The 57,450-nt window shown below is 66.4% G+C and carries 50 protein-coding genes and 1 tRNA gene; 12 read left to right on the forward strand and 39 right to left on the reverse strand.

Annotated elements, in window-relative coordinates:
- Positions 1–287 precede the first annotated feature (287 nt).
- The 18 genes from tyrS to infC form a co-directional block, all read right to left on the reverse strand.
- Complete coding sequence (gene tyrS, locus ACPXCG_RS23470) at positions 288–1,583, reverse strand: tyrosine--tRNA ligase (protein ID WP_425794777.1); 1,296 nt, start codon at positions 1,581–1,583, stop codon at positions 288–290.
- A gap of 54 nt (positions 1,584–1,637) precedes the next feature.
- The gene (locus ACPXCG_RS23475) at positions 1,638–1,865 is read right to left on the reverse strand and encodes a Trm112 family protein (protein WP_425794778.1); all 228 of its coding nucleotides are present in this window, start codon (positions 1,863–1,865) and stop codon (positions 1,638–1,640) included.
- A gap of 114 nt (positions 1,866–1,979) precedes the next feature.
- Positions 1,980–4,949, reverse strand: coding sequence for an AMP-binding protein (locus ACPXCG_RS23480; protein ID WP_425794779.1), 2,970 nt, complete (start codon positions 4,947–4,949; stop codon positions 1,980–1,982).
- 125 nt (positions 4,950–5,074) lie between these two features.
- The gene (gene argH / locus ACPXCG_RS23485; RefSeq protein ID WP_425794781.1) at positions 5,075–6,517 is read right to left on the reverse strand and encodes an argininosuccinate lyase; all 1,443 of its coding nucleotides are present in this window, start codon (positions 6,515–6,517) and stop codon (positions 5,075–5,077) included.
- Entirely contained in the window at positions 6,514–7,713 is a 1,200-nt protein-coding gene (locus tag ACPXCG_RS23490) for an argininosuccinate synthase (protein WP_425794783.1), read from the reverse strand. Before ACPXCG_RS23490 ends, argH begins: the two co-directional genes overlap by 4 nt.
- 105 nt (positions 7,714–7,818) lie before the next feature.
- Complete coding sequence (locus tag ACPXCG_RS23495) at positions 7,819–8,346, reverse strand: arginine repressor (RefSeq protein WP_425794784.1); 528 nt, start codon at positions 8,344–8,346, stop codon at positions 7,819–7,821.
- Positions 8,343–9,266 (reverse strand): ornithine carbamoyltransferase, encoded by a 924-nt coding sequence (gene argF / locus ACPXCG_RS23500; protein ID WP_425794786.1) that lies wholly within the window; start codon positions 9,264–9,266, stop codon positions 8,343–8,345. Before argF ends, ACPXCG_RS23495 begins: the two co-directional genes overlap by 4 nt.
- Positions 9,263–10,474 carry an acetylornithine transaminase gene (locus ACPXCG_RS23505; protein ID WP_425794787.1) on the reverse strand — a complete coding sequence of 404 codons (1,212 nt, stop codon included), beginning with the start codon at positions 10,472–10,474 and terminating at the stop codon, positions 9,263–9,265. Before ACPXCG_RS23505 ends, argF begins: the two co-directional genes overlap by 4 nt.
- Positions 10,471–11,340, reverse strand: a complete 870-nt coding sequence (gene argB / locus ACPXCG_RS23510) for an acetylglutamate kinase (RefSeq protein ID WP_425794847.1) — start codon at positions 11,338–11,340, stop codon at positions 10,471–10,473. The genes ACPXCG_RS23505 and argB overlap by 4 nt, the downstream gene beginning before the upstream one ends.
- Positions 11,341–11,471: 131 nt before the next feature.
- Positions 11,472–12,737, reverse strand: coding sequence for a bifunctional glutamate N-acetyltransferase/amino-acid acetyltransferase ArgJ (gene argJ, locus ACPXCG_RS23515; protein WP_425794789.1), 1,266 nt, complete (start codon positions 12,735–12,737; stop codon positions 11,472–11,474).
- The gene (gene argC / locus ACPXCG_RS23520) at positions 12,734–13,771 is read right to left on the reverse strand and encodes an N-acetyl-gamma-glutamyl-phosphate reductase (RefSeq protein ID WP_425794791.1); all 1,038 of its coding nucleotides are present in this window, start codon (positions 13,769–13,771) and stop codon (positions 12,734–12,736) included. The genes argJ and argC overlap by 4 nt, the downstream gene beginning before the upstream one ends.
- 49 nt (positions 13,772–13,820) lie before the next feature.
- Positions 13,821–16,295, reverse strand: a complete 2,475-nt coding sequence (gene pheT / locus ACPXCG_RS23525) for a phenylalanine--tRNA ligase subunit beta (protein ID WP_425794793.1) — start codon at positions 16,293–16,295, stop codon at positions 13,821–13,823.
- Between the two features lie 75 nt (positions 16,296–16,370).
- Positions 16,371–17,402: a phenylalanine--tRNA ligase subunit alpha gene (gene pheS, locus ACPXCG_RS23530; RefSeq protein ID WP_425794848.1), complete on the reverse strand. Its 1,032-nt coding sequence runs from the start codon at positions 17,400–17,402 to the stop codon at positions 16,371–16,373.
- 161 nt (positions 17,403–17,563) lie between these two features.
- A complete protein-coding gene (locus tag ACPXCG_RS23535; protein ID WP_425794795.1) occupies positions 17,564–18,469 on the reverse strand; it encodes an esterase/lipase family protein in 906 nt (301 codons plus the stop codon).
- Between the two features lie 91 nt (positions 18,470–18,560).
- Complete coding sequence (locus ACPXCG_RS23540) at positions 18,561–19,358, reverse strand: TrmH family RNA methyltransferase (RefSeq protein WP_425794797.1); 798 nt, start codon at positions 19,356–19,358, stop codon at positions 18,561–18,563.
- Between the two features lie 34 nt (positions 19,359–19,392).
- Positions 19,393–19,773, reverse strand: coding sequence for a 50S ribosomal protein L20 (gene rplT / locus ACPXCG_RS23545; RefSeq protein WP_005178731.1), 381 nt, complete (start codon positions 19,771–19,773; stop codon positions 19,393–19,395).
- A gap of 74 nt (positions 19,774–19,847) precedes the next feature.
- Complete coding sequence (gene rpmI, locus ACPXCG_RS23550; RefSeq protein WP_161058883.1) at positions 19,848–20,042, reverse strand: 50S ribosomal protein L35; 195 nt, start codon at positions 20,040–20,042, stop codon at positions 19,848–19,850.
- A 107-nt stretch (positions 20,043–20,149) separates the two neighbouring features.
- Complete coding sequence (gene infC / locus ACPXCG_RS23555; RefSeq protein WP_425794849.1) at positions 20,150–20,809, reverse strand: translation initiation factor IF-3; 660 nt, start codon at positions 20,807–20,809, stop codon at positions 20,150–20,152.
- A 236-nt stretch (positions 20,810–21,045) separates the two neighbouring features.
- On the opposite strand from infC, the gene ACPXCG_RS23560 reads away from it, so the two are divergent.
- Together ACPXCG_RS23560 and ACPXCG_RS23565 are read left to right on the forward strand one after the other, a co-directional pair.
- Positions 21,046–21,471: a DUF1844 domain-containing protein gene (locus ACPXCG_RS23560; RefSeq protein WP_425794801.1), complete on the forward strand. Its 426-nt coding sequence runs from the start codon at positions 21,046–21,048 to the stop codon at positions 21,469–21,471.
- A 33-nt stretch (positions 21,472–21,504) separates the two neighbouring features.
- Positions 21,505–21,837: a PspA domain-containing protein gene (locus ACPXCG_RS23565; RefSeq protein ID WP_425794803.1), complete on the forward strand. Its 333-nt coding sequence runs from the start codon at positions 21,505–21,507 to the stop codon at positions 21,835–21,837.
- 57 nt (positions 21,838–21,894) lie between these two features.
- Here ACPXCG_RS23565 and uvrA read toward each other — a convergent pair whose 3' ends face one another.
- Positions 21,895–24,777 carry an excinuclease ABC subunit UvrA gene (gene uvrA, locus ACPXCG_RS23570; protein ID WP_425794805.1) on the reverse strand — a complete coding sequence of 961 codons (2,883 nt, stop codon included), beginning with the start codon at positions 24,775–24,777 and terminating at the stop codon, positions 21,895–21,897.
- Positions 24,778–25,417: 640 nt separating this feature from the next.
- Here uvrA and ACPXCG_RS23575 point away from each other — a divergent pair.
- The 5 genes from ACPXCG_RS23575 (at position 25,418) to ACPXCG_RS23595 (ending at position 30,707) form a co-directional block, all read left to right on the forward strand.
- Positions 25,418–25,759: a hypothetical protein gene (locus tag ACPXCG_RS23575; RefSeq protein ID WP_425794807.1), complete on the forward strand. Its 342-nt coding sequence runs from the start codon at positions 25,418–25,420 to the stop codon at positions 25,757–25,759.
- Between the two features lie 32 nt (positions 25,760–25,791).
- Positions 25,792–26,475 carry an MBL fold metallo-hydrolase gene (locus ACPXCG_RS23580; RefSeq protein WP_425794809.1) on the forward strand — a complete coding sequence of 228 codons (684 nt, stop codon included), beginning with the start codon at positions 25,792–25,794 and terminating at the stop codon, positions 26,473–26,475.
- A 130-nt stretch (positions 26,476–26,605) separates the two neighbouring features.
- Entirely contained in the window at positions 26,606–27,670 is a 1,065-nt protein-coding gene (locus ACPXCG_RS23585) for a DoxX family membrane protein (RefSeq protein ID WP_425794811.1), read from the forward strand.
- 197 nt (positions 27,671–27,867) lie between these two features.
- Positions 27,868–28,392, forward strand: a complete 525-nt coding sequence (locus ACPXCG_RS23590; protein ID WP_425794813.1) for a hypothetical protein — start codon at positions 27,868–27,870, stop codon at positions 28,390–28,392.
- Positions 28,389–30,707 carry a HelD family protein gene (locus ACPXCG_RS23595; RefSeq protein WP_425794814.1) on the forward strand — a complete coding sequence of 773 codons (2,319 nt, stop codon included), beginning with the start codon at positions 28,389–28,391 and terminating at the stop codon, positions 30,705–30,707. The genes ACPXCG_RS23590 and ACPXCG_RS23595 overlap by 4 nt, the downstream gene beginning before the upstream one ends.
- A gap of 43 nt (positions 30,708–30,750) precedes the next feature.
- Here ACPXCG_RS23595 and ACPXCG_RS23600 read toward each other — a convergent pair whose 3' ends face one another.
- Both ACPXCG_RS23600 and uvrB read right to left on the reverse strand, forming a co-directional pair.
- Complete coding sequence (locus ACPXCG_RS23600; protein ID WP_425794815.1) at positions 30,751–31,194, reverse strand: universal stress protein; 444 nt, start codon at positions 31,192–31,194, stop codon at positions 30,751–30,753.
- 171 nt (positions 31,195–31,365) lie between these two features.
- Positions 31,366–33,528, reverse strand: a complete 2,163-nt coding sequence (gene uvrB, locus ACPXCG_RS23605) for an excinuclease ABC subunit UvrB (RefSeq protein ID WP_425794816.1) — start codon at positions 33,526–33,528, stop codon at positions 31,366–31,368.
- 76 nt (positions 33,529–33,604) lie between these two features.
- On the opposite strand from uvrB, the gene ACPXCG_RS23610 reads away from it, so the two are divergent.
- Positions 33,605–34,132, forward strand: coding sequence for a DUF402 domain-containing protein (locus tag ACPXCG_RS23610; RefSeq protein ID WP_425794817.1), 528 nt, complete (start codon positions 33,605–33,607; stop codon positions 34,130–34,132).
- A gap of 72 nt (positions 34,133–34,204) precedes the next feature.
- Here the strand turns inward: ACPXCG_RS23610 and ACPXCG_RS23615 are convergent, their stop codons facing one another.
- The 5 genes from ACPXCG_RS23615 to rpsA all read right to left on the reverse strand — a co-directional run bounded on the left by ACPXCG_RS23615 (position 34,205) and on the right by rpsA (position 39,513).
- The gene (locus tag ACPXCG_RS23615; protein ID WP_425794818.1) at positions 34,205–34,675 is read right to left on the reverse strand and encodes a hypothetical protein; all 471 of its coding nucleotides are present in this window, start codon (positions 34,673–34,675) and stop codon (positions 34,205–34,207) included.
- A 189-nt stretch (positions 34,676–34,864) separates the two neighbouring features.
- Entirely contained in the window at positions 34,865–35,278 is a 414-nt protein-coding gene (locus ACPXCG_RS23620; RefSeq protein ID WP_425794819.1) for a hypothetical protein, read from the reverse strand.
- A gap of 145 nt (positions 35,279–35,423) precedes the next feature.
- Positions 35,424–36,617: a dephospho-CoA kinase gene (coaE, locus tag ACPXCG_RS23625; RefSeq protein ID WP_425794820.1), complete on the reverse strand. Its 1,194-nt coding sequence runs from the start codon at positions 36,615–36,617 to the stop codon at positions 35,424–35,426.
- Positions 36,618–36,670: 53 nt separating this feature from the next.
- Entirely contained in the window at positions 36,671–37,909 is a 1,239-nt protein-coding gene (gene aztD, locus ACPXCG_RS23630; RefSeq protein WP_425794822.1) for a zinc metallochaperone AztD, read from the reverse strand.
- Between the two features lie 137 nt (positions 37,910–38,046).
- Entirely contained in the window at positions 38,047–39,513 is a 1,467-nt protein-coding gene (rpsA, locus tag ACPXCG_RS23635; protein WP_425794823.1) for a 30S ribosomal protein S1, read from the reverse strand.
- Positions 39,514–39,720: 207 nt separating this feature from the next.
- Between rpsA and ACPXCG_RS23640 the strand changes: the two genes are divergently transcribed.
- From ACPXCG_RS23640 to ACPXCG_RS23650, 3 genes are all read left to right on the forward strand, one after another.
- On the forward strand, positions 39,721–40,266 hold the full coding sequence (locus tag ACPXCG_RS23640; RefSeq protein ID WP_425794825.1) for a 2'-5' RNA ligase family protein: 546 nt from the start codon (positions 39,721–39,723) through the stop codon (positions 40,264–40,266).
- A gap of 63 nt (positions 40,267–40,329) precedes the next feature.
- Positions 40,330–41,415 (forward strand): class I SAM-dependent methyltransferase, encoded by a 1,086-nt coding sequence (locus tag ACPXCG_RS23645; protein WP_425794826.1) that lies wholly within the window; start codon positions 40,330–40,332, stop codon positions 41,413–41,415.
- A gap of 5 nt (positions 41,416–41,420) precedes the next feature.
- Positions 41,421–42,275, forward strand: coding sequence for a class I SAM-dependent methyltransferase (locus ACPXCG_RS23650; protein WP_425794827.1), 855 nt, complete (start codon positions 41,421–41,423; stop codon positions 42,273–42,275).
- A 101-nt stretch (positions 42,276–42,376) separates the two neighbouring features.
- On the opposite strand, the gene ACPXCG_RS23655 is transcribed toward ACPXCG_RS23650, so the two are convergent.
- The 13 genes from ACPXCG_RS23655 to ACPXCG_RS23715 form a co-directional block, all read right to left on the reverse strand.
- Positions 42,377–43,294 carry a hypothetical protein gene (locus ACPXCG_RS23655; RefSeq protein ID WP_425794829.1) on the reverse strand — a complete coding sequence of 306 codons (918 nt, stop codon included), beginning with the start codon at positions 43,292–43,294 and terminating at the stop codon, positions 42,377–42,379.
- Positions 43,295–43,432: 138 nt separating this feature from the next.
- Positions 43,433–44,206, reverse strand: a complete 774-nt coding sequence (locus tag ACPXCG_RS23660; RefSeq protein WP_425794830.1) for an amino acid ABC transporter ATP-binding protein — start codon at positions 44,204–44,206, stop codon at positions 43,433–43,435.
- A complete protein-coding gene (locus ACPXCG_RS23665; protein WP_425794832.1) occupies positions 44,193–45,155 on the reverse strand; it encodes an amino acid ABC transporter permease in 963 nt (320 codons plus the stop codon). Before ACPXCG_RS23665 ends, ACPXCG_RS23660 begins: the two co-directional genes overlap by 14 nt.
- A 3-nt stretch (positions 45,156–45,158) precedes the next feature.
- A complete protein-coding gene (locus ACPXCG_RS23670; protein WP_425794834.1) occupies positions 45,159–46,073 on the reverse strand; it encodes an ABC transporter substrate-binding protein in 915 nt (304 codons plus the stop codon).
- Positions 46,074–46,255: 182 nt separating this feature from the next.
- A complete protein-coding gene (locus tag ACPXCG_RS23675) occupies positions 46,256–47,329 on the reverse strand; it encodes an isocitrate/isopropylmalate dehydrogenase family protein (protein WP_425794835.1) in 1,074 nt (357 codons plus the stop codon).
- The gene (polA, locus tag ACPXCG_RS23680) at positions 47,308–50,052 is read right to left on the reverse strand and encodes a DNA polymerase I (RefSeq protein WP_425794836.1); all 2,745 of its coding nucleotides are present in this window, start codon (positions 50,050–50,052) and stop codon (positions 47,308–47,310) included. The genes ACPXCG_RS23675 and polA overlap by 22 nt, the downstream gene beginning before the upstream one ends.
- A gap of 189 nt (positions 50,053–50,241) precedes the next feature.
- Positions 50,242–50,811 (reverse strand): GNAT family N-acetyltransferase, encoded by a 570-nt coding sequence (locus ACPXCG_RS23685; protein WP_425794838.1) that lies wholly within the window; start codon positions 50,809–50,811, stop codon positions 50,242–50,244.
- Positions 50,812–50,850: 39 nt separating this feature from the next.
- Positions 50,851–51,645, reverse strand: a complete 795-nt coding sequence (locus ACPXCG_RS23690) for an ABC transporter ATP-binding protein (RefSeq protein ID WP_425794840.1) — start codon at positions 51,643–51,645, stop codon at positions 50,851–50,853.
- Positions 51,629–52,603 (reverse strand): ABC transporter ATP-binding protein, encoded by a 975-nt coding sequence (locus ACPXCG_RS23695; protein WP_425794842.1) that lies wholly within the window; start codon positions 52,601–52,603, stop codon positions 51,629–51,631. The genes ACPXCG_RS23690 and ACPXCG_RS23695 overlap by 17 nt, the downstream gene beginning before the upstream one ends.
- Entirely contained in the window at positions 52,600–53,829 is a 1,230-nt protein-coding gene (locus ACPXCG_RS23700) for a branched-chain amino acid ABC transporter permease (RefSeq protein WP_425794843.1), read from the reverse strand. Before ACPXCG_RS23700 ends, ACPXCG_RS23695 begins: the two co-directional genes overlap by 4 nt.
- Positions 53,826–54,866, reverse strand: coding sequence for a branched-chain amino acid ABC transporter permease (locus tag ACPXCG_RS23705; protein WP_425794844.1), 1,041 nt, complete (start codon positions 54,864–54,866; stop codon positions 53,826–53,828). Before ACPXCG_RS23705 ends, ACPXCG_RS23700 begins: the two co-directional genes overlap by 4 nt.
- A gap of 83 nt (positions 54,867–54,949) precedes the next feature.
- Entirely contained in the window at positions 54,950–56,182 is a 1,233-nt protein-coding gene (locus tag ACPXCG_RS23710; protein ID WP_425794845.1) for a branched-chain amino acid ABC transporter substrate-binding protein, read from the reverse strand.
- A 198-nt stretch (positions 56,183–56,380) separates the two neighbouring features.
- A complete protein-coding gene (locus ACPXCG_RS23715; RefSeq protein ID WP_425794846.1) occupies positions 56,381–57,007 on the reverse strand; it encodes an ANTAR domain-containing response regulator in 627 nt (208 codons plus the stop codon).
- Positions 57,008–57,148: 141 nt separating this feature from the next.
- Here ACPXCG_RS23715 and ACPXCG_RS23720 point away from each other — a divergent pair.
- Positions 57,149–57,225, forward strand: a tRNA-Leu gene (locus ACPXCG_RS23720).
- Positions 57,226–57,450: the final 225 nt, after the last annotated feature.

Consider the following 57,450-nt stretch of genomic DNA (forward strand, 5'->3'; position numbering starts at 1 on the left):
GGACACACGATGCCAAACAAATGGCATCAGACAATTCATCAACACACTATCGAGTTCTCAAAGAACACACACCCACCAGACGCATCTGTTTCCAGATCCGGCTCCGATGAGCTTCCCGAGAGCGCAGCGTACCGCACTCTTGTTCTTGGGAGTGGCCCCGCACAGTCAGCCCGAACCAGTGGCTCGGGCACTTCAGTTTCCCCGGTCCTTGCTGGCCCCGGGGGACTTGCTCTCTGCGGTGCATCGATTAAGTTACACAGGCGAGAACACAGCGTCAAATCGCCTGGTCAGAGCGATATTCTTGCGCCGGCAAAGCTCTTCTTCCCGCGACGGATGACCAACCAGGTGCCATGCAGCAGATCCGAGGCCTCCGGACGCCATTGCGGGTCGGTGATCTTCTCGTTGTTCACGTACGCGCCGCCCTCACCGATCGCTCGACGCGCGGCCTTGTTGCTCTCCGACAGAGTGGTGTCCACCAACAGTTCGACGATGGTCGGCTGCGTGCCGGCGTAGTCGGCCACTGTCGTCTCACCGACCGCGGCAGCAAGGGTCTGCTCATCGAGATCGGCCAACTCGGCACGCCCGAACAGCGCCTGACTGGCCAGTTCGGCGGCCTCGGTGTGGTGTTCACCGTGGATCAAGGTCGTCATCTCCGCGGCCAGACGTTTCTGCGCCGTCCGCAGGTGCGGAGTCTCCTCGGTGGCGCGCTCGAGTTCGGCGATCTCGTCGCGCCCGAGGAAGGTGAACCACTTCAGATACCGCACGACATCGGTGTCTGCGGTGTTCACGAAGTACTGGTACCAGGCATATGGGCTGGTCAGCTCCGGGTCGAGCCACAGACTGCCGCCACCGGTCGACTTGCCGAACTTCTTGCCGTCTGAAGACGTCACCAGCGGCACGGTCATCGCGTGCAGGGTGGAGCCGTCGACACGTCGGGCCAGGTCGACGCCGCCGACGATGTTCCCCCACTGGTCGGAACCGCCGATCTGCAGCGTGCAGCCATGGCGGCGGTGCAACTCGACGAAGTCGTTGGACTGCAGCAACAGGTAACTGAACTCGGTGTAGCTGATGCCATCGGCCTCCAGCCGGCGCCGCACGGTCTCCCTGGCCAGCATGACGTTCACCGAGAAGTGTTTGCCGATGTCGCGGAGGAACTCGACGGCCGACAGTTCGGCCGTCCAGTCCATGTTGTTGACCGTCAGCGCGCCGTTCGCCGAGTCGTCGATCCGCACGAAGCGACGGAGCTGCGCGTCGATCCGGTCGGCCCACTCCGCGACGGTGTCGGCCGTGTTCATCGTGCGTTCGCCGACCTCGCGTGGGTCGCCGATCAGTCCGGTCGCCCCGCCCGCGAGCACGATCGGCCGATGGCCGGCCTGCTGGAATCGACTCAGGGTCAGCAACGGGACCAGATGTCCTGCGTGCAGACTCGATGCCGTGGGATCGAAGCCCGCATAGAGCGTGATCGGCCCACGGGCCAATTCGGCGCGGAGCTCATCGAGGTCGGTCGACTGGGCGATCAGGCCACGCCACGCGAGCTCTTCGAGGATGTCGGTGGTCGGGCGGTCAGACGTCTCGGCGGTCACCCTTCGATCTTGTCATCCAAGGTGCCGGCAGGCGTCGCCCACCTGCATCGCGACCTATTCGGGTGTCGACTCCGAGGTGGTCAACGCAGCGTGTTCGGCATCGTCGACGCTGCGCGCCTCGTCGGCGAGCATCACCGGGATGCCGTCGGAATCGATCCGGTAGGCCACCCGCAGCCGTGGGTTGTAGAGCTCGTCGCCGGCGTCGAGCAGCGGCCCGTGGTCCTGCGGGCACACCAGCCGCTCACGTGTGATCGGGTCGATGGCTGCGGCACGTGACGTCACGTCGGCTCCCACTTTCTTGTCGCTCCTACCGGCCCAGAGGGCTCGGTCTGCCACTCTAGTCCGTCCGCCGCCGGGCGGACGATCTGCACCCAGCACGCGGTCCCGGTCGGTGATTCAGGTCCAATTAACTTCTACGGCAACACTTCTCGTGTAGCGCCGATATCGCCCGTCGATGTCCCGGTACCAGACCCGGGCACCTGGTCGGGGCAGCCCCATCATCGCGAACCGGGTGGCCAGCGGCCGGTAGGAATCGGAGACCGGGATCTCGTCGACCACCCAGATCAGATGTGGACGTTCCTCGGCCGGTAGCGCGCCGAGTCCGATCCGCAGGGCAGAGACGGTGAGGGATTCTGCCCTGTCTCCTCGTCGACGAGTCGTCACCGCGGCCACCGCGAGCTCGTGACCGGGTTCCCCGATGCCGTACACGGCGACCTGGTCGACACCGCGGACCTGCGACAACGCGAACTCGATCGGCGGGATGTAGATCGGTCCCGGGGTGCTCCGGATGACGGATTCGGCCGAGCCGAAAAACCAGAGGTCGCCGTTGGCGTCCCGTTGGAAAAGATGGCCCGACACCTCCCAGCGATCCCGCTCGGCAAACACATCGCGCAACACCGTCGACGACGTCTCGAACCGTTGACGCGCCTTGGCCATCAGCAACCCGACCTCGCCGACACCCGCCTTGCGGACAAACCCGGAGTCGTCGATGTCGAGCCGTCCCGCATCGACGTCGAACGCCGCGACCTCGACCGGATTCGTCTCCGGCAGCGCCTGTCCCATCGATCCGACCTTGTCGCCGGAGACGTTCGCCAGGATCGCCGAACCATCTGCGGTGGCGAAGAACTCGAGAACCCTGGCCCGCGGGAATCCCTCGAGGACCTCCGCCCAGAGACCCGACGGCATACCCGAGCCCATGAACAGGCGGATGGGGTTGTACTGGTTGATCTGGAACCCCTCGGAGCGGACCACCTGACGCAGCATCGACCAGGTGTACGAGACGACGGTGACGCCGTATCGGTGCACTTCGGACGCGAAGGTCTCGGCGTCGATCCGTTCCGACAACGCGATGCGAGACCGACCCACGACGGTCGCGCCCAGGGTCGTGAGCAGGCCCGATGCGTGATGCAGCGGTGGCAGGCAGTAGACCGTGTCCCGGTCGGTCAGCCCCGCCGCCGAGGCGGCGCCGAACGCCGACATCGCGAAGCGGTGGTTGGTGACCGGCCATGGTGCGAGGTTCCCGCCCGCACGGGTGAAGAGGATGAAGGCGAGATCGCCTGCCAGTCCGGGATCGCGGCGGTACCACGACGGTATCCGGACCTCGTCCGGATCGATCTCCTCCATGTCGATGATCGTCCGGCCGTCGGCGGCATGGATCGCGCGTGCCTCGGCGCTACCGCCACCGAGCACCAGTACGCGGTCGGTGTGCTTGGCGGCGGCGTCCAGGTGATTCGGATCGGTGATCATGATCGAGCACTCGCCGAGGCGGAGCATCTCGGGGATGTCGCCGTCGGCGGCCAGCAGGACCGCGACCGCGCCCAGTCGCGACAATGCCGCGACGACGACGAGCGCACTGGGCCGGGTGTCCATGAGTACCCCGACGTGCACACCTGGTCGGACACCGCAGTCGATGAGACCCGCGACCACGTTGTCGATGCGAGCGTTGACCTGGGCGTGCGTCAGTACGCGGTTCTCGAACAGGAAGAGCTCGCTGGCGGCCGCGCGCTTGCAGTTCTCCGACATCAACTTGCCCAGCGAGATCCGCGTGCCGGATTGGATCTGTCCCAGCCGCAACAATCTGGGCACCGTCCGCACCGACTCCTGGGCCACCGCCCGCGACGTCCGCTGCAGGGAGTTCGCGAGGGCGATCAACTCGCGAGACACGCCCGCGCCCGCATCGGTCATCGAACCGAGGCCGTGCGTGATCCGCGACGAGATGCTCACCCCGGTACCGTGCGGGTCGAGGTTCTCGGGCATCTCCTCCACCAGCAGAGGGCGGTCGCCCTTGCCGGACTGCCACAACACCCACTCCGACGTGGTCGGCCAGGTGTGCCCGCCCGCGGTACTGCCCACCACCAGCCCGAAATGTCCTACCGGGACCCGAGATTCGTACACGTCTGCCACGGGCGCGGCCTGCACGATCCCGCGGACAGCGAGCGGCTGCCCGATGTCGTCGGCCTCGCCGATGAACGCCAGTATCGGGCAAGTGATCTCGGTCAGCGTCACGAGATCACCATTGATGACGAAGCCGCCGGACATCATGCGGTTGTGCACCACGAACTGGCGCAAGAGCTCGGCTACGGCCGGTCCGGACCAGGCCACCCAGCCCTCCGCCTCGATGAACCGCCGCTGATCCTCCCGGGGCAGCAACGCGTCCCGGTCGTGGAGCTTGCGGAGGAAGTCGACCCGACTGCGTGCGGTCTTGACCGGATCGACGAGCTGGAAGCCGGCGCGCGCCATCCAGCCGGGTACCCAGAGCCGGTTGAAGACCTTGTCTGCCAGTAATTCCGCTCCCGGCACCACCAGGTTGGCGGGCAGGCCGAGAGGCAGGGCTGCCAGTACGTCCACCGGGCTGCCGTAGGTGATGAGACTCGCAATGCCTGCGGAGCGTCGGTAGGCGGCCGTCTGGTACGCGAACATCCCGCCCTGCGAATAGCCGGCCAGGTGGACGTCTTTCCCGGTCGCCTCGATGATCAGGTCGATCGCCCTGCTGACCGCCACCACGTGATCGGCCAGGTTGCGCTCCATCCCGCCTTCCTCGGAATCGGGCGACCCGAAGTCGATGACCCAGGGGGTGATCCCGTTCCGGTGCAGGATCGACACCGCCCCGTTGAGATCCGTGACATCATAGACGTTGGCGGACACCATCATCGGTGGAACCAGAACGATCTGCGGACCATCCGTGGAGGTCCCCGGGAAATAGCGGCGCAGCCGGAACATCTTCTCGGTCTCCACCACCGCGTACGGCGCGGGCTCGGTGCCGGTGTCGAACCCACCGAATCGCAGTACCTCGAGACCGTTCTGAGCGGTCGCGAGTACCCGGTCGACCGCCGCCCCGATGTCGGGCAGCGCAGGAAGACCCACCATCGCGCTGTCCCCCTCCCATCCGTCGAGTGATGCATGTCCAAGTGATGCGTGTCACTGTACCGACCTCCCCGCGGGCCGGTGTCCTGAGCGCACCGTGCGCCTCCGGTAGAACGCTCCAGTAGAACTCAGCCGGACCAGCGGTCGCGCCGTGTGCGCACTTCGGCCTGCAGGGCGGACAGCTGCCGACCGACAGCCACCGATGCGGTCCCGCCATGGGCATTGCGCGATTCGATCGATCCACGCACTGTCAGTACGTCCCGCACCTCGGGACGCAGGTCTGGACTGATCGAGGCCAGCGTCTCGTCGTCGAGATCGGCGAGCCCGATGCCACGCTCTTCGGCCGCACGGACACTCGCGCCCGCGACCTCATGCGCCACCCGGAACGGAACCCCCTGGCGAACAAGCCATTCCGCGATATCGGTGGCGAGTGTGAACCCGGCAGGCGCCAGCTCTGCCATGCGGTCCTCGTGAAATTCGAGTGTCGCGACGAGCCCGGTGATCGCGGGCAACAGCAATTCCAGCTGGGCGACCGAGTCGAAGACCGGCTCCTTGTCCTCCTGGAGATCCCGGTTGTAGGCGAGCGGCTGAGCCTTGAGTGTGGCCATCAGGCCGGTCAGGTTGCCGATCAGGCGACCCGACTTGCCGCGCATCAGTTCGGCGACGTCGGGGTTCTTCTTCTGCGGCATGATGGAGCTTCCGGTCGACCAGGCGTCGGCGAGGGTCACGTAGCCGTATTCCGGGGTGCTCCACAGGATGACCTCCTCGGACAGCCGCGACAGGTCGACGCCGATCATCGCCAGAACGAAGGCCCCCTCGGCCGCGAAATCGCGTGCCGACGTCGCATCGATCGAGTTCTCGGCGGGCCGATCGAAACCCAGATCCGCCGCGATCGCGGCCGGGTCCAGCCCGAGCGAGGATCCGGCGAGGGCGCCGGAACCGTAGGGAGAGACCGCGGTTCGACGATCCGCGTCGGCGAGTCGATCCACATCCCGGATCAGCGGGTGCGCATGCGCGAGGAGATGATGGGCGAGCAGGACCGGCTGCGCGGCCTGCAGATGCGTCTTGCCTGGCATCACCGCATCCGGATGTGCCTGAGCCTGCGCGATCAGCGCATCCACCACGTCGAGCACGCCCACGGCCACGCGACCGATGGCCGCGCGCAACCACATCCGGAACAGGGTCGCGACCTGATCGTTGCGCGATCGCCCGGCGCGGAGCCGGCCCCCGAGTTCCGGACCCACACGCTCGATAAGACCACGCTCGAGTGCTCCGTGAACGTCCTCGTCGGATTCGGCAGGGCCGAACGAGCCGTCCGCGACGTCGGCCGCGAGCTGCGACAGACCGTCCAGCATGGCGGCGAGATCGTCGTCGGTGAGCAGGCCGGCCCGATTGAGCACCCGAGCATGCGCCTTCGACGCCTCGACGTCGAACGGTGCGAGCGCCCAGTCGAAGTGCGTCGACTTGCTGAGCGCGGCCATCGCCTCGGCAGGACCGCCGGCGAAGCGTCCACCCCAGAGCGATCCCTCGTTGGTGGCGCCCGGTGCGGGTCGATCAGGGCCGTTGCTCACAGATCGAGATCCCGCCTCGCCGCGATCTTCGACGACAGCCCGTGCAGCTCGACGAATCCGCGCGCCGCGGACTGGTCGAAGCTGTCGCCCTCGTCGTAGGTGGCGAGGTTGAAGTCGTAGAGCGATTCCGGGCTGCGACGACCGGTGACCGCGATGTGACCGCCATGGAGAACCAGGCGGATGTCGCCGGTGACGTGTTCCTGGGTCGACGCGACGAACGCCTCGAGCGAGCGCCTCAACGGCGAGAACCACAATCCGTCGTACACCTGTTCGGCCCACTTCTGGTCCGTGAGCCGCTTGTAGCGCCCGAGCTCGCGTTCCAGCGTCACATGCTCGAGCTCCTCGTGTGCCCGGATCAGCACCATCGCACCCGGGGCCTCGTAGACCTCGCGGCTCTTGATGCCGACGAGTCGGTCCTCGACGACGTCGAGCCTGCCGACGCCCTGCGCACCGGCGCGCCGGTTCAGTTCCACGATCGCCTCGAGGACGCTCACCGGCCGGCCGTCGATGGCGATCGGGCGCCCCTTGTCGAAGGAGATGATGACCTCGTCGGGAGACTGCCAGTTGACCGTCGGATCCTCGGTGTAGCTGTAGACGTCCTTCGTGGGCGCGTTCCAGAGATCCTCGAGGAACCCGGTCTCGACGGCGCGGCCCCACACGTTCTGATCGATGGAGAACGGCGACTTCTTGGTCACGTTGATCGGGATGTCGTTCTCCTCGGCGAAGCTGATCGCCTTCTCCCGGGTCCATGCATAGTCGCGCACCGGGGCGAGAACGTCGAGATCGGGTGCGAGCGTGGCGAATCCGACTTCGAATCGCACCTGGTCGTTGCCCTTACCCGTGCAACCGTGGGCGACGACGGTGCCACCGTGGTCGCGAGCCGCGGTCACCAGATGCTTGGCGATCAGGGGCCGTGAGATCGCCGAGACCAGCGGGTATCGGTCCATGTAGAGCGCATTGGATGTGATCGCCGACAGGCAGTACTCGTCGGCGAACTCGTCACGGGCGTCGACCACCACGGCCTCCACCGCACCGCAGTCCAGTGCCCGTTGGCGCACCACGTCCATGTCCTCGCCACCCTGACCGAGGTCGAGGGCGACGGCAACCACCTCCTTGCCGGTCTCCTTGCCGATCCAGCTGATCGCAACCGAGGTGTCCAGTCCGCCCGAGTACGCGAGTACGACGCGTTCCGCCATGATTCTCTCCTGTAGTTCGTCCGCACCCGCGGCGTATTCCTGTGCCGACTCCGGTGCCTTGTGATTGATTGTGTCTGAAGGGCCGAGCTGTGGGGCCACGTGGTGCTACACGAGGCCCTCGATTCGTCGGGACAACTCTGTGCCGTCGACCGGTTCGCGTGCGACGACGAAGATGGTGTCGTCGCCTGCGATCGTGCCGACCACGTCCGGGAGGCTGGCCCGGTCGATGGCGCTGGCCAGGTAATGGGCCGCCCCGGGCGGCGTCCGCAGGACCGCGAGGTTGCCGCTGCTGTCGGTCGACACGAGTAGTTCCGACAGCAGGCGCGCCAGCCGGTCGGTGCCGCCGAACACACCGCGGACGGGAGATCCGTCCTCGGGGACCACGTACACGCCTGCGCCGCCGTCTGGCGCGCGGAGCTTGACCGCGCCGAGTTCGTCGAGGTCGCGCGACAGCGTCGCCTGTGTCGCGTCGATGCCGGCGTCGGCGAGAAGGTGCTGCAACCCGGACTGACTCCGCACCTGGTGGGTGGACAGGATGTCGATGATCCGTGCGTGCCGGCCCGCCTTGGTGGCGGCGAGCTTGGTCTCGCCGTGCTCCGTGGCCGCCGAGGTGGAGTCACCTGTCGTGGTCATCGTTGCTCCAGCAGCCAGATCAGCAGCGCCTTCTGCGCGTGCAGGCGGTTCTCGGCCTCGTCGAGGACGACGCTGGCCGGGCCGTCGAGTACGTCGTCGGTGATCTCCTCACCGCGGTGGGCGGGCAGGCAGTGCAGCACGATCGCCGCCGGATCCGCATGGTCCAACAACTCGTGGTTGATCTGATACGGAATGAACGGCGCATGTCGGTCCTTGCCGTCGCTCTCCTGACCCATCGAGGTCCATGTGTCCGTTACCAGGACGTCAGCGCCGGTCGCGGCCGCTACCGGATCCGTCACGATCCGCACCGACCCGCCGGTGAGCCGGGCCCGCCGGGTCGTCGCCTCGACGACGTCGGCGTCCGGTTCGAAACCTGCAGGCGCACTGATGGTGACGTGCATACCTGCCGTGACGCCGCCGAGGGCGAGCGAGTGGGCCATGTTGTTCGCACCGTCGCCGAGATAGGTCATCGACAGCCCTGCCGTCTTCCCCTTCCGTTCGATGATCGTCTGCAGATCGGCGAGCACCTGACACGGGTGGAAGGTGTCCGAGAGTGCGTTCACGATCGGGATGGTGGCCGTCGACGCCATCGCCTCGAGGCGGTCCTGGCCGAAGGTCCGCCAGACCACGGCGTCGACGAACCGCGACAGCACACGACCGGTGTCCTCGATCGTCTCGTCGCGGCCGAGTTGGGTCGTGGTGCCGTCGACGACCACCGCGTGCCCACCCATCTGTGCGATGCCCATCTCGAAGGAGAATCTCGTGCGGGTCGAGTTCTTGTCGAAGAGGACCCCGACGCCCCGCGGCCCCTCGAGGGGACGATGGGCGAACGGCGCGGTCTTGACCTCGGCGGCGAGCGCCAGCACCTGTGCCTGCTCGTCGGGGGTGAGGTCGTCGTCGCGTAAGAAATGACGGGTCATGCGGTCTTCCCCTGTGGGTCGTCGGACGATGGGGTCTGCGCCGTGGCCGCGTCCAGGATCGCGGGCAGCGCAGCGACGAAGGCCGCGCCATGGTGTTCCGTCAGGATCAGCGGTGGTGCCAGACGAAGGACGTCGGGTCCCGGTGCATTGATGAGGAACCCGGCCTCCCGGGCCGCGAGTTCGGTCTCGGCGGCGATGGGATTGTTCAACACCACGCCGAGCAGCAGGCCCGATCCACGCACGTGCGACACCTGCGGATGGCCGAGGTCCTCGATGCCGGTCGCGATCGACTTGCCCAGGGACGCGACGTGGTCGACGAGGCCGTCCTCGTCGATCACTCGCAGCACCGCCAGCGCCGCGGCGGCGCAGGTCGGGTTGCCGCCGAAGGTGGTGCCGTGCTGACCCGGTTCGAAGAGATCGGCCGCCGGCCCCGAAGCGATGCACGCACCGATCGGCAATCCGCCCCCGAGACCCTTCGCCAACGTCATCACGTCGGGCACGACGCCCGCGGCCTGATGAGCGAAAAACGAACCGGTACGGGCGATCCCGGTCTGCACCTCATCGAAGATCAGCAGTGCGCCGCGGTCGGAGGTGATCCGTCTGGCGGCGGCCAGATATCCCTCCGGCGGCACGACGACGCCACTCTCGCCGAGGATCGGTTCCAGGATGACCGCCGCCGTGTTCTCGGTGACCGCGGCCTCGAGTTCGCCGACGTCGCCATACGGGACGAAGCGCACGCCCGGCGGCATCGGCTCGAAGGGCGCCCGCTTGGCGGGTTGACCGGTCATCGCGAGCGCACCCATGGTACGGCCGTGAAAGGCACGCTCGGCCGCGACGATCTCCGGACGCCCGGTTCGCCGAGCGAGTTTGAACGCGGCCTCGTTCGCCTCGGTACCCGAATTGCAGAAGAACACCCGCCCCGGGTGACCGAACTTGTCGAGCAAGCGCTCGGCGAGTTCGACTGCGGGCGCGCTGATGTAGAGATTGGAGACATGACCCAACGTCTGGAGTTGGGTGGTCACCGCATCGATGATCGCGGGATGCGCATGCCCGAGAGAGTTGACTGCGATGCCGCCCAGCAGGTCGAGGTACTCTTTGCCGTTCGCGTCACGAACCACGGCGCCCGACCCGTTGGTGAGCGCGACCGCGGGCGTGCCGTAGGTGTTCATCAGCGCGGCCGACCACCGCTCCTGCAATGGCTCGGTCATGATGCGCCTCCTGAGTTGTCGGAGTCGGCGACGACGGTCGTCCCGGTCGAGCTCTCGGTCAGCAGTTGTGCGAGCACCGAATGCGGCACCCGCCCGTCGATCACGTGGGCTTGGCGCACGCTGCCGTTCACGGCTCGCAGACACGCCTCCATCTTCGGCACCATGCCGGCGTCGAGTGACCCGAGCAGCGCGTCGACCTCGGACGTGGTGATCTGCTCGACCAGTGAGGTGCGGTCCGGCCAGTCGGTGTAGAGACCTTCGACATCGGTGAGCATCACCAACCGCGACGCTCCGAGCGCATCGGCGAGTGCACCGGCTGCGGTATCGGCGTTGATGTTGTGGACCACCCCGTCGCGGTCGGGCGCGATGGTCGAGACCACCGGGATGCGGCCCGCCGCGACCAGGTCGAGAACCGCAGAGGTGTTCACCGAGGTGATGTCGCCGACGAGACCGATGTCGGTGGCGGTGCCGTCGACGAGAACCGTTCGGCGAGAGGCGGTGAAGAGATGTGCGTCCTCGCCGGTGATGCCCACCGCGTAGGGGCCGTGGGCGTTGATGAGCCCGACCAGTTCGCGACCGACCTGCCCGAAGAGGACCATCCGCGCGATATCCATCACCTCGGGGGTGGTCACCCGGAATCCGCCACGGAACTCGCCCTCGAGCCCGAGTCGCTTCAGCATCGCGGAGATCTGAGGACCACCCCCGTGGACGACCACGGGGTGGATACCGCAGGCACGCAGCAACACCATGTCCGTGGCGAAGGCCCGTTTGAGATCGTCATCGATCATCGCGTTGCCGCCGTACTTGACCACCACAGTGGCGCCGTGCAGCGCCTGCAACGCCGGAAGCGATTCGGCGAGCACCATCGCCTTGTCGAGCGCGCTCAGGACTCCCCCGCCGGTGCCCACAGGTTCTTCGAAGATGGCGCGGTCCCCGCCGATCGAGCCGTCTCCCCCGCCGATCGAGCCGTCTCCCCCGCCGATCGAGCTTGTCGAGATCATGACGAGTACGCCGAGTTCTCTTCGACGTACCCATGGGACAGGTCCGTGGTGCGGATGGCGGCCGTGGCGTCGCCGAGTCCGAGTTCGATCTGGACCGCGACGTCGGCGCCGGACAGATCGACGTCGCGCGCTCCCGGTGCTCCGCACCCGTTCACGCAGACCGGATTCCCGTTGAACGACACCGTGATCCGGTCCGGGTCGATGGTAACCGGCGAGATCCCCACCGCGGCGAGTACCCGACCCCAATTGGGATCCGATCCGAACAGCGCGGTCTTCACGAGCGAATCCCGCGCCACCGTCCGGGCAACGGCCACGGCATCGTCCTCGGTGACTGCCCCGCTCACGGTGATGATCACCCGTTTCGTGACCCCCTCGGCGTCGGCCATCAGCTGGGCGGCGAGGTCGTCGCACACCGCGAACACCGCGGCGTCGAGGTCGTCCTGGTCGACCGGGATCTGGCTGGCTCCCGAACTCAGCAGGAGCACGGTGTCGTTGGTGGAGCTCGAGCCGTCCACGTCCAGGCGGTCGAGGGTGCGATCGGTTGCCTTGCGCAGCGCCGCATCGAGCTGTGCCGCAGTGGCCTTCGCGTCCGTGGTCAGGACGACCAGCATCGTCGCCAGAGATGGTGCGAGCATGCCCGCACCCTTGGCCATCGCGCCGACATTCCACCCCTCGGGATGGTGCAGCGCAATCTGTTTCGGCACGGTGTCGGTGGTCATGATCGCGTGCGCCGCGTCGGTGCCGCCCGAGAGGCCGCCGCCCATCTCGTGCACGATCTCGGTCACGCCGGCAAGGACCTTGTCCATCGGCAGCCGGTCACCGATCAGACCGGTCGAGCACACCGCGACCTCGACCGCACCTGTTTCGGTACCCCAGTTGCTCAACGCCTCGGCGACCGCCTCGGCCGTGGCATGGGTGTCCTGGAAACCTTCGGGCCCCGTACACGCGTTGGCGCCACCTGAATTGAGGATCACCGCGCGCAGGCGACCCGTGGTGAGGACCTGCCGGCTCCACAGCACCGGCGCGGCCTTGACCTGGTTACGGGTGAAGACGGCAGCCGCCGCGTAATCGGGTCCCTCGTTGAACACCAGAGCCAGATCCTCGGCGCCGGAGGCCTTGATACCGGCCGCGATTCCCGCCGCACGGAATCCCAGGGGCGCGGTCACGCCCTGATCGCGGACCAGCCGTGGCGCATCCAGGGGCGCGCCGGGCGTGATCCGGTCGTCGTCGGTCGGAGCATTCGACTCGGATGATGTCGTCACGGTGCCACCCCCACGGTGCTCAGGCCCTCGGCCTCGTCCCAGCCGAGCGCGAGGTTCATCGATTGCACCGCCGCTCCGCCGGTGCCCTTGGTCAGGTTGTCGATGGCGGCGACCGCCACCATCGTCCCCGCACGTTCGTCGACGGTGACCGCGATCTGGACGGCGTTGCTGCCGATCACCGATCCGGTCGCCGGGAGCACGCCTTCCGGGAGCACGTGAACGAAGGTCTCGTCGCCGTAGGCCTTCTCGTAGGCGGCCCGGATCTCGGCGGCCGATGCGCTCGTACGCGCCGTGCAGGTGGCCAGGATGCCGCGCGCCATCGGCACGAGGACAGGCGTGAACGAGACGGAGACCGGGAGGTCGGCCGCCGCCGAGAGCGCCTGCGCGATCTCCGGGGTGTGACGATGCGCGCCACCGATCCCGTATGCCCGCGCCGAGCCGATCACCTCGGATGCCAGCAGATCGATCTTTGGTGCGCGACCCGCTCCCGAGGCCCCGCTCACTGCGACGACGCTGACCTGGGGCTCGACGAGACCGGCGGCGACCGCCGGACGCAGGGCGAGGACGGACACCGTCGGGTAGCAGCCGGGCACCGCGATCCGGCTCGCGTCACGAAGGATCTCCCGGTTGCCCGGCAACTCGGGAAGTCCGTACGGCCAGGTGCCGGCGTGCTCGCTGCCGTAGTAGTCGACCCAGTCCTGTGCGTTCTGGAGACGATGGTCGGCGCCGCAATCGATGATCAGCGTGGTCGGCGGCAGCGCGTCGGCGATCTCGCCGGATTTGCCGTGCGGAAGCCCGAGGAACACGACGTCGTGGCCGGCCAGTATGTCGGGAGTGGTCTCCTCGAGTTCCCGATCGGCAAGCGGCAGGAGGTGCGGATGCAACGAACCGAGCGTGCTGCCCGCGTTGCCGCCGGCAGTCAACGCTCCGATCTCGAGGTCGCCTGATCGCAGGCGCGGATGCCCACACAGGAGTCGAAGGATCTCTCCGCCCGCATAGCCGCTCGCACCGGCGACTGCCACCTTGATCGTCATGCGATCATTATGCACGCCGATGCAAATCAATTCACGGGTGGGTGGGACCTCAGCGCAGTCGGGCGCCCAGCTGTTCGCCTGCGTGCGCGACGGCCGCGAGCTTCGCCTCGTTGGCCTCGTCCTCGGTGAGCGTCCGGTCGGGCGCGCGGAACCGGAGGGCGAAGGTGAGCGACTTGCTGCCGTCACCGACCTGCTCGCCGGTGAACACGTCGAACAGGTCGATGGCCTCGAGAAGGTCGCCGGCTCCGACGCGCAGCGCCGCGGCGACGTCGCCGGCAGACACGGTGTCCGCGACCACCACCGCGACGTCCTGCAGCACGGCCGGGAACGGCGAGACATGTGGCGCGGCCAGGTGCTCGACGAGGGGCATCGCGTCGATGTCGATCTCGACGGCGCACAGCCGCTTGGGCAGACCGGCGCGTTCGAGCACCGCCGGGTGCAGCTCTCCCGCGTACCCGACCGTTACACCGTCGACACTGAGTCGTGCACAGCGACCGGGATGCCACGGCCGCTCGTCGACGGCCGACAACACCAGTTCGACACCGGCAGCACGACCGATGGTCCGGGCCGCCTCGAAGGCGTCGACATGGTCGGCGGTACGTCCCGGGCCCCACGGGCCGGCAGGATCTCGGAGCCCGGTCAGAACCACCGCGACATGCAGCGGTTGATGCGGCAACGACGCATCGAGCGCCGCGATCTGTTCGTCGGTGGGCCTGCGGGTGACATCGAGCGCATCCACCGCGGCGACGTGATCACCCGCCAGCACGACCTGACCGATGGTGTAGAGCGACAGGTCTCGCTGGCCGCGCGCGATGTTGCGGGCGGTCATCTCCAGCAGACCGGGCAGCAGGGTGGTGTTGAGTTCCGGACGATCGGACTCCAGCGGATTGAGCACTTTGACGGTCCGACGACGCTCGTCGTCGGCGGGCAGATCCCAGACGTCGAAGACCCCGGCCGGCATGAACGGGTACGGAAGCACCTCGACGTAGCCGTCGAGCGCGAGAGTCCGACCGATGCCGCGACGGCGACGTTGCACCGCACTCAGGCCCGTACCGGCAGGCGCGCGCGGCACCACGGCCGGAATGTCCTCGAGCCCTTCGAGGCGCAACACCTCCTCGACCAGATCGGCGCGCTCCCGCAGATCGGGACGCCACGACGGCGGTGTGACAGTCAGCGGATCGGTACCCGCGACCGTGCAGCCCACCTCGGCCAGACGCGCCGCGGTGGTACCGGCCGGATACGGGATCCCGGCGGTGCGGTCGGGCTCGTCGAGGGCGATGGTGATCGGCGGCACGGCGGTCCTCGCGACACGGGTCTCGCTCAGGGGCGAGGCGACGGCGCCACCGGCGATCTCGACGATCAGTCGCGCCGCCCGGTCCGATGCCACCGCGGTGACCTCCGGATCCACGGTGCGCTCGAATCGCTTGCTCGCCTCCGACGTCAGCTTGTGCCGTTTGCCGGTACGGAACACCCGCACCGGATCGAAGGTCGCCGCCTCGAGCAGGACGGTCGTCGTCGTGTCGGCGACCTCGGTGGATGCCCCGCCCATCACACCGGCCAGTGCGACGGGTCCGCTGTCGTCCGCGATCACGACGTCTTCGGGATCGAGGACCCGCACGACATCGTCGAGGGTGGTCAGTTTCTCGCCTGCCTGCGCGAGGCGCACCGTGATGGTGCCGGCGAGTTTCTCCGCATCGAAGGCGTGCAACGGCTGCCCGAGCTCGATCATCACGTAGTTGGTGATGTCGACGATCGCGGAGATGGGCCGAATACCCGCCACCAGCAGCCGCTTCTGCATCCACCACGGAGAGGTCGCGGCGGGATCGACACCGGAGATGACCCGTGCGGTGTATCTCGTGGCCGACGAGTCCTCGTCGATCGCGACCGGCCAGGCGTCGCCCTCGGCGGAGGCCAAGGCGGCCACGCCGATGCCCTGGTCGACGAACGGCACCCCGAAGCTGCCGGCGAGTTCACGGCCGAGGCCGCGCACCGAGAACGCGTAGCCGCGGTCTGGCGTGACATTGATGTCGATGGCGGTGTCGTCGAGACCCAAGACCTCCCGGGCGTCGTCGCCGGGTTCGGCGGTACCCGGCGCGAGCACCAGGATTCCGCTGTGGTCGTTACCGATACCGAGTTCGGACACCGAGCAGATCATGCCGTCGGAGACGCGTCCGTAGGTCTTGCGCGAGGCGATCTCGAAGGGCCCGGGCAGCACCACCCCCGGCAGCGCTGCCACGATCAGGTCGCCGACGGCGAAGTTGCGTGCGCCACAGACGATGCCGCGCGGCTGCTCCTCCCCCACCTCGACGGTGCAGAACCGGATCGGCTTCTTGAACTCGGTGAGCTCCTCGATGGTCGCCACCCGGCCGATCACCAGCGGACCGGTGACGACCGGGAACGGCTCGACGTCCTCGATCTCGAAACCGACGCGGACGAATCCCTGGTCGATCTCCGCGGCCGTCGCCGACCACTGGGGGTCTCCGTGGCGGAGCACCTCGGTGAACCAGGACTGTGGGGCACGCACGTCAACCAACTACTTTCATCGATCGGGCTTGTCGCGGATATGGAGTTGCCGGTGGTCGGGCTCGATGACGGTCGGTCAGACCGCCGGGCCGAACGGGACGGTGAAACGGATGTCCCCCTCGACCATGTCACGCATGTCGGAGATGTCGTTGCGGAACTGCAGGGTTCGTTCGAGGCCCATCCCGAAGGCGAATCCCGAATAGACATCGGGATCGATTCCGCTGGCGCGCAACACATTCGGGTTTACCATGCCGCAGCCGCCCCACTCGACCCAACCGGCTCCGCCCTTCTTGCCGGGGAACCAGACGTCCACCTCCGCCGACGGCTCGGTGAACGGGAAGTAGCTCGGCCGCATCCGGGTGGTGGTCTCCGGACCGAACAGGGCCCGGGCGAAGACCTCCAGGGTGCCGCGCAGGTTGGCCAGGGTCAGGCCCTTGTCGACGGCCAGTCCCTCGATCTGGTGGAAGACCGGCGTATGGGTGGCGTCGAGTTCGTCGGTACGGAACGTCCGCCCGGGGCATGCGACGTAGATCGGCAGGTCGCGGCTCAGCATGGACCGCACCTGCACCGGAGACGTGTGCGTCCGTAGCACCTGCCGTGAGCCCTCGGGTGCGATGTAGAAGGTGTCCTGCATCGAACGAGCCGGATGGTCGGGCAGGAAGTTGAGCGCATCGAAGTTGTGGTGCTCGGTCTCCACCTCCGGCCCCTCGGCGACCTCCCAGCCCATCCCGATGAAGACATCGGCGACCTGCTCGGCGATCACGGTGATCGGGTGACGGGCACCGACGCGTCGGCGGCTGCTGGGCAACGTGACGTCGACGGCCTCGGCGACCAGCACGGCTGCGTCACGCTCGGCCTGCAACGTCGCCGTCCGGAGGTCGAATGCCGCGGTGACCCGCCCGCGGACCTCGTTGACCGTCTTTCCGGCGGCCGAACGCTGGTCCTTGGGGATCGCGCCCAACGCCCGGCGAGCGAGTGCGATCGGCGACCGATCACCGAGATGCGCGGTCTTGGCGTGCGCGAGTTCGTCGAGGTCTGCGGCCACCTCGAACGCGGCGACGGCGGCCGCGGCCGCGGCATCGAGTTCGTGCGGTTCGGGGAACCGCATCTCTTGGGCGTCGTCGGCAGGGCTGGCCACGGTCGGCGATCTCCTCGTTTCTCGTCCTGGTGTCCGTCTACCCCGTCTCACGAGACAGGAGAACTCTCGACGGTCCAGCGTAGTCGACCGTGGTGACGGCTTGCGCCGCAGGTAGGCGATGGATCGGCTTCTCAGAACGGGATTCCGAACCCCGCACACGTCATCGGCTTCCGGTTGCCCGGATCGAGCTCGTTCAGCAGAATCCGCGTCACGCCCGGATCGGCGATCATGCCGAGGTGCCCGACATGACTGTCCGGACAGAATGACTGGACGAACAGATTCCGGACGTTGGGCCCCGGGGGCAGGAACGCAACATCCTTGGGTATGGCGAGTTCGTCGTACCTGCTGACGATGTTGACGTACTCGATGCCCGGGTAGGTGCGTGGGGTGAACCTGAACGACGCCGGACTGAGAAGGTCTGACGCCGCCGGAATCCCTAGTGCGAGAAGCTCTTGTGCGCCCGGTATCGCTCCGGCGATACCACTCCAGAACTCCGGGGCGTTATTTGCGCCCGCAAGTCCGACGACGCGTGCGACATTCTTGTATCCCTGGTTCTTGTCGAGGTACGTCAGGTTGATCGCCGCTCCTTGCGAGTGCCCGATCAGGTCGACCTTCGGCGCTCCGGTCCACTTCCGCACCTTCGTCACGAATGCGGCCAGTTCCGTTGCCGAGTTCTCCAGTTTGTCGACGCCGCCGAATCCGTTGCTGTACGGCAGCCGGCCCACCGTCGTCGAGTACACGCAGTACCCGTTGTTGGCCAGCTCGGGCCCGATCGCCTGCCAGCTGGCGTTTTGGTTGGTCATCGTCCCGTGCACCAACACGACCGGGACCGGGTGGTTTGTACTGCGGCAGTGCGGTTTGTCGACCCCTGGCGCAGGTGTGTCGGCGTCGAACGTCCCGGTGGCGAGTGCCGCCGCGATGTTGTAGTTGACCGGATACATCGGTGCGGCGCTCGCTGGTGCCGCAACCGCGAACCCGACCACCACACCGACAACACACGCGGCAATTGCCGCCCACAACCGATGTCGCGCAACCACGATGTTCCAGCCCCTGACGCCCAGACAACAGTGACGTAACGCTAACCCAGTTCCACCGAAGTCGATCAACGATTGGGCAGCACGCTCACCATCAGCTACGCGCCTGCACTCGTGCGCTGGCGTACAGGCAGATCGCGGCTGCGGCAGCGAGGTTGAGACTCTCCGCGCGGCCGTGGATCGGGATCGACACCCGGTGGTCGGCACGCGCCGCGACCTCGTCGGAAAGACCGTGTGCCTCGTTGCCGAAAAGCCAGGCGGTCGGCGCGGCGAGCAGACCGTCGGCGTCGTCGAGGGATATCTCGCCGTCGGCAGCGGTGGCGAGGACCGCGACGCCGGCATCCCGGATCGCGGCTAGGCCTGCGGTGATGTCGCGCTCGCGCACGATCGGCACATGGAACACGCTGCCCGCCGAGGACCGCACACACTTCCCGTTGTGCGGATCCACCGAGTCGCCGAGCAGGATCACCGCGTCGGCGCCCATCGCATCGGCGCATCGGATGAGGGTGCCGAGGTTGCCCGGCTCACGCGGCTCCACCGCGACGGCCAGCAGGCTCGCCGATGTGTCCAGCACGTCCGGGAGGAGTCGATCGAGCAGCGCGGAGATGGCGAACACCCCGGGAGCGGTGGTGGCCTCCGTCAGCTTGGCCACCGCTCGCTCGGACAGGATCTCGACGGGGAGGCCGCCCGTGTGTGCGGAGTCGACGAGCGCAGCGAACCGATCGACGTCGCCGTCGCGCACCAGGATTCGCTGAGCCCTGCGGGTTGCGAGTGCCGATTCGACGGCATTGGCACCCTCCACGAGGAAACGTCCCTCGGAGCGGCGCACCGACGAACGGTGCAGCTTCGCATACGACACGACCCGCGATGAACGTTCGGTGAGAACTTCCATCACGGGTCGTGGAATGTCGTCAGACGCGCCGGCGTCAGGCAGCGGGCGCGTTCACATCGGCCGGCAGCGCCTTGCGCGCGACCTCGACGAGACCGGTGAAGGCCTCCGGGTCGGTGACGGCGATGTCGGCGAGCACCTTGCGGTCCACCTCGACTCCGGCGGCCTTCAGGCCCTGGATGAAGCGGTTGTAGGTGATGTCGTTGGCGCGAGCCGCGGCGTTGATACGCGCGATCCACAGCTTGCGGAACTCACCCTTGCGGGCGCGACGGTCCCGGTAGGCGTAGGTCATCGAGTGGAGCTGCTGCTCCTTCGCCTTGCGGTACAGACGCGAACGCTGTCCGCGATAACCCTTGGAGGCCTCCAGGGTCGAACGACGCTTCTTCTGGGCGTTCACCGCCCTTTTCACGCGTGCCATGTCTCAAATCCTTTGTTCGTCAGATGTCTTCGGGTCCCCGGCCTCCGGCGGCGGGGCGCAGTCTTCGGTCGGCGTCAGCGGTTGAGGAGCCGCTTGATGCGCGGAGTGTCGTTCTCGCTCACGACGGCGATCCCGTCGAGACGGCGAGTACGGCGCGACGACTTGTGCTCCAGGAGGTGGCGACGGTTGGCCTTCTGGCGAACGATCTTGCCGCTACCGGTCACCTTGAATCGCTTCGCGGTGCCCTTGTGGGTCTTGCTCTTCGGCATGTTCTTCCTTCGTTCGAGCGAGCGGAAGCCCACCCGTGGTCACCGGGTGGTTCTCGCGCGCTGATGGTCAGTGCTCAGTGGCGGATGGTGTTACCCATCCCCCTTCGCTATTGGTTGGTCTCGGCGTCTTGCGCGGCGCCGTCGGGGCGCGGTCCACGGTCGCGGCCCTGCTGGGCCTTCTGTCGGGTCTTCGCACCCTTGTGCGGTGCCAGCACCATCGTCATGTTCCGGCCGTCCTGCTTGGCGGAGGTCTCGATGAAGCCGTAGTCGGCGACGTCGTTGCCCAAGCGCTGCAGAAGTCGGTAGCCCAGCTCGGGGCGCGACTGCTCGCGACCACGGAACATGATGGTGACCTTCACCTTGGACCCGGCCTCGAGGAACCGTACGACGTGACCCTTTTTGGTCTCGTAGTCGTGGTCGTCGATCTTCGGGCGGAGCTTCTGCTCCTTGACGACGGTCATCTGCTGGTTGCGACGCGATTCGCGCTGTTTCTGCGCGGCTTCGTACTTGAACTTGCCGTAGTCCATGATCTTGCACACGGGTGGCCGTGCGTCGGGGGCGACCTCGACCAGGTCCAGATCGGCCTCGATGGCCAGGCGAAGCGCATCTTCAACACGCACGATGCCCACCTGCTCCGAGTTCGGTCCGACGAGTCGGACCTCAGGGACGCGGATGCGCTCGTTGATGCGGGTCTCAGTGCTGATGGGGCCTCCTAGATCAGTGTTCTCTGGTGACCGCGGCCCAGGATCGCTGGGATGCGCAAGCAGGTGGCTCTCCAGCAGAAGAGCCCCGCGACGCTGATGGCGTCCGCAGGGCTCCGTTACCGACCGGTTCTCCGACGCACATGTCGGACCGACGAATCTGCGCTGCTCAAAGCGGCGAGACCTCGGTATGAACCGGACCGTACAACTGCGGGTGAAACCGCGTCGTGACGGTGGGAGCGGAACTCCACTTGCGACCCCGGCGCAAACCGGGGCGGTCGTGCTATGGGAGTCTAACAGCCATGACCGAGAACTCCTATTCGTCACCTGCACAGATACCCGGTGAGGGCAACGCTGACGGTGGCGAGGGAATCATCGGTCCGGAGCAGACCGGTATCGACAACGTCCGCGACCTGGCCGATATTCCGGCCATCGAGGTGGTCACCAAGGCGATCGTGCTGCTGATGAGCGCGGCCGCCGAGAAACTGGGTCTGGCCGAGGGAGCCGACGAGGACTCCGTCGACCTCGATGAAGCGCGACGGCTCATCACCTCGCTGGCCGGCCTCGTGCAGGCCTCCACCGAATATCTCGGCATCCACGCGGCCCCGATCCGCGACGGCCTCAAGGGCCTCCAGCTGGCGTTCCGCGAGGCGAGCGCGCATCCGGACGAGCCGGGCGAGGGCCCTGGCGAGAAGTACACGGGGCCGGTCCGCGCGCCACGCCGATAGACCATCGCGCTCGTGGGCGCGACGTAGGCTGGAGTGGTGAACCCGGACAAGCGCGAGGAGCCCCAGCCCGACGTCGTCGACGCCGAGGTTGTTCTGCCGGAACCAGCATCACCGACGTCGGTGCCGGCGCCGCCGGGTTTCGTCACAGGCGCGGCAATCCCCGACCCGGGCTACGACCAGTCGGGTGTACCGACCTTCGACTTCGTCCGCGACAAGATCGAGAACCGGGTCGCCACGGCGATCGGCTCCGAGGAGCTGGCAGAGGCGTCGCCCGAGGGGCAGCAGGTCGACGAGATGATGCGCAAACGCGACGAGGCGGCCAAGAAGAAGCTCGACGAGATCCGGAAGTCGATGGGCAAGGGCTGACACCCGGTTTTGTAGTAATAGTCCGCACTGCACGCGGACTATTGCTACAAAGCGGATTCAGCCCGCCGAGGCCACGTCCTCATCGAGCTCGAGGATGTCGGCCAGGAACTTCCCGGTGTGACTCTCCGGGACCGCCGCGATGTCTTCGGGCGTTCCCTCTGCCACTACTGTGCCGCCGCCCGTTCCACCCTCGGGGCCCATGTCGATGACCCAGTCTGCCGTCTTGATGACGTCGAGGTTGTGCTCGATGACGATGACGGTGTTGCCCTTGTCGACCAGCCCGCTGATGACCCCGAGCAGCTTCTTGATGTCCTCGAAGTGCAGGCCGGTGGTCGGCTCGTCAAGTATGTAGGCCGTCCGACCGGTCGAGCGCTTCTGGAGTTCGGCGGCCAATTTCACGCGCTGCGCCTCGCCACCGGAGAGCGTCGGCGCCGGCTGGCCGAGTCGCACGTACCCGAGCCCGACGTCGACCAGCGTCTTCAGATAGCGGTGGATCGACGTGACCGGCTCGAAGAACTCGGCGGCCTCCTCGATCGGCATGTCGAGGACCTCGGAGATGGTCTTGCCCTTGTAGTGGACCTCAAGCGTCTCGCGGTTGTACCGCGCGCCATGGCACACCTCGCACGGCACGTAGACATCCGGGAGGAAGTTCATCTCGATCTTGATCGTGCCCTCACCGGTGCAGGCCTCGCAGCGCCCGCCCTTGACGTTGAAAGAGAACCGGCCGGGCTGATAGCCGCGCACCTTCGCCTCGGTGGTCGCGGCGAACAACGTCCGGATCTTGTCGAAGACGCCGGTGTAGGTCGCCGGATTCGAGCGCGGTGTGCGGCCGATCGGCGACTGGTCGACCTGGACCAGCTTGTCGAGGTGATCGAGACCCTTCACACGCGTGTGCCGGCCGGGTACCTGTCGCGCACCGTTGAGCTTGTTGGCCAGCACGGTCGCGAGGATGTCGTTGACGAGCGTCGACTTCCCCGAGCCGGAGACCCCGGTGATCGCGGTGAGCACGCCGAGCGGGAACGGTACGTCGATCCCGCGCAGGTTGTGTTCACGCGCACCGACGACGGTGAGTTGCTTGCGCCGGGAGATGGGTCGTCGGATCGCCGGCACCGGCAGCGAGTCCCGCCCGGACAAGTAGGCGCCCGTCAGCGATCGGCGGTTGCGCAGCAGATCCTTGTAGCTGCCGCTGTGCACCACCTCGCCACCGTGCTCGCCCGCTCGTGGCCCGATGTCGACGATCCAGTCCGCCGAGCGGATGGTGTCCTCGTCGTGCTCGACGACGATCAGGGTGTTCCCGAGATCCCGCAGGCGCGTGAGGGTTTCGATGAGACGCCGATTGTCGCGCTGATGGAGCCCGATCGATGGCTCGTCGAGGACGTAGAGCACGCCGGCGAGACCGGAGCCGATCTGGGTTGCCAGCCGAATACGCTGCGCCTCACCACCCGACAGCGAGCCCGCCGCCCGCGACAGCGACAGGTACTCGAGCCCGACGTCGAGGAGGAACGTGATGCGGGCCTGGACCTCTTTGAGAACCCGTCCGGCGATGGCCTGCTGACGCGCATCGAGTTCCAGGCCGTTGAGGTAATCGGCACATTCCGACACCGACAGCGCACACACCTCGGCGATGGATTTCGGTCCGAAGGTCGGATGGTCGAGCGTGACGGAGAGGATCTCGGGCCGCAGGCGCGCGCCCTGGCAGGCCGGGCAGGGTACGTCGCGCATGTACCCCTCGTATCGCTCCTTCATCTGCTCGGACTCGGTCTGGTCCATGCGCCGGGCCAGGAACGACAGCACGCCTTCGAATTCCGTGTAGTACGAACGGGTCCGCCCGTAGCGATTGCGGAACTTCACATGGACCTGGTGGTCGCTGCCGTTGAGGATGGCGTTGCGCGCCTTGGCGGGCAGTTTCCGCCACGGGGTGTCGACGTCGAAGCCCATCTGATCGGCCAGGCCACCCATCAGCCGCAGGAAGTAGTCGGCATTGTGCCCTCCCGACCACGGGGCGATTGCACCGTCGGCCAGCGACAGATCGGGATCGGGAACCACCAATTCCTCGTCGACCTCCTTGCGGATACCGAGGCCGTCGCACTCCGGGCAGGCGCCGTAGGGCGAGTTGAACGAGAACGACCGCGGTTCGAGATCGTCGATGGCGATCGGGTGCCCGTTCGGGCACGCCATGCGTTCGGAGAACCGGCGTTCCCGATGAGGATCCGACTCGTCGAGATCGACGAAGTCGAGGACGACGATGCCGTCGGCGAGGCGTAGCGCGGTCTCGATGGAGTCGGTCAGACGCTGCTTGGCGCTCGACTTGACCGCGAGTCGGTCCACGACGACCTCGATGTCGTGCTTCTCCTGCTTCTTCAGCTTCGGCGGATCGGTCAGCTGATGGACGGTTCCGTCGACCCGCGCACGGGAGAAGCCCTGGGTCTGGAGTTCGGCGAAGAGGTCGACGAATTCGCCCTTACGGGTGCGGACGACGGGTGCGAGTACCTGGAAACGCACACCCTGGTCCATCTCGAGGACCTGGTCGACGATCTGCTGCGGAGTCTGTTTGGCGATCAGCGCGCCGCACTCGGGGCAATGCGCACGGCCGGCGCGGGCGTAGAGCAATCGGAGGTAGTCGTAGACCTCGGTGATCGTGCCGACCGTGGATCGCGGGTTCCGGTTGGTCGACTTCTGGTCGATGGAGACGGCCGGCGACAGCCCTTCGATGAAGTCCACGTCTGGTTTGTCCATCTGACCGAGGAACTGGCGCGCGTATGCCGACAGCGATTCGACGTAGCGTCGCTGCCCCTCGGCGAAGATCGTGTCGAACGCGAGCGACGACTTCCCCGATCCCGACAGCCCGGTGAACACGATGAGGCTGTCCCGCGGGAGATCCACGTCGATACCGCGCAGGTTGTGTTCACGGGCGCCGCGGACGATGAGACGGTCAACCACTTGGAGTCCTCATTCGTTGCTGACCCGACGTTCGCTCGGGTGCTGGTGTGTGAGCCGGCTGGACGCGATCCAGGCCTGGCCGGACCGCACCGCGCACACCCTAACGACGACCACCGACAAGATCCGAGGGCTCGATTGCTTCCCTGGTATTCGGAGTGTTCGACGCATGCGCGCGCTCGGCGGTCATACGACCGATGTTCAACGATACCCTCGTCGGCCGGTCGCTGTTCCTCGTGAAGCCGGTGTCCGGTCTCACCCTGCGGTAGGGGCCACGATCACCCCGGAGAGCGATGCGGTTCAGCCGTGCGGGATAAGACCCTGGATGCCATGACACGCACGTACTCACGGCCTTCGGCGGGGAGATCGGTCGCCGGCGTGATCATCCCGCTCGTGGCCGTCGCGGTCGTGATCATCGTCACCATGATGACGACCGGCCGGTCGGCGACCTCACCGCTGGATCGGTCCGCGTGGGTGCGCGGTCACGCCGAACGTGGACCGCTCGTCACGGCGGGGAGCACCTCGGTCTTGCGCGGGTCCTGCAGAGCGGCGCGGCGATATCTACCGGAGTATCGCGGAGATCTTTCAACAGCCGTACGCCCGCGACGTCGAGAGATACTTCGACAGCACCACGCCCGGACAGGTGGTGCTCAGGGGGCTACCGGACAGTCTCGATGACCTGCTGACCCCCGCAGGCTTCGCCATGCTCCGCAATCCGACCGGCTCGCTAGCGCAAGGCCTCCGCGTGGACGCCGAGGTCTGTCGGGCCTGGACGCCGCAGGTCCCGATCCGCCTCTACAAGGTCCGCGCCGACGAACAGGCGACCACGACGAACACCGACCACTGTGTGTCGGACATGCGCTCGCGATGGGTGCGTGCTCCGGTGATCGACGTCGGCGAGACAGTGCACGAGGGGTCGCGCCACCTGGGCTCCAACGTCGCCGGAACCGCGCAGGTCGTCCGGTGGTTCAGCGGGCTCGGGTGAATCGCGCGCACACCGGGTCTAACCTGGCGGCCATGAGCCCCCAAGATGTTTCCCTCAGCGACAGCTACACCGGAGATCTCTCGGAGTCACCCCGGCCTCAGCGGCGAACCCTCGGGTCGGCGACGATCGTGAAGATGTCCGTCGGCCCGATGGACAACAACGTATACGTGATCACCTCCGATGCGACCGGAGACCAGCTGATCATCGATGCCGCCAACGATGCCGACCGCATCCTCGAGGTGGTCCGGTCGCTGCCGGGTACCCCGAAGCTGATCTTCACCACACATCAGCATTTCGACCACTGGCAGGCCCTTGCCGAGGTGGCCGGCGAGCTCGGTGTCCCGACGGCGGCCGGCCGCCTCGACGCCCACGAACTGCCCATCGCCCCGGACCGGCTGATCGACGACGGTGACACCGTCGTGGTCGGTGACCTCACCTTCGACGCGATCCATCTCGTGGGCCACACCCCCGGTTCGATCGCGCTCGCGTACACCGACGACGACGGAGTGCATCTCTTCACCGGCGACTGCCTGTTTCCCGGGGGCGTCGGCAAGACCTGGGAACCGGGCCACTTCGACACGTTGATCGACGACGTGTCCACGAAGGTGTTCGATCGATACCCGGATTCGACGGCCGTCTACCCCGGACACGGCAAGGACACCACCGTCGGCGCCGAGCGCCCGTCACTGCCCGAATGGCGTCGGCGCGGCTGGTGACCGACTCGCGCACGGGTGCCACTTCGCGTCCGCGTGCCTGCGTTCGCTGTCCGAGCCCGGTAGCCTCGATGAGGTTCACCACTCAAGACACGGGGGTGGACATCCGAGCTCTGTCACGAGGAGGCCGTCAATGTTGATCCGCCGAATTGCCCGACCCATGCTGGCCACAGTGTTCGTTGCCTCCGGCATCGACGCCCTACGCAATCCTCAGGCCAGGGCCGACATGTCGCGCGATCTCGTCGACAAATCGGTTCAGGCCCTCCCGAACAGCGTCACCGACAACGTCCCGACCGAGCCGGAGATCCTCGTGCGCGTCAACGGCGCGATCCAACTCGGCGGCGGAATCCTTCTGGCGACCGGCAAGTTCCCGCGGTTCGCCGCGCTGGGTCTGGCTGGTTCGCTGGTCCCGACGACGTTGGCCGGACACGCATTCTGGGACGAGACCGACCCCGACGTCCGGGCTCGGCAGCGCACCCAGTTCTACAAGAACGTGAGCCTGCTCGGCGGGCTGCTCATCGCAGCCGTCGACACCGAGGGCAAGCCGTCACTCGCGTGGCGTGGTCGCCGGAAGGCCGGCGAGGCGAGCCAGGCGATCACCGCCGCGCTGCCGATCGGCGTTGCCGCATCGGAATCGACCTGGGGCACGATCCGCGAACGCTCAGCGGAGGGCGCCCACGTGCTGGGCGAGCGTTCCGTCGAGGCCGCCGAGGTCATCAAACATCGTGCGCCCGAGATCGCCGAGGCCGCTCGCGAGCGTTCCGTCGAGGCCGCCGAGGTCATCAAGCACCGTGCGCCCGAGATCGCCGAGGCGGCACGCGACCGGTCCGTCGAGGCCGCCGAGGTCATCCGGCACCGCGTACCGGAGCTGGCAGACGCCGCCCAGAAGCGCTCCGCGGACTTCGCGGAGGTGGCGCAGAAGCGTTCGGACAAGGCCGCCAAGGTGGCTCAGAAACGTTCCGAGAAGACCGCGAAGAAGCTGCAGAAACGCGCCGACAAGGCAGCCGAGCGCATCATCGACCGTGCGCCCGAATTGGCCGAAGCCATTCGCGAGAAGTCTTCCGACGCCGCCGAGGTCGTCAAGAGCCGTGCGCCCGAGCTCGCGGATCAGGCATCCACGCTCGCAACCACCGCAAAAGGCAAGGCAGCCGAGGGCGCCGAAGAAGGACGGCGGCGCTGGCGAGAGGCCCGCTCATAGACCCTCTTCCCAACCCCCGCCCGAGCGGGCCCAGCACCGACAACAGGACGGCATTCCCCGCCCACGCTTATCCATGGGCGACACCCGACGACGTCGACGATGAACTCCTCCAGCCGGATTCCGTTGCCGGCCGTGAACTCGTCGTCGCCGTCGGGTCCAATGCGTCGCCCGCTGTCCTGCGTACGAAACTCGCCGCGGTGATCCGCGACTCCAACCCGCCGATGGTCCGCCTGACGGTCTCCCATCTCGCCGTCGGACACTCCGCCCACGTCTCCGCACGGGGCTACATCCCCGCGGCGCCGTACTTCTCCCCAGGGGCGCAGCTCCATACCGTCGGCGCATGGCTCACCGACGACGAGACCGCTGTCCTCGACCACACCGAACCGAATTACGATCGCATGATGCTTTCCACCGCCGACCACCCGGTCGTTGCAGCAACCGTTGTCCCCCAGACATTCTCGCTCTATGTGTCCCGACACGGCATCCTCGGTGACCCGCAGACCGCCACGCCCCTTCCGCTTGGCTCGCAGCGCGACGCCGTCGAATGGCTCGGCGCACGCCTGGCCCATCCGGCATTGGACGGACCCACGGACGCCGTGTGCCACCGACTGGCGGAACCTGCGGTGGGTGCACGGATCACCACCTCGTTGCGGTCGGCCGACCTGGCCCGCGACGCCGGATTGGCACCGACCCGCTCTCGCGAAGGCATGGCACGACAGTGAGTTCGACAGACACGGAACACCCTGAGACCGACGTGGACTCGCGGGTCACCGAGGAACAGGCCCACCTCGACCAGGTCTATGGGCGGCTGGATCGCATGCGCGCCAATACGCAGCGCCGCCTCTCGTCGACGTTGCGCGAGAAGGGTGGCACCCCGCAGGCACGGTCGGAACGCGAATCCTATGAGCGGCTCTACACCGACGATCTCGCCAAGTTCGATGCCGCCGAACACAATCTCTACTTCGGCCGACTCGACCTCGACGACGGTGAGATCCGGCGGATCGGCCGTATCGGCGTCCTCGACGACGACGACGCGGACACCACGCTGCTTCTCGATTGGCGGGCACCTCTCTCACGCCCGTTTTACCTGGCCACGCCCGCCGCACCGGAGGAGGTGGACCGACGACGGCATGTCCGGACCCGGAGCAGGCACGTGCGGGCGGTCAACGACGAGTACCTGACTCTCGGCGACGCCTCCCCCGACGACGTCGGGCACGGGGACGTGGTCAACGAGACCGCGCTGGTCGCGGCGCTGAACGCCGCCCGCACCGGCGAGATGACCGACATCGTCGAGACGATCCAGCGCGAGCAGGATCTGATCATCCGATCCTCACATCGGGGGGTCACCGTGATCCAGGGTGGACCCGGAACCGGAAAGACGGCCGTAGCCCTGCACCGGGCCGCGTACCTGCTGTACACCCACCGGGACATCCTGTCGCGCAGCGGTATTCTGATCATCGGTCCCAATGACGACTTCCTCACCTACATCGGTCAGGTTCTCCCGTCACTCGGCGAGTCGGGGGTGCTGCTTTCCACCATCGGCGACCTCTATCCCGGCGTCCACGCGGCCGCGACCGAAACCCGCCACGCCGCAGCGGTGAAGGGCGATCCACGCATGGTGGAACTGCTGAAGCGTGCGGTGCGAGCCCGGCAGTCGCTGCCACCCAAGCCCGTTCCGGTGGACTTCGACACCTATCGAGTGATGATCGACTCCGCACTGATCAAGACGGCACGAGCCAAGGCGCGGAGTTCCCGACGCGCACACAACCTCGCGCAACCGGTCTTCCTCCGCGCCGCGCTGGACGGATTGGCGCAGGCCCATGCCCGCACGATCGGCTCGAGTCTGCTCGACGGCTCCCAATTGCTCAGCGGCGCCGACATCGCGGACATCCGCGACGAGATGAACCAGGATCCCGAGATCCGCCGTGCACTGCTGCGCTACTGGCCGTCGTTGACGCCGCAGGCGATGCTGCGCGAGCTGCTCGCCGACTCCGCCGCGATTCGGAAGGCCTCCCCCGGCTGGTCCGACGAGGATCGCAACGCACTGCACCGCACGTCACCCCGGCCCCGAAAGGATGGCGGTGATCTCACCCCCGCCGACGTCCCGCTGCTCGACGAGCTCGCGGAGCTGATCGGCTACGGCACCGATGACGCCGAGCGCGCGGAACGTGAACGCTGGCGCCGTCAACTCGCCGACGCCCAGGACGCGCTGGACATCCTCACCGGCTCCGCGCCGCAAGATCTCGAAGACGAGCTCGATCCGGAAATCCTGATGGCCTACGACCTGATCGACGCCGAACAGTTGGCGGCCCGCCAGACCGAGACTCAGCGGCTGACCACCGCCGAACGCGCACACGGCGACCGGAATTGGGCCTTCGGGCACGTCATCGTGGACGAGGCGCAGGAGTTGTCGGCGATGGCCTGGCGAATGGTGATGCGCCGCATACCGAACCGGTGGATGACGATCATCGGCGACACCGCGCAGACCGGCGACCTGGCCGGCACGCGATCGTGGGGTGATGTTCTGTCACCGTATGTCGCAGACCGCTGGCATCTGCGTGAACTGACCGTCAACTACCGGACACCGGCAGAGATCATGACCTATGCGACACGCATGCTCGCGCAGATCAGTCCGACGCAGTCCCCACCGACGTCGTTGCGAAGCAACGGGATCGAACCGGTCGCCATCCACACCGACGTCGCCAAGCGTGCACAGATCGCCGTCGAGGCGGCAGGGCGACCCGAACTCACCGGTGTGACCGCGGTGATCGTGCCCGCACGGCTCCACGACGATGTGGTGGCCGAGACGACCGACATCGATTCACCACCCCGCGTACTCACCGTCGGCGCCTGCAAGGGCCTCGAGTTCGACAACATCGTGGTGGTCGAACCCGCGGCGATCATCGCCGACTCGCCACGCGGCTACTCGGATCTCTATGTGGCACTGACCCGGGCGACGCAACGGCTGACGGTGGTCCACTCCGACGATCTGCCCGAGGAGTTGCGCGACGTGACGAACGCCCCCGACACCTGGTGACGGTGTCGAGGGCGTTCGCTTGTCGCTGATCGCGCGGTTATCGCTACGTCGTGTGCACGATCAGTACGTCGCAGGCCGACTTTCGTGCGACGTCGGCCGGAACCGAGCCGAGCAGTCGCCCGGCGATCGAGTTCAAGCCGCGGTTTCCGACGACCAGCAGATCCGCGTTGACGTCGGCGACCAGTTGCAACAAAGCGTCGACCGGCGCTCCCTTGACCGAACGGGCGTCGATGTTGCCGGCCCCCGACTTGGTCGCACGCTCCTTGGCGGTGCGCAGGATCTCTTCGGTCGGCGACGATCCGGTGATCTGATATGCCTCGTCCTTCAGCACATCGGCCGCGCCGCCCGCTCCGCGATCGTTCGGAAAGTACGCGCACGCGATGACCAGCGAAGCCGATTCGCCTGCCAACGCCCCCGCACGATCGACAGCCCTCAACGACGACTCAGAGCCATCGGTGCCCACGACGACCGTCTTGTATGCGCTCATCCCAACCTCCACGAGTCAGTCTGCCCCGCAGTCACGAGGCAGGTGTCATCCCCACACTGTAGAACCCCTGATCCGGCAGAGTAGTTGGCGGCGTGCCGGTTTGTCCGCACTTCGTGGTTATCCGCACATTTCGCGCGGGGCTGCGATCCACCACCCACCGCTGGTCGCGGGTCACTTGATACCGGCCGCGTCCATTCCCCGGAGTTCCTTCTTCAGGTCGGCGATCTCGTCGCGCAGCCGGCCCGCGAGTTCGAACTGCAGGTCGCGCGCGGCACTCATCATCTGATCGGTGAGCTGAGCCACCAGGTCGGCGAGTTCGGCTCGCGGCATCGACGACGTGTCGCGCTTCTCGATGACCCCGGCGCTGCCGCCCCTGGCCTTGGAGACCTCGCCCTGGGCCCGGCGCCCCCGGCTCGCGTTGCGACCCGAGCCACCCACCGCGACCGCCTCGTCCTCGGCTTCCCGATAGACCTGGTCGAGGATGTCGGCGATCTTCTTGCGCAACGGTTTCGGGTCGATCCCCATCTCCGTGTTGTAGGCGACCTGCTTCTCCCGGCGGCGTTCGGTCTCGTCGATCGCGTTGCGCATCGAATCGGTGATCTTGTCCGCGTACATGTGGACCTCACCGGACACGTTGCGGGCGGCACGTCCGATGGTCTGGATCAGCGAGGTCGTGGACCGCAGAAAACCTTCCTTGTCGGCGTCGAGGATGGCGACCAACGACACCTCGGGCAGGTCGAGGCCCTCGCGGAGCAAGTTGATGCCGACCAGCACGTCGTATTCGCCGGATCGCAACTGACGGAGGAGTTCGACGCGACGCAAGGTGTCGACCTCGGAATGCAGGTAGCGCACCCGGATCCCGAGCTCGAGCAGATAGTCGGTGAGGTCTTCGGCCATCTTCTTCGTCAGCGTGGTCACCAGGACACGCTCGTCACGCTCGGTGCGTTCCCGGATCTCGTGGACGAGGTCATCGATCTGTCCCTTGGTCGGCTTGACGACGACTTCCGGGTCGATCAGACCGGTCGGCCGGATCACCTGTTCCACGAATTCACCGTTGGCCTGGCCGAGTTCATACGGGCCCGGCGTCGCGGACAAGTACACCGTCTGTCCGATCCGGTCGACGAACTCGTCCCACGTGAGCGGTCGGTTGTCGACCGCCGACGGCAACCGGAACCCGTAGTCGACGAGATTCCGCTTGCGCGACATGTCACCTTCGTACATGCCGCCGATCTGTGGCACGGTCACATGGGACTCGTCGATGACCATGAGGAAGTCGTCCGGGAAGTAATCGATGAGGGTTGCCGGCGCGCTGCCCGCGGAGCGACCGTCGATATGTCGCGAGTAGTTCTCGATACCGGAGCAGAAACCCACCTGCCGCATCATCTCCAGGTCGTACGAGGTGCGCATCCGGAGTCGTTGTGCCTCCAGCAGTTTGCCCTTCGATTCGAGCTCCGCCAACCTGGCCTCGAGCTCCTCCTCGATACCCTTCATCGCCTTCTCCATGCGCTCCGGTCCGGCGACATAGTGCGTGGCCGGGAAAATCCGCAGCGAATCGACCTGACGTACAACGTCTCCGGTCAGCGGGTGCAGGTAGTAGAGCGATTCCACCTCGTCGCCGAAGAACTCGATGCGCACCGCGAGCTCTTCATAGGAGGGGATGATCTCGACGGTGTCGCCGCGCACGCGGAAGCTGCCACGGGTGAAGGCCGTGTCGTTGCGGGTGTACTGCACGTCGACGAGAAGTCGCAGCAGGGCGTCCCGGTCGATCTCGTCACCGACGGACATCTCGACCGACCGGTCCATGTAGGACTGCGGCGTGCCGAGGCCGTAGATGCAGGACACCGACGCCACCACGACCACGTCCCGTCGCGACAACAGATTGGAGGTCGCCGAGTGCCGCAGGCGTTCGACGTCGTCGTTGATCGACGAGTCCTTCTCGATGTAGGTGTCGGTCTGCGCGATGTACGCCTCGGGTTGGTAGTAGTCGTAGTACGACACGAAGTACTCGACGGCGTTGTTGGGCAGCATCTCGCGCAGCTCGTTCGCGAGCTGCGCGGCGAGCGTCTTGTTCGGCGCCATCACCAGGGTCGGACGCTGAATCCGCTCGATGAGCCACGCCGTGGTGGCCGACTTACCGGTACCGGTGGCACCGAGCAGGACGATGTCCTTCTCACCCGCCGCGATCCGGCGTTCGAGGTCGGCGATGGCGGTGGGCTGGTCGCCGGCCGGTTCGTACTCGCTGATCACCTCGAACCGGCCTTCGGTGCGCTCGATCTCCCCGATCGGCCGGAACTCGGAATGCGCGAGTACCGGATGTTCTGCTGCAAAAGCCATAGTGCCAGGGTAAACGCGCGGTACGACAGTTGTGTTCCGTCGGCGGCGTCGGCCGCCGCGACATAGGGTGTCGGGCATGACGGGAGCTCCGCATCCGCCCAAGCGGGAGGTCTTCGACGTGCCGGCGATGACCAACACCGACAACAAGGGTTTCGTCCGGCCGGTCGAACGTTATGAGATCACCGATCACGGCCTCTACATGTCCCGGCCGGCCGATCATCCCCGGTTCTTCCACCTCGAGTCATGGCTGCTGCCCGACCTCGGGCTGCGGGCGAACATCTTCCACTTCACCGTCGGCCATCGCGACGGCCAGCGCCTCTATCTGGATGTCGGGCGGTTCGGTTGGCCCGACCACGACGGCCGCTGGCATGCCGAGGACTGGTATCTCGACCTCGTCGACGTTCCCGGCCATCCACTCGCACTGATCGACGTGGATGAATTGTTCGATGCACACACCGCGGGCCTGCTGGGGACCGGCGAATGCGAAGAGGCGGTCGCGATCGCGACCCGCGCCCTCGTGGGTGCCGCCGAACACGGTCACGACGTCCAGGCCTGGCTGGACGCGGCCGCCGGTGGGTCGGTGTTCTTCCGGGATCACTCGTAGCGAACACGAATCGGGGCGCCCGGACCATCGTCCGCGGCGCCCCGATTCATCAGTCAGATGATCAGGCGTTCATCAGGGCAGCACGACACATCCGCTGAACGGGAGTTTCACGGACCCGGTGTCGGGGATCTCGAATCCTTGGCCGACCTGGACCGTCTTCGTGACCCACGTGATCTGCTTCGAACTGTTCACGTTGTCGGCCTGGCGTGCCTTGATCGTCCACGTCCCGGGCTTGTCGGGCGTGAAGGTGAACGTGGCCTTCGTGCCGACCGCCTTGGTTGTCTTGGGAGAGCCGATCCCGTCTGGGTCCGCGATGAAATACTGCACGTTGCCCTTAGGCGTCGTGTTGTTGATCGTGGCCTCGACGTCGTACTCACACCCCGTGCCGTAGCGATCCGCCACGGAGCCGTAACCCGAGGGCGTGGTGATCTTCAGATCTGTCACAGCGGCGCTCGCCGGCGCGGCCATGACGAGAGCTGCCGCTCCGGCGCCGACGAGGGCGGTGGCTGCTCCGACAATACGACGTCCCTTGGTGAAAGCCATACGATGATCTCCTTGAGGTTTGTGGATGCGGCCGTATCCCAGATATTCACGACCGATCTCAGGTATTCCACAGTTGCCGCGGATCGGCAACTTCCAGAGTTCGAGATCCCCAAGTGGATCCACGGAGTTCATCTCGCCCGAGCTGCAGCCCGCCGACGGTTCCGCACACCCGGGCGGTACCTGACCGAATTACAGGATGACGCAGGAGCTGCCGGTGTAAAACGCCTGCACGACGGTGAGTTCGCCCGTGGTCTTCGTCGAATTACCTTGCTTGGCGGTAATCGTGTACTTGCCCGGCAGCAGCGGAATCCAGCTGTAGACCGCCTTGTTGTCGTTCGGGGTGACCGACTTCGAGCCGGCCACCGTGCCGGTGACCGTGAACTGAACCGGGTCCGCGGAGCCGTCGGTGGTCGCGATGACGCCATACCCGCATCCCGCGCCGTACCGATTCTCCCCGACCGATCCGAGCAGGGCCGAGTTGTCGATTTGCAGATCGTCGGTCAGCGCCGCGTTCGCCGGTGCGGCCAGCACGGCACCCACTGCGGCGACACTCACGAACGCGACGGCCGCCGACACGGCGCGACCTCTCGTGCATACACCCATGGCTGTTCTCCCTCGACTCAGAGCAGTGACGTAGGTCGCACCTGTCAGGTGCGGGCTTCACGCTAGCAAAGCTCGACACCCACAGCCGGACGAAGCGGCATATCTGGCCACGAACGTATCCAGAGTTCATCCGATCACGGGACAGCTACCCGTCGAAGCTCCCGCGCTTCCACTCGGCGACACGGCGATAGGCGTCGTCGAACCACGGTTCCTTCGTTCCCACGTAGCGGTCGAGATCACCGTCCGCCCCGGCCATGGCCGTCTTCTTGATCTGGGCATACTCGTCACGTGCAGCATCATCGGCCCGCAGCCAGTCACGGAAGTCGATCGCGAACGCGCCGCCCGGCGAACCGGCGGGCCGTACATGCACGTTGACCGGACGGCCAGGGTCCGCCGAGCCGTGAAAACGCTTCCCCCACAGCCCTTCGTCGACCGAACCGGTCGCCGGGTCGGGCTTGGGACGGTCGCCCTCGATGCCGGGGACGCGCGGAAACCCGCCGTCGGCGAGCACGTCGACGAGTGCATCGGCCACGCCGAGGTCGGCGACGGTGACCTGGACGTCGATCGTCGGTTTCGCGGCGAGTCCGGGGATTGCCGTGGAGCCGATGTGGTCGATGGCCGTGGCCTTGTCCCCGACCACCGCCCACAATCGGTTCACGATGCGAGCCCCCTGGGCAGCCCACGCCGAGTTCGGGTCTGCCAGCGTCAGCGGACCCCGCACCCTGGTCCGGGACCGGACATTCTGATCGAAGGGCACCAGACGGTCGTCCCACAGCGCGGCGGCCGCGGCGGCGAGATCCTCCGGTGTACCCGAGTTGTCGAGCCACACGTCGGCGACCGCACGCCGCTGCTCATCGGTGGCCTGCGCTCCGATCCGGGCCCGGGCGTCGGCTTCCGGCATGCCACGTGCCGTGGTCAACCGCGCAATCCGCACCTCCGCGTCCGCGTGCACGATCACGACCAGATGGAAGAACGGGGCCATGTTCCCCTCGACCAGCAGGGGGATGTCCTGCACGACGATCGCGTCGTCGGGAGCGGCATCGAGGAGTTCCTGGGTGCGCTTCCCGACCAGCGGATGCGTGATCGAGTTGAGCTTGGTGCGCTGCTCCTCATCGACGAATGCCTTGGCCGCAAGCGCCGGCCGGTCGAGGGTGCCGTCGTCGCCGAGGATGTCGTCGCCGAACGCCGCCACCAACGCAGCCAATCCGGGTGTCCCGGGCTCGACCACTTCACGAGCGATCTTGTCCGCGTCGATGTGGTATCCGCCGCGTTCGATGAAGGTCTTCGCCACCGTCGATTTCCCGGCACCGATGCCGCCGGACAGCCCGAGTCTGATCACCCGACCAGTCTCGCAAACCGCACGACGCCGGTTCCGCCGGGCCGCCCCCGGGGTCAGCCGGTGACGCCCGCGAGTTCGATCGTCGACCGGGTCAGGTCGGCCTGCCCTTGCCTCTCCCCTGTCACGAGATCGACTGCGACCACTGCTTTGGCAGTCGGATCCGCGACGTAGGCGATGCCATCCTGGACGTGTACGTTCGGCATCGCCGCCTGCCATTCGTCGGGCTCGGTCCACGCGCCGATCACGTCGATCTTCTTGGTCTCGGCGCCTGTGACCGGGTCGTACACATGGAGCGCGCCGTCGGTGCCGAGGATCACCGCTGAGCCGCTCGGACCACGCCCCATGGACCGGAAGCTGTAACTCGCGGGGAGCGTCACGACGCGCATCTGGCCGGTCCGCGTATCCGTGAGTGTGAATCGGTTCGGGGACTCGAGTTCTGCGTCCTTGTCGGTCTTGTAGTCACCCAGCACGATAGCGGAGTCCTCGCTGCCGACCTGATTGCCGATCCGGCCGTAGGCGTCCGGGCTGTGCACCTTCTGGATCTCGTTGCCGCGCACGATGAGGATGCCGTCTTCGCAGCCAAACGTCAGCACTCCGTGGGCGGCCGCGGCCTCGCCGTGGACACCGGGACACTGATCGTTGCGGGCGATCTCCGTGCGATCCCTGTCCAGGATGACAATCCCGCTGCGGGTCTCCTCGTTGCCCGACGTCACCACCAGTGAACCGTCACCGCGCGACACGGCGACGCCATGATGCGGCTCCGGCGCGGTGTACTCGGAGGATTTCGCGTTGCCCCGCAGCAACTCTGCCGGCTCGACGATGTCGACCTCGCCGGTGCCGTCGGTGAACAACGTGATGCGGGCATCGTGCGGTACGACGTGGCCCGGCTCCTCGCCGCCGAAACGCATGTCGGTCATCGTCGGAGGTGTCGTGTAGTGATGCCCGTGGTCACCGTGCTGCCGCGTCCAGGTGCCCATGTCCAGAACACGGAATCCGCCTGCCTCCGATACGAACACGTGGCGGCCGTTGTCGGCGCTGTTGAGACGGATGAATCCGTCGGTCGGGATGTCGGCGATCTGCTGCAGCGATTCGGCATCGAGGACGAGGATGCCACCGTCGTAGCTCAACGCCAGACGCGGTGTCGCGCTCTGCTCTTCGACCGGCGCCGAACTCGCGGGCGCACCGCTGGCGGCCGTCGATTCTTCCGAGCCGGGACCGCAGGCGGTCAGGGCGAACGACGACGCGACAACCATCGCGACGACCTGTGTCAGTTTTGTCCGTTGTGATTGCACGCGGGACAGTCAACGTGTTGATGAAAATTATTGTCAACAACTTATGATTGCGCCGGCTCGGCGGCCGGCCCGGACATGACAAAGCTCCCCGGCTCAAAAGGAGCCGGGGAGCTTTGTGTGGAACTACGAACCGCTGATCAGGCGTTACCCGAAAGCTTCTCGCGAAGTGCGGCGAGCTGCTCGTCGCTGGCGAGCGAGCCACCGGTCGATGCGGGAGCGCTGGCACTGCTGGGCGCGCGGCCCTCAGATGCCGACGAGTAGTCCGACGGTGCATTCTCGGCCTCGGCGGCCGCAGCGGCGAACTTCTCGATCTGCGCGGTGTGCATCTTGTGGCGACGCTCGGCCTCGGCGTAGCGGGCCTCCCATGCCTCACGCTGCTTCTCGAAGCCCTCGAGCCACTCGTTGGTGTCGGCGTCGAAGCCCTCGGGGAAGATGTAGTTCCCCTGCTCGTCGTAGCTGTCGGCCATGCCGTACTTCGACGGGTCGAACTCCTCGGTGTAGTCCTCGTTGGCCTGCTTGAGGCTCAGCGAGATCCGGCGACGCTCCAGGTCGATGTCGATGACCTTGACCATCGCGTCGTCACCGACGGAGACAACCTGATCCGGCACCTCGACGTGGCGCTCGGCCAGCTCGGAGATGTGGACCAGACCCTCGATGCCCTCGTCGACGCGGACGAACGCACCGAACGGCACCAGCTTGGTGACCTTGCCCGGGACGATCTGGCCGATCGCGTGGGTACGTGCGAACTGACGCCACGGATCTTCCTGGGTCGCCTTGAGCGACAACGACACCCGCTCGCGATCGAGATCGACGTCGAGGACCTCGACGGTGACCTCGTCGCCCACCGCGACGACCTCGGACGGATGGTCGATGTGCTTCCAGGACAGCTCGGAGACGTGCACCAGACCGTCGACCCCGCCGAGATCGACGAACGCGCCGAAGTTGACGATCGAGGACACGACGCCCTTGCGGACCTGGCCCTTCTGGAGCTGGTGCAGGAACTCGCTGCGCACCTCGGACTGGGTCTGCTCGAGCCATGCACGACGCGACAGGACCACATTGTTGCGGTTCTTGTCGAGCTCGATGATCTTGGCCTCGATCTCCTTGCCGATGTACGGCTGGAGGTCGCGCACGCGACGCATCTCCACCAGCGACGCCGGGAGGAAGCCACGCAGGCCGATGTCCAGGATCAGGCCGCCCTTGACGACCTCGATGACGGTGCCCTTGACGGCCTCGTCCTTCTCCTTGAGCTCCTCGATGGTGCCCCAGGCCCGCTCGTACTGGGCGCGCTTCTTGGACAGGATCAGGCGGCCTTCTTTGTCCTCCTTGGTGAGGACCAGAGCCTCGACCTCGTCACCGACGTTGACGACCTCATTCGGGTCGACGTCGTGCTTGATCGAGAGTTCACGGGAAGGGATGACGCCTTCGGTCTTGTAACCGATGTCGAGCAGAACCTCGTCACGATCGACCTTGACGATGGTGCCCTCGACGATGTCGCCATCGTTGAAGTACTTGATCGTGGAGTCGATGGCGGCGAGAAAGTCCTCGGCCGAGCCGATGTCATTGACGGCTACTTGCGGCGAGGTGATCGTGGGGGACGACATATGTTGCGTTGCTCCGGACAGGTGTGTAGTAGGTACAGTTTTTTCGAGTCTGTGGAACGGCATGGACCGCCTCCGTGCGATTCGACCGACGAGCAGTCGTCCACCGGATTGGCATGCTGAACCGCGCGTTATCGAGCACACGCGCGTGAGCAAGCGTACTCCAGGGCCGCTGTACTGGGCAAATACGTGCCACAAGGAGGTCGACGCATGGTCCATTCGCTCGAATTGCTCCTCGACGAGGCCTCTGACCAGTACATACGTGACGAATGGCACACGCTGGACAGTGCCGGCCTGCCGAACCAGAGCACCATACGGTCCGGCAGCAACCGCCCACACGTGACGCTCGTGGCCGCGAAGCGCATCGCCGGGGCGGCCAACGCGGCCCTGGCCCCGGCGAGTCTGCGACTGCCGTTCGCCGCCACGATCGGGGCACCGATCCTGTTCGCCCAGGGTTCTCGCACCACCCTCGCGCGGATCGTCGTCCCATCGACCGAACTGCTGTCAGTGCACGCCCAGGCGATCCGGTTGCTCACCGATCACCTCGGCGACGGGGAACCGACGACGATGGCGCACAGCACACCCGGATACTGGACGCCCCACGTGACGCTCGCCCGCCGACTGGACCCGGATCAACTCGGCCGCGCGCTCGCCGCACTCGACTCCCGCGCCACCATCGACGGTTCGTTCGTCGGACTGCGGCATTGGGACGGCGACGCGAAGACCGAGTTCGTGTTGGGTGGACGCGCCTGCTGACAAACGAATGACCAGCGAAATCAGTGCTGGCCCTCGTCGGCGGCACCGGCGCATCATTGATGCATGACCACATCACCGCGGAACGTCGTCACCGCCGACGAGTTCGCGGGACGTCTGTTCGCCTCGGCGCTGGCAACCGCGGAGACGATGAGCGTCTACCTGGGTGATCGGCTCGGCTGGTACGCCACCCTCGTCGAGCACGGCCCCCTCACCCCCGACGAACTCGCCGAGCACAGCGACACGCACCCGCGCTACGCGCAGGAATGGGTGGAGATGCAGGCCGCGTTCGGCATCCTCGACGCCGACCTGGGTGCCGACCCCGTGCGGTTCTCGATCTCGCCGGGAGTCGCCGAGGTCCTCACCGACACCTCCAGCCTCTCGTTTCTGGGCACGCTCCCCCAGATGTTCGCGGCCTCGTTCACTCACCTGCCCGAGTTGCTGGACGCCTATCGCACCGGCGGCGGGGTCAGCTGGGAGCGACTCGGCGTGGACGCGCGCGAATCCCAGGCCGGGATGAACCGGCCGTGGTTCGACCGGCAACTCGCACCCGCGCTGGCCGGTGTCGAACACCTGCACAGCCGGCTGTCGCGGCCGGGTGCGCGGATCGCCGACATCGGGTTCGGCGGCGGACACTCCACCGTCGCGCTCGCGAATGCCTATCCTGAGGCAACGTTCGTCGGACTCGACATCGACGCGGAATCGGTGGAGATGGCCCGCCGCACCGCATCCGATGCGGGTGTCGCGGATCGGGTGGAGTTCCTGCTCGCCGACGGCGCGGACGCGTCCGCCCGGGGCCCCTTCGATGCCGCTTTCGCCTTCGAGTGCCTGCATGACATGCCCCGTCCTGTGGAGGTGTTGTCGGCAGCTCGTGCTTCGCTTGCGCCGGGTGGGTCGATGGTCGTCATGGACGAAGCAGTGTCGGATGAATTCGCCGGTCCCGCAGAGGATCTGGACAAGATCATGTACGGGTTCTCGCTGTTCGTGTGCCTGCCCGATTCGATGAGCTCGCCACCCTCGGCGGCGACGGGGACCGTGATGAGACGGTCGACGCTGACGTCCTACGCACGCGAGGCCGGGTTCACTCGGGTGGACGTCCTCCCGATCGAGAACTTCAGCTTCTTCAGGTTCTACGAACTCGTGACACACTGAGGCCGATGATCGAGGACGAACCCGGCCGATCGGATTCAGCCCAGCCGAGCGGGGCACGACCCCCGCGTGTGCTGGGCAGCGTCGATTCGACGACAAGTGACCGCGCGAACCGGTGGTGGTGGGACCACGATGCCGAGAACTACCACGCCGAGCACGGCGATTTCCTGGGCACCTTCGCCGCCGGTGGTGATTTCGTCTGGTGCCCAGAGGGTCTCCGCGAAGCCGACGTCGGACTGCTCGGCGACGTCGCCGGCCGCGACATCCTCGAGGTGGGCTGCGGTTCGGCGCCCTGCTCCCGATGGCTCGGATCGCAGGGCGCTCGGGTGGTCGGGGTCGACCTGTCCCGACGGATGCTCGGCATCGGGCTGGCCGCGATGGCCGCCGACGGAATGCACGTTCCACTCGTCCAGGCGACGGCCGAGTCGCTGCCGTTCGCCGGCGAATCCTTCGACGTCGTGTGTTCGGCGTTCGGCGCTGTTCCGTTCGTCGCGGATTCGGCCGGGGTGATGGCCGAGGTGGCCCGGGTCCTACGGCCCGGTGGGCGATGGGTGTTCGCTGTCAATCACCCGATGCGCTGGATGTTCCTCGATGACCCGGGCCCCGACGGGCTCGTCGTGCACATCCCGTACTTCGATCGCACGCCTTACACGGAGGCCGACGACACCGGGTCGATCACCTACGTCGAACACCACCGGACAGTCGGCGACCGGGTACGCGAGATCCGTTCCGCCGGTCTGCTTCTCGACGACATCGTGGAACCGGAATGGCCCGAGGGATTCGACAAGGAGTGGGGCCAGTGGAGTCCTTTCCGTGGTCAGTACTTCCCGGGGACCGCGATCTTCTGTTGTCGTAAGCCGTAGCTGACGGCGGGTCAGGCGTGTGCCTCGGCCGCAGCCACCTCGCCTCGATGACACCACCCTGGTTCCGAACCAAGGTGGTGTAACCGAGTCCTGGTGGATGTTCAGGCGGCCGCCGGTGCGATCAGCCGCCGGACCCGGGCAGCGAGCCCGTCCGCTTCGTCGACGTCCGACCATCCCCAGTGGATCGCCCGGTTACCTGCCTCGACGATCGCGTCGGAGCGGCCTTTCTCTTTGCGCAACACCGCAACTCCGCTCAGTCCGGAATACTTCGACTCGCCATCGGCCTCGCCGACGGTCCGATGCTCACGCCAGTAGAAGTCGACGCGAGCGATCCACCGCCCCCAGTTGTCGTACAGGTTGACCTGCAATTCGGGCATCGGCAGACCGCGATCGACGAGCTCGATCCGGCTGCGTGACTCCAATACGGATTCGGCGAGTCCGTTGAGCTCCGACACCACCAGCCGCGCTCGGGCCGCCCCGGTCATCTTCGAGATGAGGTCGAGTTCGTTCTGCAGTTCGTCGACGCTGCACAGTCCGGCGTGCAGCGCGGCGTCTCCGACGGCGATCGCCGGGACCCGATTCGACGTGCGGGCGATGTCGACCACTGTGCGCGCCGGTGATGTCACCAGCACCCCGGCGACGACGGTTGTCGCCGGGGGACGTCCGTCCGTCACGAGCCTGACCGCGCCGGAGGAACGGGAACCGGGCGATCGGGTCTGGTCCACCATGACGACTTGGCGCGTGTCCAGCCCCCACACCGGAAGGCCGAGGACCGACGCACCGGATACGGCCGCCAAGGCTCGGCCGGGACGCCGGGCCGTCCGCAGGCGGGCGATCGCGACCTCCCGATGTCGTTGCTCACGGCTACCGTCGAGGAAGGTCGGCGTGATGAACACGCCCCGAGCCAGCGACTCGAGGTGGCCTGCCTCGACTGCACGCCGGACGTCGTATTCGGTGTGGCCACGCGCGGCCAGCTCCTGACGGGTCAGTGCCTGCTCGATATGGAAGAGATCGCTCATGGTGATTGGACGCAGCGCTGGGCCGTCCGGCTCCCCGGAAGCGCCGCGAACTCGCCACCTCGAATCCGTGACACCACCTTGGTTCGGATCCAGGGTGGTGTCACTGATTCGAGGTGGCTGACGTCCAACACGCAACGCTCACAACAACTTCGACAGGAATCCCTTCGTCCGCTCGTGCTGCGGATTCGACAGCACTTCCCGGGGAACACCCTGTTCCACCACGACACCGGCGTCCATGAACACCAACTGGTCGGCGACCTCCCGCGCGAAGCCCATCTCGTGGGTCACCACCACCATCGTCATGCCGGTGGCGGCCAACTCGCGCATCACGCCCAGCACCTCCCCGACGAGCTCCGGATCCAACGCCGAGGTCGGCTCGTCGAACAGCATGAGCTTCGGCTCCATGGCCAACGCACGGGCGATCGCGACGCGTTGTTGCTGTCCGCCCGACAGCTGCGCCGGGTAGGTGTCTGCCTTCTCCGACAAACCGACCCGGTCGAGCAGATATCGCGCCCGCTCGATGGCGTCCTTCTTGCTCTGCTTCTTCACCTGCGTCGGCGCCTCGATCACGTTCTCCAACGCGGTCCGATGTGGAAACAGGTTGAAATGCTGGAACACCATGCCGATGTCGCGGCGCTGCTTGGCGGCATCTTTCGGACTCATCTCGTGGAGCTTGTCACCGCGCTCTTGATAGCCGATGAGATCCCCGTCGACGTAGAGTCGGCCCGCATTGACGACCTCGAGATGATTGACACATCGCAGGAACGTCGACTTCCCGGAGCCCGACGGCCCGATGAGGCAGAGCACCTCACCGCGGCCGACCTCCAACGTGATGCCCTTGAGGACCTGCAGCGAACCGAAGTTCTTGCAGACCCGGTCCGCCTGCACCATCGGGCGCTCAACGACGCTCATCGCTCTCCCCATCCACGATCGGCGCATTCTGCACGGCGGCCATGGCCTTCAGCTGCCGGGCGGTCATCTGTTTGCTCGCCCCCTTCGAGTAATAGCGCTCCAGGTAGTACTGGCCGACCATCAACACGCTCGTCACGATCAGATACCAGGTCGACGCCACCATCAGCAGCGGGATCGGCTGGAAGTTGACGCCCGAGATGTCGCGGGCGCGACCGTAGACCTCACCGGTGAACGGCACCGCCGCCACGAGGCTGGTCGTCTTGAGCATGCTGATCACCTCGTTGCCGGTGGGCGGGATGATCACACGCATTGCCTGGGGCAGCACGGTCCGACGCATCGTCTGGGCCCACGACATGCCCAGCGCAACCGATGCCTCGGACTGTCCCTCGCCGACCGAGGACACACCGGCCCGGACGATCTCGGCCATGTAGGCGGCTTCGTTGAGGGCGAGACCGATCATCGCGAAGGTGAAGGCGGCGTTGAGCGACTGGATGTCGAAGTGCGCGAACTGGTACACGAACGGGACACCCAGGTCGATCTGCTTGTAGATCGACGGGAACAGTCCCCAGAACACCAACTGCACGTACACCGGCGTTCCTCGGAACACCCATAGGTAGACCCACGCGGTGTACCGGAGTACCGGGTTCGGGGACAGTCGCATGATCGCCAGCAGGACACCCAAGATGATCGCTATGAGCATCGCGAGCACGGTCAGCGCGAGCGTGTACCAGACTCCGGACAGTATGCGTGTGTCGAACAGGTACTTGGCATAGGTGTCCCACGCGTATGCCGCGTTGGTGGCCGCGCCGTAGACGAACAGCGCGGCCACCACCAGGACGATCGCCGCGGCGGCCCACTGACCGGGATGACGCAGGGGCACAGCCTTGATCGGGTCCGGATCGGTGGGGTCGGCCCCCGTCGGTTGCGGACCCGTGGACGGAGAGCTCACTGCCTAGCTGACCGCGCCGTTGATCACCGCGTTCGGGATGGTGCCCGACTGCACGCCCCAGTTCTCGGCGATCTGCTTGTACTGACCGTTGTCGATCAGGTGCTGGACGGCCTGGCGCAGCGCCTCGGCGAGCGGCGATCCCTTGGCCACCGGGTAGCCGTACGGAGCAGATTCGAAGACTCCGCCGGCGGGCTCGAGTGCGCCGTCGGATCGCTTGATCGCATAGGCGGTCACCGGCGAATCCGCGGACATCGCGTCGACCTTGCCCAGCACCAGCGCGTTGACGGCCTCGTCCTGCGAATCGAACTTGACCTTCTGGATGGCGGGCTTACCCGCGTCGGTGCACGCCTTGATCTTGGCAGGGACCTCGTCGGTGTCCTCGACGGTGGTCGACTGCACGGCGACACGCTTTCCGCACGCGTTGTTCGGATCGATGGACCCGCCCTTCTGCTGGGCCCACTGGATGCCCGCGCTGTAGTAGGTCACGAAGTCGACCTGCTTCTCGCGCTCCTTGCTGTCGGTGAACGACGACATGCCCACGTTGTACGTACCCTGCTGCACGGCCGGGATGATCTTGTCGAAGTCGGCTTCCTTGAACACCGGGCTCAGGCCGAGGACGCCGCCGATCGCGTTCATCAGATCGACGTCGTAGCCGACGATGTTGCCGCTGGGGTCCTTGAACTCGTTGGGCTGGTAGGGCACGTTGACGCCGACGATCAGCTGGCCGGACTGCTTGATCTTGTCGGGCACCATGTCGGCGATCTCCTGGACCTTGGCCGCCTCCACCTTCGCCGACGACGACGCCGGACCCGACGACTCGGAATCCTCGTTGTTGGAACACCCCGCCAGGGCGAGAGCCAGGACCGCGAAGAGTGCTACCAACACTCCACCCAGTCGGGACGATCGCAGAAAACGCATCAGACACCCCATCTGTTCACAATTCTCCATGCATCTGCATGTTCGGCGCACGACGGCACAGGCGGCCGTCGTCGACGCACATGACGAACTTAATGGCTACCCAGCCGATCCACCGGCTAGTTACCAGAGATTTACCGGATGCCCGGGTGAGGCCACGCGATCACGCGAATGGGAGCTGGACCTCAGACCCGCTCGACAACTGCTTCCGTGAACTCACGGGTCCTCGCCGTGCCGCCGAGATCTGCCGTGGCCGTCGACTGCGCGAGTGTGTCGGCGACCGCCGCTTCCATCCGGCCCGCCACCGCGACGAGCCCACCATCGGATGACGCGACTCCATGTCTGCGCACCGCCATTGCCGTCGACAGGATCATGGCGACCGGGTTCGCCAGCCCGCGGCCGGCGATGTCAGGGGCCGCGCCGTGCGTGGCCTGTGCCATCACCTTGGTGTCCGAACAGTTCACCGACGCAGCCAGGCCCAGCGAGCCGGCCAGCTCGCCCGCAAGATCAGAAAGGATGTCGCCGAAGAGATTCTCGGTGACGATCACGTCGAAGTCGGATGGGCGACGGACGAGGTGCGCGGCCATCGCGTCGACGTGCTGTTCGTCGACGACCACATCGGGGAAGTCGGCGGCCACCTCCCGACACACGTCGCGAAAGAGTCCTGTGGTGAGCCGCAGGACATTTGCCTTGTGCACGATCGTCACGTGCGACGACCGCTCGCACGCCGCTTCGAAGGCCATCCGGGCGATCCGTTCCGATGCTTTTCGCGTGATCATCCCGACCGCGAGCGCCACGTCGGGCGTTGGCATGAACTCACCGCTGCCGGCGAACATGTTGCGGTCGGCATAGAGCCCTTCGGTGTTCTCCCGGACGATCAGCACGTCGATGTCCCTCGCGGTGGCACGCACTCCACGGAAGGCACGCGCAGGCCGAAGATTGGCGAACAGCTCGTAGCGGGACCGGATCACTGCGCCGGGAGTTCGCTCGGAGTGCGGTGCCGGATAGCTCGCGGAGTCGTGCGGTCCCATCACCCACAGGTCGAGATCGTCGAGAGCGCACAATGTCTCGTCGGGAACCGGGTTGTCGTGACTGTCGATCGCGGTGCGCCCGAAGGGCAGGTCGACCCACTCGACACCGATGCCCTCGGCACCGGCTGCGGCGTCGGCGACTGCGATGGCAGCCGGCACGATCTCGGGTCCGATGCCGTCGCCGGTCAACACCCCGATGCGGGTCATCAGTGCGCCGCGTCGTCCCATGAACGACCGAACCCGACCGAGACCTCCAGTGGGACAGACAGAGTGATCGCGCTGCCCATCTCCTCGCGGACGACAGCCTCGATCGCGTCGCGTTCACCCTCGGCAACCTCGACGACCAGTTCGTCGTGGACCTGCAGGAGCACGCGCGACCGCAGTTCCTCACGCTCGAGACGTCCGTAGACGTTGATCATCGCGACCTTGATGATGTCGGCCGCGGTGCCCTGGATGGGAGCGTTGAGCGCCATCCGCTCCGCGGACTGACGCCGTTGCCAGTTGTCGCTGTTGAGATCCGGCAGATACCGACGCCGGCCGAACAACGTGGCCGTGTACTCGTTGCGCCGGGCCTCGGCGACGACGTCGTGGAGGTAGTCACGGACACCACCGAACCGCGCGAAGTACGCCTCCATCTGTTCCTTGGCGTCGTCGCGGCTGATCTTCAACTGTGCGGCGAGACCGAACGCACTGAGCCCGTATGCGAGGCCGTACGACATCGCCTTGACCCGGTGGCGCATCTCGGTGGTGACCTCGTCGATCGGCACCCCGAACGCCCGCGATCCCACGAAGTTGTGCAGATCCTCGCCGGTGTTGAAGGCCTCGATCAGCCCGGCGTCCTCCGAGAGATGCGCCATGATGCGCATCTCGATCTGGCTGTAGTCCGCGGTCATCAGACAGTCGTAGCCGGTACCCGCGGAATCGGCGCCGACGATGAAACCCTTGCGGATCTGCCGCCCCGCCTCGGTCCGGACCGGGATGTTCTGCAGGTTGGGCTCGGTCGACGACAGCCGGCCCGTCGCGGCGACGGTCTGGTTGAACGTCGTGTGGACGCGTCCGTCGTCGGCCACGGATTTGAGGAGACCGTCGACGGTGACCTTCAACCGGGTCGCGTCACGGTGCTCGAGCAGATGCGCGAGGAAGGGATGCTCGGTCTTCTCGTACAGGCTCTGCAGTGCGTCTGCGTCGGTGGTGTAGCCGGTCTTGGTCTTCTTGGTCTTCGGCATGTCGAGCTTGTCGAACAGCACCGTCTGCAACTGCTTGGGCGAACCGAGATTGATCTGCTCGCCGATCACGTCGTATGCGGCGTCGGCCGCGGTGCGGATGCGTTGGGCGAAGTCACTTTCCAGCTCACCGAAGTGGTCGACGTCCACCGCGATCCCGGCCGCCTCGAGCTGGGCGAGCACGAACAGCAGCGGCAGCTCCATCTCGGTCAGCAGCGGCTTCGAATCGATCTGCTCGAGCTCGGTATCCAGGGTGTCGGCGAGTTCGGCGACCGCCCGCGCCTCCAGCATCTGATGCTCGGCGTGCTTGGCATCGCCTGCGTCCTCGTCGAGCAGTGACATCTGCCCGTCGTCGGGTGCCGCGTCGTCGCGGAGTTCGCGACGCAGATAGCGCAGGGTGAGGTCGTCGAGATTGAAGGTGCGCTGCCCGGGGCGGACGAGATAGGCCGCCAGCGAGGTGTCGCTGGTGACGCCCGCGAGAGTCCAGCCGCGCGCCCGTACGGCGTGGATCGCCCACTTCACCTCATGCAGCGCCTTGGGCCGATCGGTGTCTGCGAGCCACGCCCCCAGCGCCTGCTCGTCGTCGGCGTCGAGCACGGTGACATCCAGGTAGGCCGATGTCCCGTCGGCGGCGGCGACGGCGATGCCGGTGGCATCGGCGCCCACCACCTGGTGTGGCGACGTCACGGCCACGCCGCTGCGCCCGGTCGTGGTGTGCTCGTCCAACCATGCGCGGATCTCGCCCGCACCGAGGATGGTCCCGTCGAGGTCGAAACCCGATTCCGCCTCGGGCTCAACCGAACTCAACGTCGAGAACAACCGGTCGCGGAGAACGCGGAATTCGAGGTCGTCGAACAGCTGATGGATACGATCGCGGTCCCAGCCGACCATCGCCAGTTCGTCGGGTCGGGCGGGAAGCTGCATGTCGCGCACGAGTTCGGTGAGTTGTCGGTTGGTCTGCACCGAGGCCAGGTGGGCGCGCAACGCGTCACCGACCTTCCCCTTCACCTCGTCGACGTGGTCGACCAGAGAGGCCAGCGACCCGTATTCGCGAATCCACTTCGACGCGGTCTTCTCCCCCACGCCGGGGATGCCGGGCAGATTGTCACTGGGATCGCCGCGGAGCGCCGCGTAGTCGGGGTACTGCGTGGGGGTGAGGCCGTACTTCTTCTCGACCTCGTCCGGGGTGAACCGGGTCAGTTCCGAGACGCCCTTCTTCGGGTAGAGAACCGTCACCGAATCGTCGACGAGCTGCAGCGAATCACGGTCTCCGGTCACCACCAGGACCTGGTAGCCCTCGGCCTCGGCCTGTGTCGCCAGCGTCGCAATGATGTCGTCGGCCTCGTAACCGTCGATGGCCATCACCGGGATACCCAGTGCGCCGAGAACCTCCTTCGTGAGGTCGACCTGCCCGTTGAACTCGTCCGGGGACTTCGAACGCTGGGCCTTGTACTCGGGGAACATCTCGGAGCGGAACGTCTTGCGTGACACGTCGAAGGCCGCGGCGACGTGGGTCGGCTCCTCGTCGCGCAGCAGGTTGATCAGCATCGACGTGAAGCCGTAGACGGCGTTGGTGGTCTGACCGGTCGCCGTCTTGAAGTTCTCGGCCGGGAGCGCGAAGAACGCCCGATAAGCCAACGAGTGTCCGTCGAGCAGCATCAGGACCGGCTTGCGTTCCTTCCCTGACGAGGTTTTCGCGGGGGCGGTCGAACTCTTCGCGGGACTCACCCCAGCGAGTCTAGTGACACCGCCCGACAGCTCGAGGGGGTGTTCGGCCGCGTCGATACCCCGGCGGCGCCGACAAGATCACGAAGGCGCGCACCCACTGCGCATCCGCGCAGGTCGCGACACGCGCGGTTGTTTGCTGGGTGCGCGGTTGGTTGCGTGCGCGGGTGACTACGCACTCGGCATGGATGTTCAGCCTCGCCGATACATCGGCCAGACCGTCGGACCGCCGTAGGGCAACGTGACCTCGGTGGTGACCACGAATCCGTATCGCTCATAGAGCGGGATGTTGGCCTCGTTCGAACTCTCCAGGTAGGCAGGTGCGTCGACGCGGTCCAGTCCTGCGGTCAGCAGTGCACTCCCGACCCCGACGCCCTTGACCGCGGCACCGACCTGACCCAGGTACCAGTGCGGTTCCTTGGGACGTAGCTTGCCGAACTCCTGCTCCAGGATCGAGCCGTAACGGATCCGCCCGCGCAGCGCTCGGACGAACCCCACGACCGAACCGATCTGTTGGGTGGTAGTCAGACGATGGCCGGGCGCGTCCCATACCGCGGCACCGATCGGGACCCCGTCGCGCGTCGCCAGATCGATCGACGCCGCGTCGCCGTGGACCCATCGCAGCAAGGTATGGAAGATCTGCTTGTCGTGCCTCGCGTCGGGGCGCAGCCAGCGGATTACCGGATCCTCCACGAAGGCCTGCGCGAGCAGCGAACTCACCAGGTCCCGGTCGTGACTCGATGTGACTGCGATGGCCGGCATGGGCCGAGCCTAGACGATGTGCCGTCGTCGCCGACAGGGTCAGGCGACACCCAGATATGCCTCACGCACCGCGTCGTCGACGAGGAGGTCTTTGCCCTCGCCCTCCTTCGTGATCACGCCCGTCTCCAGGATGTAGCCGCGCGTCGACCTACTCAGTGCCTGCTGGGCATTCTGCTCGACCAGCAGGATGGTGGTGCCCTCGGAGTTGATCTGCGCGATGATGCGGAAGATCTGCTGGATCACCATCGGCGCCAACCCCATCGACGGCTCGTCGAGCAGCAGCAGTTTGGGCCGGGCCATCAGCGCGCGACCGATCGCCAGCATCTGTTGCTCACCGCCGGACATGGTGCCGCCGAACTGTTTCCGGCGCTCGCCGAGTCTCGGGAAGAGATCGAAGACGTGTTCGAGCGACTCCTGATAGGCCGCCTTGGAAGTGAACTTCCGGCCATAGCAACCCATGTCGAGGTTCTCCAGCACCGTCATCCCGGGGAATATCCGACGTCCCTCGGGCACCTGGATGATGCCGCGCTTGACCCGCTGGTGCGCTGCGAGGCCGGCGATCGACTCACCGTCGAAGAGAATGTCACCTTCGGTCAGTCGATTGAGTCCGGAGATGCCCCGCATCGTGGTCGACTTGCCGGCACCGTTCGCCCCCAGCAGCGTGACCAACTCCCCGGCGCCCACATGCAGCGAGATGCCGTGCAGTGCCCGGATCCGTCCGTAATGGATCACCACATCGCGTAGTTCGAGGACCGGGGTCGACGTCGACGGCGCATCCGGGGTGTCCCCCGGCGAGGTGGATTCAGGCGGGGTGGACTCAGGCGGATTCGTCATCGGGGACTCCCAGGTAGGCGGCAACGACGGCCGGGTTGTCGCGGACTTCCCGCGGTGACCCGTCGGCGATCTTGCGACCGAACTCCAAGACGACGATACGGTCGGTCACCCCCATCACCAGACGCATGTCGTGCTCGATGAGGAGCACCGTGTACCCGTCGTCGCGGATCTTCTGGATCAGCCCCATCAAGGCGGTCTTTTCGCTGGGGTTGAATCCGGCGGCCGGTTCGTCGAGGCAGAGCAATTTGGGCTCCGTCGCCATCGCCCGGGCGATCTCGAGGCGCCGCTGGTCGCCATACGGCAGATTGGATGCCTTCTCCGCGGCCCTCGGTCCGATGCCGACGAACTCGAGCAGCGCCATGCCGCGGTCCACGGCATCGCGTTCTTCCCGGTAGTGGCGGGGAGTGCGGAAGATGCCACCGACCACCGACGTCTTGTGCCGGGCATCGGTACCGACGCAGACGTTCTCGAGCGCGGTCATCTCCCCCCACAGCCGGACATTCTGGAAGGTGCGGGCGATGCCACGTCGGGTGATCTTGTGCTGCTTCATCTTCCCGAGCGGCGCGCCGTCGAAGGTGACCGTGCCACGGGTCGGCCGATAGACCCCGGTGATCGCGTTGAAGCAGGTGGTCTTACCGGCCCCGTTCGGGCCGATGAGGCCCAGGATCTCGCCGCGCTTGATGTCGAAGGTGACGTCGTCGAGGGCCGCGAGGCCACCGAACTCGACGGTCAGGCCCTTGACCTCGAGCAGCGATTCGCCGGTCGCGGTGGCGATGTCACGTTGGGGCGCAACAGCCTCGGCGACCGCTTCGGGATCGGCTAGGTCGGGGTCGATGGCTGCCGGATCGACGATGGCGGTGGCCGACGGGTCCGCGACGGCCTCAGCGATCTGCTCGTCATGGTCCGGGACACCGCCTGCGCCCGTTCCCGGGTCGTCGGGCTCACGGTGCCTGCTCACGCCTCCACCTCCTCACCGCGGGTCCGCCCACTGCTCGGCGCACGTTTCACCGCTCCGTAGATCCGCCGGCCGAAGGTGATCAACCGGGCTCTGGCCGGGAACAGTCCCTGCGGGCGGAAGACCATCAACACCACGAGTGCGATCCCGAAGAACAGGTACTTGAACTCGCTGAGCGACTGGCCGCCGATCTCGACCCCCTGGACGCGTGCGGGCAGGTAGACGACCAGGAATGCCCCGGCGATCACGCCGAGTTTATTGCCCTGCCCGCCCAGGACCACCGCACACAGGAAGAGCATCGAGTTGATGACCGTGAATGCCTTCGGGTCGACGTACTGCACCTGGCCGGCGTAGACGGCACCCGAGAGGCCGCCGATCCCTGCACCGATGACGAAGGCCCAGAGCTTGTATTTGAAGGTCGGCACGCCCATCATCTCGGCGGCGTCCTCGTCTTCGCGGATCGCCACCCATGAGCGGCCGACCCGACTGCGTTCGAGATTGCCGATGATGATGAGGACCAGGATCACGAGTGCGATGCCCAGCCAGTACCACCACACGCCGTAGTTCAGGGTGCCGGCGTTGTTGGCGCTCGAGAACACGCCGTCGGGGTGGGTGTCGTTCTGTCCGACCTCGGGGAACAGCACGCCCTGCAGCCCGGAGGCCCCGTTGGTGACGTCGCCGAGATTGTCGGCGAGGAGCCGGACGATCTCACCGAAACCGAGGGTGACGATGGCGAGGTAGTCACCGCGGACACGCAGCGTCGGGGTGCCCAGGATGACGCCGGTGAGCCCCGTGATGATGATGGCCAACGGCACGCAGGCCAGCCATCCCCACGGCCCGGAGAAGATCCCGTGATCGATGCTGTTCCACAGCGGGCTGGCGGGGCTCGTCATCAGCGCCACGACGTAGGCGCCGACCGCGTAGAAGCCGACGTATCCGAGGTCGAGCAGGCCAGTCTGCCCGACCACCACATTCAGGCCGATGGCGATCAGAGCGGTCATCGCGAAGGTCGCCATGACCACACCGAAATCGGTTGCCGTGGTGGTGATCAGCGGCGGATTGACGACGGGGAGCAGGCCGATCACGATGATCGCGGGCACGCCCACGAGCCATTGCATGACGCGGGGTAAGCCATTCCACCAGGTCCGGATCGCATCGCCGACACCACGAGGTGGGGGCGCGTTCGGGTCGTCGGGCACCGAGGCGCCTGCGGGCTGCTGAGTCGTCATACCCGTGCCTTCCCGAGCTTCTCACCGAGGATGCCCGTCGGGCGGAACATCAGCACCAGGATGAGCAGGACGAAGGCGACGACGTCCCGCCACTGGTTGCCGAGCACCACCGATCCATAGTTTTCCATGACACCGAGCAGAAGTCCGCCGACCAGCGCACCCCGCACGTTTCCGATGCCGCCGAGGACCGCGGCACAGAACGCCTTGATACCGAGGATGAAACCGCCGTAATAGACGATGTTCGTCGGGACGCGCAGCGTGTAGAGCAACGCCGCCGCCCCCGCGAGCAGGCCACCGATCAGGAAGGTGACCATGATGATGCGTTCACGCGACACACCCATCAGCAACGCGGCGTCGGGATCTTGCGCGACCGACTGGATTCCGCGGCCCAGTCGCGTGCGGTTGATCATGTAGTCGGTCCCGAGTGCCAACACCAACGCCGAGATGATGATGATCAGCGTCAGGTTGTAGACGGGCGCCCCGAAGATGCTGAACTCCTTGACCGGCTCTACGAGTCGGATCGTGGGCTGCGCGCTCGAACCGCCCAGCGGCGGATCGATGGGCAGCTTCGGCAACACGTAGTGCACGAACTCCTGCAACACGAACGACATACCGATCGCCGTGATCAGAAAGGCGAGCGGTTTCGCCTTGCGTTTCCGCAGCGGCCGGTAGGCGACGAACTCCAAACCGACCGCGGCACTACCCGATACGGCCATCCCGCACAGCCCCGCCAAGAGCAGGTAGAGGACTGTCATGACCGTGCCCTCGGAGTAGGTGTTGCCCGACGGGGTGAAGCCGAGCAGCAACAGGCCGATGTACTGGCCGAACATACCGAGCATGAAGACTTCGGAGTGTGCGAAGTTGATCAGTCGCAGCACGCCGTAGACGAGGGTGTAACCCACCGCGACGAGTGCGTAGATCGCACCATAGGTGAGCCCCTCGATCGTCAGGCCCCAGAAGCCGTTCTTGAGCGCGCCTAGATCGAAGTTGATGGTCGCTGCCACCGACGCCGTCTCGGCCATCGAGTACACGATCATGCGTGCCTTTCAGCCACGAGAATCCCCCACAGACCACGGCGCGTCCGGGCTGATGTGCCCGGACGCACCGTGATGGTTGTGTCTTACTTGACGTCGTATACCCAGATCAGCGAGGACGTCAGCTCGCCGGTGGGGCTCCACTGGTATTCGCGCGCCAGGCCCGGCCCCTTGTAGCTACGGACGAACGACAGCAGCTCGGGGCGGGTGCGCTTGCCCTCGTTGATCCCCTTCATCAGGATCGCGGCGAGATCGTAGGCCTCGACCGAGTAGACACCGGGTGCCTGGTTGAAGGCCGCCTGGTAGTCCTTCTTGAACTGCGACGGTGCGGGACCGCACGGGCACGAGAGGATCGCGCCCTTGGCACTGTCTCCGGCCTGGGCGGTGAACTGCGGGTCGTTGGCGCCGTCACCCGAGACGAAGGTGGCCTGTGAGCCCGCGGTCTTCAGCTGTTGGGCCAGCGGAGCTGCCTCGGCGTAATAACCCGAATAGAAGATCGCGTCCGGGTTGGCGGCGGTGACCTTCGAGATGATCGCCGAGAACTCGCGATCACCCTTCTTGACGTCGCCGGAGCAGGAGGCGTCGGCTGCCGATCCGAGCGATTGGGTCATCGCCTTCGCCAGTCCGACACCGTAGTCGGTGTCATCCTTGATGACACAGACCTTCTTCTTGCCCATCGTGCCGGTCAGGTATTTCGCGACTGCCGGGCCTTGCACGTCGTCGTTGGCGAGACCGCGGAAGAAGGTCTTCCAACCGTTGTCGGTGAGGGTCGGGTTGGTGGCGGAGGCGGTCACCGAGACCAGTCCGGCCTGGTTGAAGATGCCCCCGGTCGCCTTGGTCTCACCGGAGAAGGCGGGACCGATCAGGCCGACGATGGCGTCGTCGTTGGCGATCTGAGGTGCGACCTGGGTGGCCTTCTGGGGGTCACCCTCGGTGTCGAAGGGCTTCAGCGTGATCTGGCAGTTCGGGTTCGCCTTGTTGTGCTCGTCGACCGCGAGCTGCGCACCGTTCTTGATGTTGATGCCGAGCGCAGCATCCGCGCCGGTCAGAGCGCCCGCCATCGCGATTGTCGTCTGGGGGCATTGGGCCTGGCCGTCACCGGCCGGACTGAGGGCTGCCGACTCTGTGGCACCCTGGACCTCATTGCCCTGGGTGTCGATCTGAGCCAGGGGCGCGATCTCGAGACCGGAACTCGCGGCAGCCGAACCGCTGGAACCGGATTCGGTCCCGGAGTCGCTGGATTTGCTGCTACACGCTGATACGGCGAGCACGCTCGCCATCGCCAGCGCGAGAGCACCTGTCGCCACACGACGATGCATTCTCTTACCTCTTCACTTCCCACCCACCCGGCGTGACGTCGACCCGCTCTGGACCGATCGACTGCGCCAAGAGATCTGCTGAGGAGACCTTGAGAAAACATAGTCCGAAACCACGGCGCCCGCGATGGATTGGAGCCAAACGTCCATGATGGCCCGGGGCGTGTTTTCACAGATTTAACGGCGCGGGCGCCGTGACCGTCAGCTGTCGGGGCCCAGAGTCTCGACGACCACCAGAGCGACCGCCTTCATCGTCGTGCGACGGTCCATCGCGGCGCGCTGAATCCACTTGAACGCCTCGGGCTCTGAGAGTGACTGCTTTTCCATCAGGAGGCCCTTGGCGCGTTCGACCAGTTTGCGGGTCTCCAGACGGTCGCCCATCGTGGCGACCTCTTTCTCGAGCGCAGCCACCTCGTTGTAGCGGCTCACCGCCACCTCGATCGCCGGAACCAGATCGGCCTTGGTGAACGGCTTGACCAGATAGGCCATCGCACCGGCGTCACGCGCCTTCTCGATGAACTCGCGCTGGCTGAACGCCGTCAGCATCACAACGGCCGCCAGCTTCTTCTGCGCGATCTCGGACGCCGCATCGATCCCGTCTCGAACCGGCATCTTCACGTCCATGATCACCAGGTCCGGCGTCAGGCTCTCCGTCAGCTCGACCGCGACCTGTCCGTTCGGGGCCTCTCCGACGACCTCGTAGCCCTCTTCACGGAGCATCTCGATGAGATCCATCCGGATCAGCGAGTCGTCTTCGGCGACGAGCACCCGATGGGTTGTCGCCTGTTCGCCGGTCCGATCCGCAGCCCTGTCTGCCACCGTCACCATCCCCTCCTCCGCTTCGAACTAGCCACGACCAGCGCGAACCTACAAGCGCTGATGCGAGCAGCGTACCGGGTGGCCGGTCGCTCGGCCGATCATCTAAAGTGGACTCTCGCGGCAGCCGCGCCACGCCGGCTGACTGCAGATGCCCTCGTAGCCCAATTGGCAGAGGCAACGGATTCAAAACCCGTCCAGTGTGAGTTCGAGTCTCACCGAGGGCACCAAGAAACCCCTGTTCAGCAGGGGTTTCTCAGTTTGTTGAATCATACGTGCCTTCAGCGTTCAGTCGGCCTCCTCGCGCTCGCGTCGCCGTCGGTTGCGTTCTCGTTCTTGTTGTCTGCGGGCGTGTTTGGCTGCCACCCGGGTCATCGGCCGGGTGGGAGGTGTCGGCGTCTCTCGAGGGGCGTCGGCTTCGCGTGGTGCGGGTGGAGCTTTGAACCGGATGCGGC

Source organism: Gordonia sp. DT218 (assembly GCF_049847105.1).
Taxonomy (GTDB): Bacteria; Actinomycetota; Actinomycetes; order Mycobacteriales; family Mycobacteriaceae; genus Gordonia.

What these genes read in the sequence shown, in the direction of transcription:
- ACPXCG_RS23645 (WP_425794826.1), top strand. Translation starts at nt 40,330, where the DNA reads ATGACCACATCACCGCGGAACGTCGTCACCGCCGACGAGTTCGCGGGA.
- ACPXCG_RS23480 (WP_425794779.1), bottom strand. Translation starts at nt 4,949, where the DNA reads ATGGTGGGTCTTCCTGCGCTGCCCGACATCGGGGCGGCGGTCGACCGG.
- ACPXCG_RS23490 (WP_425794783.1), bottom strand. Translation starts at nt 7,713, where the DNA reads ATGGCGGAACGCGTCGTACTCGCGTACTCGGGCGGACTGGACACCTCG.
- ACPXCG_RS23690 (WP_425794840.1), bottom strand. Translation starts at nt 51,645, where the DNA reads ATGACGAATCCGCCTGAGTCCACCCCGCCTGAATCCACCTCGCCGGGG.
- argB (WP_425794847.1), bottom strand. Translation starts at nt 11,340, where the DNA reads ATGGTGCTCGCCGAATCGCTTCCGGCGTTGCAGGCGCTGCACGGCGCC.
- ACPXCG_RS23660 (WP_425794830.1), bottom strand. Translation starts at nt 44,206, where the DNA reads ATGAGCGTCGTTGAGCGCCCGATGGTGCAGGCGGACCGGGTCTGCAAG.
- ACPXCG_RS23670 (WP_425794834.1), bottom strand. Translation starts at nt 46,073, where the DNA reads ATGCGTTTTCTGCGATCGTCCCGACTGGGTGGAGTGTTGGTAGCACTC.
- ACPXCG_RS23715 (WP_425794846.1), bottom strand. Translation starts at nt 57,007, where the DNA reads ATGGTGACGGTGGCAGACAGGGCTGCGGATCGGACCGGCGAACAGGCG.
- argF (WP_425794786.1), bottom strand. Translation starts at nt 9,266, where the DNA reads ATGACCCGTCATTTCTTACGCGACGACGACCTCACCCCCGACGAGCAG.
- ACPXCG_RS23685 (WP_425794838.1), bottom strand. Translation starts at nt 50,811, where the DNA reads ATGCCGGCCATCGCAGTCACATCGAGTCACGACCGGGACCTGGTGAGT.
- argC (WP_425794791.1), bottom strand. Translation starts at nt 13,771, where the DNA reads ATGACGATCAAGGTGGCAGTCGCCGGTGCGAGCGGCTATGCGGGCGGA.
- rpmI (WP_161058883.1), bottom strand. Translation starts at nt 20,042, where the DNA reads ATGCCGAAGAGCAAGACCCACAAGGGCACCGCGAAGCGATTCAAGGTG.
- ACPXCG_RS23580 (WP_425794809.1), top strand. Translation starts at nt 25,792, where the DNA reads ATGAGCCCCCAAGATGTTTCCCTCAGCGACAGCTACACCGGAGATCTC.
- ACPXCG_RS23675 (WP_425794835.1), bottom strand. Translation starts at nt 47,329, where the DNA reads ATGGGACGACGCGGCGCACTGATGACCCGCATCGGGGTGTTGACCGGC.
- ACPXCG_RS23640 (WP_425794825.1), top strand. Translation starts at nt 39,721, where the DNA reads ATGGTCCATTCGCTCGAATTGCTCCTCGACGAGGCCTCTGACCAGTAC.
- ACPXCG_RS23700 (WP_425794843.1), bottom strand. Translation starts at nt 53,829, where the DNA reads ATGACGACTCAGCAGCCCGCAGGCGCCTCGGTGCCCGACGACCCGAAC.
- rpsA (WP_425794823.1), bottom strand. Translation starts at nt 39,513, where the DNA reads ATGTCGTCCCCCACGATCACCTCGCCGCAAGTAGCCGTCAATGACATC.
- ACPXCG_RS23560 (WP_425794801.1), top strand. Translation starts at nt 21,046, where the DNA reads ATGACCGAGAACTCCTATTCGTCACCTGCACAGATACCCGGTGAGGGC.
- rplT (WP_005178731.1), bottom strand. Translation starts at nt 19,773, where the DNA reads ATGGCACGCGTGAAAAGGGCGGTGAACGCCCAGAAGAAGCGTCGTTCG.
- ACPXCG_RS23600 (WP_425794815.1), bottom strand. Translation starts at nt 31,194, where the DNA reads ATGAGCGCATACAAGACGGTCGTCGTGGGCACCGATGGCTCTGAGTCG.
- uvrB (WP_425794816.1), bottom strand. Translation starts at nt 33,528, where the DNA reads ATGGCTTTTGCAGCAGAACATCCGGTACTCGCGCATTCCGAGTTCCGG.
- ACPXCG_RS23650 (WP_425794827.1), top strand. Translation starts at nt 41,421, where the DNA reads ATGATCGAGGACGAACCCGGCCGATCGGATTCAGCCCAGCCGAGCGGG.
- ACPXCG_RS23610 (WP_425794817.1), top strand. Translation starts at nt 33,605, where the DNA reads ATGACGGGAGCTCCGCATCCGCCCAAGCGGGAGGTCTTCGACGTGCCG.
- ACPXCG_RS23705 (WP_425794844.1), bottom strand. Translation starts at nt 54,866, where the DNA reads ATGATCGTGTACTCGATGGCCGAGACGGCGTCGGTGGCAGCGACCATC.
- ACPXCG_RS23655 (WP_425794829.1), bottom strand. Translation starts at nt 43,294, where the DNA reads ATGAGCGATCTCTTCCATATCGAGCAGGCACTGACCCGTCAGGAGCTG.
- ACPXCG_RS23585 (WP_425794811.1), top strand. Translation starts at nt 26,606, where the DNA reads ATGTTGATCCGCCGAATTGCCCGACCCATGCTGGCCACAGTGTTCGTT.
- ACPXCG_RS23505 (WP_425794787.1), bottom strand. Translation starts at nt 10,474, where the DNA reads ATGACCGAGCCATTGCAGGAGCGGTGGTCGGCCGCGCTGATGAACACC.
- ACPXCG_RS23540 (WP_425794797.1), bottom strand. Translation starts at nt 19,358, where the DNA reads ATGGAAGTTCTCACCGAACGTTCATCGCGGGTCGTGTCGTATGCGAAG.
- pheS (WP_425794848.1), bottom strand. Translation starts at nt 17,402, where the DNA reads ATGCGGTTCCCCGAACCGCACGAACTCGATGCCGCGGCCGCGGCCGCC.
- ACPXCG_RS23495 (WP_425794784.1), bottom strand. Translation starts at nt 8,346, where the DNA reads ATGACCACGACAGGTGACTCCACCTCGGCGGCCACGGAGCACGGCGAG.
- ACPXCG_RS23710 (WP_425794845.1), bottom strand. Translation starts at nt 56,182, where the DNA reads ATGCATCGTCGTGTGGCGACAGGTGCTCTCGCGCTGGCGATGGCGAGC.
- ACPXCG_RS23615 (WP_425794818.1), bottom strand. Translation starts at nt 34,675, where the DNA reads ATGGCTTTCACCAAGGGACGTCGTATTGTCGGAGCAGCCACCGCCCTC.
- ACPXCG_RS23620 (WP_425794819.1), bottom strand. Translation starts at nt 35,278, where the DNA reads ATGGGTGTATGCACGAGAGGTCGCGCCGTGTCGGCGGCCGTCGCGTTC.